This window comes from Providencia sp. PROV201 (genome assembly GCF_028479545.1).
Taxonomy (GTDB): domain Bacteria; phylum Pseudomonadota; class Gammaproteobacteria; order Enterobacterales; family Enterobacteriaceae; genus Providencia; species Providencia huaxiensis.
In genome coordinates this window covers 1-57671 of the sequence record NZ_JAMPNW010000019.1, presented here as the reverse complement: position 1 = coordinate 57671, position 57671 = coordinate 1, and the positions used below count along the sequence as shown (strand labels likewise).

Genomic DNA, 57671 nt, shown 5'->3' with positions numbered 1-57671 from the left:
GCCTAATCAATTGAAGGCAAAACTGATTTGTGACAGTTATCGTATTCCTCTGTTTAGTAATATTGATGCACTTGCACAGCAATGTGACGCTGTTTTTGTTCATAGTGCGACGAAAAGCCATTTTGAGGTAATCAAGCGGCTATTAGATGCAAACGTTCATGTCTATGTTGATAAGCCATTGACTGAGTTAACGGAACAGTCTGAGCAATTAATTGAATTAGCAGCGCGGCGCCAGAAAATGTTAATGGTTGGATTTAACCGCCGCTTCTCACCGTTTTATATGTCAATTAAACAAGATATTAAAAAAATCAGGTCTATTCGTATGGATAAACACCGTATGGACAACGTAGGGCCGAGTGACGCTAGATTTACTTTATTAGATGATTATTTGCATGTCGTTGATACTGTATTATGGATAGCGCCAAATCATGCAGAGTTAATCAGTGGTAGCATTCATAAAACAAATGCTGACGAGTTGTTTTATGCAGAGCACCATATGCAAGCGGGTCACTGTTGGATAACAACATCGATGCATCGCAAAGCAGGAAGTCAACAAGAGCAACTTATTGTGATTGCAGAGGACAGTATTCATCAAATAACCAATATGAACCACTGGTGGAGTGAAAATGTGGTTGGTATTAGTGAGAAAAAACCCGCTAATTGGGATTCAATTTTAGTTCAACGCGGTTTTGATGGTGCAATTCGTCACTTTGTTGATTCTATTTCAAATCAAACTCAACCGTTGATCAGTGGTGAAGAGGGCTTGAAAGCCCAACGCATGGTTGAACAAATGATATCTACAGCGAATAAAGTCAGCGATTAATTATGTGATAGGGTAACCGTAATTATCGACTCTATTAAACGTTAAAATTTTGGTATCTCATGATGATATAGGAACACCGGATGATACATTTACAAGAAAGCTCTGACGTATTATTTGTTGCAGGGTTTGGCCCGATAGTGACTGACTATAATAAAAGCCATTCTTTTTATCTTGAGTTGTTAAAGCTACCTTTAAAGCCAATAGAAGAAGGGAGCCAATATTTGACTTGCGAACAAGAAGGGCTTGAAGGAGTTAAACATTTTGCACTTTGGCCTATAGAACAAGCAGCCCAGTCGTGTTTTAGGCAAAGTGAATGGCCTGAAAATATACCGATACCACAAAGTTGGATGGAATTTGAGGTTGTTGACATCGAAAGAATCACGGACAGTTGCCTTAAGGACGGTTATATCTTATTAGTTAATAACCGAATGGAGCCTTGGGGACAAACAGTAACAAGGTTATTAAGCCCAGAAGGTATGTTAGTTGGTTTAACGGTGACGCCATGGCTAAGAGAATAACCTGCTTTTATTTGTAGCTAGAGATCTCATTTATCTTTGTGGATAAGAGACATTTATTAGTAATTGTTTATAATTTTGTTGTAGAACTTCATTTTAACTATTTTTAGGAGGGGTTATGTATAAAACGATTCTGGTCCCTATCGATTTAACAGAAGATGAATTAACCAGTAAAGCCGTTCGTCATGCAGTTAATCTAGCAAAACAATCGGGTGCTAAAATTCATCTTATTCATGTTTTACCCATTTCCTCAGCAATTATTAATGCGTACGCTTTAGGTTACATGGAAATAAAAGACCGTGCGACAGTGAAAGCAGAAGAAGACATGAAAATGTTAATGGATTCAATTGATTTACCTCACGATGACGTTAGTTATACGATAACGTTTGGTTCTCCACGAGATGAAGTGATTAATACAGCAAAAGACATTAGTGCAGATATTATTGTCATCGGCTCTCGTCGCCCAAATATTACAACTCATCTTTTAGGGTCAACTGCCGCAGGTATCGTGCGTTACGCGGAGACATCAGTGTTGGTTGTACGTTAATAATTAGAGGAGAGCCTGCTCATAGGGTAGGTTCTTTTTTATTTCATTATTGGTATTTCCAATTTTATTAGCTTTATCACTCAAGTTGATTGATCTTACTTATAACAAGGTGAGTTTGAGTCAGTATGGAAAAGTTTTCGCAAGAATTACTGCGTGTTGAACACTTTGTTCTGAGAGTTTTGCGTTTTTATTTACTCGGACTTTTGATTTTTTTTCTTGGGTTATTACCCGGTATCATCGGTTTTTATGTTATTGAAGGCCACTCAGCTGTTGAGTCAATGCTTAATGCGTTGTCTATGTTGAGTGGACAAGCTATTGAGCCGGCTCCTATTACACGAGGAGGTCGTTTCTTTATCGCTATTTATGGTTTATTTTTACAAAGCGTTTTTATTATCAGTATTGGATTAATTGTAACTCCTTTCATTCATCGCATTTTGCATAAATGGCATTTAGAAGAATAATTTTTTGTTGTAATAGTAAGGGGCTTCACAGCTTTTTTAGTGTAGTAAGACTATACTTTGAAAGATTAAAAGTAAAATATTCACCCGCTACGCCTAATAATTAAGTTGTAAAAATACACAACAATACAACTTGAATAAAAATCTAAACATAATTAATAAGGGGCATCATATGTATCAAACAATTTTGGTTCCCGTGGATATATCTGAAGATGTATTAACAGATAACGCATTAAAACATGCTATTTATTTAGCAAAAATCTCAAATGCGAAAATTCACTTATTTCACTCAGTTCCAGATGTTTCAAGATTTTCAATGAGCTACAGTTATCATTATGATTTATTGTCTTCATTTGCTAAAAAAGCTCTTGAGCGTTCAGAAGAACAGCTAAAAGAAATCATTGAAAAAATTGATTATCCGTCAGATAAAATCTCTTATAAGGTTGAGTTTGGCTCACCACGAGATAAAGTTTTATCAGAAGCTGAGGCAATTGATGCTGACCTTATTGTCATCGGCTCACGCAATCCAAGTATTTCAACGCATTTATTAGGTTCAAATGCTTCAGGGATTGTGTCCTATGCGAAGATCTCGGTACTCGTCGTTCGATAAAATAAAAATAGCCTGCTAGCAGGCTATTTTTTGTCTATTAAGAGCGAATAAACCTAGGGGGTTTTAACCGCTTCTTTGGCTTGCTCAATTGCTTTAAGTGCTTGGCTGCAAGCTTGCTCTTGTGCATCATCAGGGTAGCTAGCAAGGGCTTTTTTCGCTTCTTCTAATTGAGACTTCATTAATGCAATCTGTTCACCTGCATTGGCTTCATCTTTATATTGTTCTTCGGCTTGCTTAACAAGGTCGTTCATTTCTTTGAAATAAGTATCACAGGTTGCACCTGCATTTGCATTAAATGCAGTGAAAGCCATTAATAGACTAAATGCAATCGGAAGAGTTTTTTTCATCGTATTTTCGCTTTCAAAATTCATAATATCGTCAGAATAACACCCCATATTCAAAAACGCACTATTCGAACACGTGAATGTTTTTAACTGATAAGTTTTTTCTACATATTGAGAATATTCCTGTTGGTCACTAACGACAATAGCATAATTTGCAAAATACAAATGATAATCATTCTTGACTGAGTGCAATGTAAAAGTGTACATTTAAGTACACTTTAAATAATGATAAAGAAAGAGATGATTATGATGAATAAAAATATGATAAAAACAGAAAATTGGCCGATCTGTGAGATGAATATATTTCCCTCTACTATGGATGAAACACGTTTGTGGTTAGAAGAGATGGATATGTTATTGGCGAGAAGAAATGAATTTGTCTTGATATACCCGCCAGTGGTTAAAAAAGAAAAACCATCATCAGAAGATATGCAAAGTATGAAATATGTGCGTCGTTGGTTAAAAGACACTAAAGAAGCGATGGAACAGCATTGTCGCGCCCTAGTTATTACGTTACAACCCGATGGCCGAGATAAAGAGGAGATGGAACGCATGGCACCTATGCTGTCTGCGTTATATGGCCCTCAGGTTTTAATCGCAGCGGATGGAACAACAGCAAAAGAGCAGGCCCAATCAGTTTTAGCCTAGTTGATTGTGTGTTTACTGATTTTACGGATATAGCTGGCGATGATATCAACAGACATAGCAATTTGCTGTTGAATAAATTCATCGCTGGGCTTGAAATCAGCAATACAGAAAGTGGTGATAAAGACATCCGCTTTTAGCATTTCTAGGTAACGCGAAGAAATACTTAATAATGTTTTTTCATCCACTTTAACATCAGGAAGTAAAGCTAATTTTTGTGTTAATAAGCGATAGCTTTTTACTGGGCCTTGCTCAAAAAACGCGTGCGTTATTTCAGGGAAACGGTTGTATTCACCTAATATTAACCGATATAACCCAATGGATTCAGGCTTAAGTACATTTAATAAAAATCGAGAGCCATAAAAAGAAAGTATAGACTCAATCGTATCTAATGGGGGCATTTTTTCATCAGGTTCTTGAAAAATATCATCAATCATAGATGCAATAACAGCGGCAAATAACCCTTCTTTATCCCCAAAGTTTTTATATAAAGTTGTTCGAGAGCCCCCAGCTCTTTCAATAATCATATCCAATGTTGCGCCTTCAAACCCATATTGCAGAAAAATTTCAGTTGCCGCAGCGATCAAAGCCTGTTGACGACGTCGGCCTTTTGGGGTTTTAGCTGTAAGAGGGTTATTCATGAATGGTTAATCCTGCTATTTGTCTTCAAATAAGAAAGTAACATAACAAATTTTACTGAAATAGTTTAAATCACGTGACCTCAATCATAGATTTACCTGAAAGAGATCATCATTTAAGCTGATATTTGTCTTTATGATATTTATAAAGATTAACATGTTTAGGATGATATCTGAATGGTTGTCATAATGTTGGGGGCAAGATGACAGAGCATGCATTAAATGAACAAAAAATAGACCAAAATGATCCCGTTAATCAGCAACGTGAAGTAACTCGGCTCTGTATTGAGTGTGGTTTATTGTTATTGCAACATGGTGCTGAAAGTATGCTCGTCGAACAATTGACGACTCGTCTGGGAATTGCGCTTGGGGCAAGTCAAGTTGATAGTGCTATCTCATCTAATTCATTGGTTTTAACCACTATAATTGATGGCCGTTGCTTAACGTCAACGCGACGTATTATTGACCGTGGTATAAATATGCATGTTGTTACTGAAGTTCAGCATGCAGTAATTTTAGTTGAACACCATTTATTAGACCGAAAACAATTACAAAAGAAATTATCATCAATTAAACCGTTACGTTATCCTCGATGGTTAATGGTTTTGATGGTGGCTTTATCTTGCGCTTGTTTCAGCAAGTTGAATGGAGGAGGGTGGGAGAGTGCGTTAATTACATTTTTAGCCAGTGGTTGTGCAATGTATGTTCGGCAAGTATTAACCTCCCATCAAATGAACCCGCTAATTAATTTTTGTATTACTGCGTTTGTCGCGACAACCGTTTCCGGCTTATTACTGAAAATACCGTATTTGGCGGTCACAGAAACGATTTCGATGGCTGCCAGTGTATTGCTTTTAGTTCCAGGCTTTCCATTAATTAATGCAGTCGCGGATATGTTTAAAGGGCATGTTAATACAGGATTAGCGCGCTGGACAATGGCGAGCCTTCTTACTTTGGCTACCTGCATTGGCGTTGTATTAGCAATGACAGTCTGGGGTTTAAAAGAATGGGCATAGAATTTCTATTCTCTTTATGTGAGAAAATGCTATTAGCCGCTATACCGGCCGCGGGGTTTGCGATGGTATTTAATGTGCCTGTAAGGGCATTGAAATATTGCGCCTTATTAGGTGCTATTGGCTATGGTTTTAGAATGATACTGATGACACTCGGCTTGCAAATTGAGTGGGCAAGTTTTCTTGCGGCAATTTTAATTGGTATTATTGGTATTCAGTGGTCGCGTTGGTGGTTAGCCCATCCTAAAGTGTTTACTGTTGCCGCCGTGATCCCAATGTTCCCAGGTATTAGTGCCTATATTGCAATGATTTCAGTAGTAAAAATATCGCAATCTGGTTATGACCCTGAATTAGTTGAGATCTTAGTGACTAATTTCTTAAAGGCCTCCTTCATTGTTGGAGCTTTGTCTATTGGTATTTCTTTACCTGGTTTATGGTTATATCGCAAAAGACCAAGTGTGTAATTTTTAAGGGATGGCTTACGGGTATTCCTGCTATATCCGTTAGTCATACCTTGCTCTTTTACTAATAAGAGTTAGAAATTCTATTAAAGCTGCATAAATTCTGATGTGGTGGTGAACTATAAAATTGAGTCATCGCTGATATCATTAATGCTACTATTTGATTAGAATATGTGATATTTCTTCTTATGCATTAATGTGTTAGAGGAAAAACTAACGCATTCATTTAAATTCTTCGCATATATTCTTATTAGTGGTGTTATTTTGAAACAATTTAGCTTGTCCAAATATTATCAATTCGTTTTTTCGGTTCTATTATTTATTTTTTCTGCTTTTTCGTTTTCTGCACCAAATTCATTTACTGAAGCCAAAATGCTGAGTAAAACTCAGGTTTATGCAGATCAAAACCACCAAGGTGAGGGAACAATATACTGCGGCTGCCAGTGGGAATGGGTAGGAAAAAGCGGGGGGAAAGTCGATTTAGCCTCTTGCGGCTATCAAGTGCGTAAACAACAGAACCGAGCTGAACGTATTGAATGGGAGCATATTGTTCCTGCATGGGTGTTTGGTCATCAAAGACAATGCTGGCAAAAAGGGGGGCGAAAAAACTGTGTGTCTAGTGACCCTATTTTTGGCCGAATGGAAGCAGATATGCATAATTTAGCGCCTTCTATTGGTGAGGTGAATGGTGATAGAAGCAACTTTAGTTTTGGGCAATTACCTACTAATACGCCGTACCCATACGGAATGTGCCGCAGCCGAGTTGATTTTAAACAAAAAGTCTTTGAACCAAGGAATGAGGCTAAAGGGCAAGTAGCCCGAGTATATTTCTATATGCATGACCGTTATAACTTGTCTATGTCACGTCAACAGCAACAGTTATTGATGGCGTGGGATAATAAATATCCTCCAACGTCTTGGGAAATCAAGCGAGATAATCGAATCGCTAAAATTATGGGGCATCATAACCCATTTGTGACAGGGGAGAAAAAATGGAGTTTAAACCATAAAAATGGCGCAGAGGGAGTTAATGTTTCTCCAGTTTCACCTTTGATTCAGACTAAGATAATAGAAAATAAATCTATTGTACCAGATACGGTTGAAATTAAAGGGAATCGTAATTCAAAAAAATATCATTTTTCACATTGCGCTAGCTTCAATACCATTGCCGATAAAAATGCAGTTATTTTCACTAATGAACAAGCAGCTAAAGCCGCAGGTTTTGAGTTAGCGGGAAATTGTAAAAGACGCTAATTATCTTGTAAGCCACAGTAGTTAATTCACTGATTACTGTGGTTTTATTTCTTGTTTTTATGCGTGATAACGAAAATCTTTAATAAACTTCTAAAATTTTGTTGGAAAAATGTTGCATTATTAAAAAAAATGACGCTATATTTAAAGCAAATGAAAACTGCAATAAAAACATGGACTCATTGAGGTACAAAAAATATTGTAGTTTGTCATATTACTGTCATATAGATTCATTAGTTTAAAAGTATCGCTGCTACAGGAGAAACTAATGGGAAATACGTGTTTATTCACACGAATTCGAAGCCGGTTATCACTCCATCATGAAATTTCCATGGTGAGATTGGTAACCGGTTTTTTTATTAGCCGACTTATGGCACCAAGTTACAGCCACAATCGATATTTGACCATTAACTTTGAGCTTGAAGGGAGCTCCTCTCTGTTTGGAATAGTCCGTCATTTGAATTGACATCACTGATACCGGGAAGGGTTAATACTATGAGTAGACAGAAAGCTGCAACAAAGGTACGTCGTGAAATGAAACGTTCATCACGTAAAGAGCGTTCAGGTCGTTTTGATATCAATAACGTCGCATCATTTGCTGAATATACAGGCATTGAAGCTATCGGTATGGCAAAAGAACGTCGTGATGAATCCCCTATATTACCCAGAAATGAAGCTCAAAAACTCTATATTAATTCCATTAAACATAAGCAACTCATTTTTGCGAATGGTGAAGCGGGTTGTGGTAAAACCTATATCAGTACTGCACTGGCGGCTGATGCGTTAATTCATAAAGATATCAATAAGATTATTGTAACAAGGCCCGTTCTTCAAGCGGAGGAAGATCTCGGTTTTTTACCGGGTGATATGTCAGAAAAATTTGCGCCGTACTTTCGCCCTGTTTATGACGTATTGGTGAAAAGACTGGGGGCATCCTTTTTGCAGTATTGTTTGCGTCCTGAAATTGCCAAAGTGGAAATAGCGCCATTTGCTTATATGCGAGGCCGAACATTTGAAAATGCTGTCGTGATATTAGATGAAGCTCAGAATGTTACCGTCACTCAAATGAAAATGTTTTTAACTCGGCTTGGTGAAAATGTGACGGTGATTGTCAATGGTGATGTGACCCAGTGTGACTTGCCTGAAGGTGTGTCCTCAGGGTTAGCTGATGCATTACAACGTTTTAGTAGTGATGAAATGGTATCAATGGTGAACTTTACTATTGAGGATTGTGTGAGGTCACAATTGTGCCATAAAGCATTGCTGGCCTATAACGATTGATCAAGATATTCATTAATCCTATGCCCTACGATTTGCTTGCAGGGCATAGGTTAAATTATAGGGACAACTGACTAGTGGTAGAGCATTTCATGTACGATTTGCTCATCGGTAAGAGTATATGGGTAATAGGTTGGCCAATTTTCTAGCTGGCTTAATAATTTTTCCTGGGATTCATTTCCCATATACAGGTGGAAATGCCCTGAAGTCTGAGGCTCAATAATATGGTCACTAAATTGGATAAATTTAGGTGCTTTTGAGTTTGCATCTTTGCATTCAAACAAGTAACGAACACCTTTTTTCCCTGAAGTATAGTGCAGAATTTTGTAACCCGCGTAGTCATATTTACAGCTGCTTACGTTCCCGTTTTGGGTAAATTCAATAACATCATTTTCAATGCCAATACTGTTAACATCAGTGGCATAGCCTTTTTTATAATATTCACGATACTCTTCAACCGTTTTGTCTTTATTTTTCTTGGCCTTACTTTCTAGAACCTCATCAAGTTTTCCATTTAATAGCAATGGATTTACAGATTCCCAGATGCCTTGCCAATCACTAAGAGATCTATCTTTGACATCAGTATCCTCAAAAATCCCTTTTGAAGCTTGTAGCGCTTTCTCTGATTGTGGATGGGAATGACTATGTGAGCCATGAGCAACAGCGGTATAACTAGTGAGCGCTAATGCAATATAAAGACTAGTTTTTAAAATTGCCATTTTGTACACAGTGGTTTTCCTATTTTTGTAGTGAATATAAAGATTATAAAAAACCATTATGTTATAACATAACATTTGATGGTATGAAAAGTATTTTAGGGAGTTTATTGTTGGGGAAAATAATGGCTAATAATTTGATGAAGGTAGGCAAGATCAGGAAATAAGTTCGCTTATTAGCATTTATAGACCAACAAGCGAACTAAATATTTGAATTGAAGTTAATCGTCAGGGTTATCCATTACAGCATGGCGCTCATGATGGTAACCTTCCTCATCATAGCCATATCGCCAATAAGGGATTGCATAGATATCATCACGGCCAAAACCTTTTTCACGACGAATATAACGACGCAGATCACGAATAATTTGGTCTTCACCCGCAATCCAGAAAGCGCAGTCGCTGCTTGGGATCTCCCAAGACTTAAACGTGCTAATCAATTCAGCGGTTTTGGTGATATCACCACAAACCCAAATCACTTCAACTTGTTCTGGTTTTTTCAGTTCTCTCACGTCTTTTGGGTTATCTAACCGTAGTACAACTTTGCCTTGGGCATTCGCTGGCATTTTCTCTAATAATGCGGCGATAGCGGGTAGGGAACTGGAGTCACCAGCCATAAAGTAGTGTTGCCTTGCAGGTAATAATGGGTCTGGACCACCTGGATTGGTAATTCCCATCCAATTTCCGGGCTTTGCATCCCGAGCAAATAGATATGCAGGGCCAGTTGCGCCATCGTGCATAGCAAATTCAATATCTATCTCGCTAACTTCTGGACGGATGGCTCTGACGGAATAAGTACGAACAAATGGGCGAGGTTTGTCTTCTGGCCAGCTACGGCCTTCTTTACTTAGGATAGGGAGTGCGGGCTGGCTGATTAAATCAGGGGCTAAAAATATTTTCAGATGCCCACCTTCACAATCTGTTGGGTATGTATTGAGTCTTTCACCTGTGAAAGTAATACTACGAATAGATGGGCTGATATCGGTAATGGATTTAACTTGAATAAGCTGTGGTGGAGCCGGGCGATAGATGTTTTTTTCAACAGGTTGTTCAGTGGCCACGGACGATCTCCTTTATTAATGATAATTTTATTATATGGTAATTATTATCATTATCATGAATAAATTTGTAAGTTGCAACCGCTAGTGAGTGATTGGGGGCGGATATTTATGAAGAGAGATTTTCAGCAGAAGATAGGGCAACTCATAGTGATGAGCCATTGATTTTAATAAAAATGCCGTATGACTTTTAGTCTACGGCATATAGAAAAGTTAATTACTTCACTTTCATTCCAGCGGCGGTCATCATCAATTTAAATACTGACGAAAATGCAAACAATGCGAGTACACTTCCGAACCAGATGATAGCCATCCAACCGAGTTTTTTCCACCAAGGAGAGGCACTCACGCTATCAGTGGTAGCCTTGCTCTGGGGTAATTTTTCCTCTGAAGACATAGTAACTCCAATAGGTATAAACCAAAATAACAGGAATGATGAATAACGCACCGACTAACATAAAGCCTAAACTTTCGGATGGGCCTGCGGCATCACGGAAACTGACTGCGGGTGGAATGAGTGTCGGCCAAATACTGATGCCTAAACCAGTAAACCCAAGGAAAATTAACATTAAAGCCGCTAAGAATGGCACGCTATCGAACCGTTGGCGCTTAGCACTTTTTAGGATCAACCAAGTACAGCCTAATACCAGTAATGGAACCGGTAAGAAAAAGAACAGATTTGGCAGGGTGAACCAACGCTCAAAGACTGCGTCATTTAACATTGGGGTCCAGAAGCTGATCACTGCTATGACCGCTAACATCAGTAATGTTAATGGCCGTAGGACACGATACAGGGTGCTACGTAAGTGGCCCTCCGTTTTCATGATCAACCAACCACAAGCTAATAGCGCATAAGCAACGACGAGGCCAAATCCGCAAAACAGTGGGAAAGGTGAGAACCAATCGAAATAACCACCCATGTAAACACGGTTTTCCACATGGAAGCCTTGGATAAAGGCACCAACTACCACACCTTGAACAAAGGTGGCAAAAATTGAACCCCAAATAAAGGCGTGATCCCAATGGCGGCGGTGTGATTCATCCGCTCTAAAGCGAAACTCAAAGGCGACACCACGGAAAATCAAGGCCAATAACATGAAAGTTAATGGAATTGACAACGCATCAAGGACAATCGCATAAGCGAGAGGAAAAGCACCAAATAGTGCTGCCCCACCTAAAACCAACCAAGTTTCATTGCCATCCCACACAGGGGCAACGCTATTCATCATCAGATCACGGTCTTGGCTGTCTTTTAGCGCAGGGTAAAGGATCCCGATGCCTAAATCGAACCCATCCATAACAATATACATCAACATACTAAATACGATGATGACAAACCAAATGAGAGGTAAATCAATGCCCATGAGCTGCGTCCTCCGCGATGCCTTTACGAATTAATTTCATCATGTACATGTAGCCGATACCGAACACCCCACCGTAAACCACAAAGAAGGCGATTAAACTGATACTCATGTGCATTTCACCATGTGCACTGACTGCATCAGAGGTTCGTTGTAGCCCATAAACAACCCATGGCTGTCGGCCTATTTCTGTTGTAAACCAACCCGCTAAAATGGCAATCAAACCAGAAGGAGCCATGACGAACATAAAGCGTAGGAAGGTTTTGGATTCATACAGGTTTTTACGATAACGCAGCCATAAACCCCAGACTCCAGCCGCTATCATTAATAAGCCGAGCCCGACCATTACGCGGAATGACCAAAACACCATAAACACGTTAGGCCTATCTTCTGGCGCGTATTCTTTTAGCGCAGGTACTTGTTTGTCGATACTGTGGGTTAAAATCAGGCTTGCTAAATAAGGGATTTCGATAGCAAATTCTGTTTTTTCTTTTTCTTGGTTTGGTATACCAAATAAGATAAGCGGAGTGGCTTCTCCAGGTTTATTTTCCCAGTGACCTTCCATTGCAGCCACTTTAACAGGTTGATGTTTAAGTGTGTTTAGCCCATGAGCATCCCCGATTAAAGCTTGAACTGGGGCTAAAATCAAAATCAACCACAGGGACATGGAAAACATTTTTTTCATGGCGCTGGACTTGTTGCCTTTGAGCAAGTGCCAAGCCGCAGATGCACCAATAAAAAATGCTGCCGCAAGGAATGCTGCGGTGGTCATATGCAATAAACGATAAGGGAAAGAGGGGTTGAAGATAACCGCAAACCAATCAACGGGAACAATGCGCCCATCAATAATTTCAAAGCCTTGCGGTGTTTGCATGAAACTGTTGGAGGCTAGGATCCAGAACGTGGAAATAATCGTTCCCAACGCGACCATGCAAGTGGCGAAAAAATGTAATTTTTCACCTACACGGTTCATTCCAAATAGCATAACGCCAAGGAAACCGGCCTCTAAGAAGAATGCGGTAAGCACCTCATAAGTGAGAAGCGGCCCTGTAATACCCCCTGCAAAATCTGAGAAAAAGCTCCAGTTAGTGCCGAATTGGTATGCCATGACCAAGCCAGAAACAACGCCCATTCCGAAGTTAACGGCAAAAACTTTTGACCAAAAATGGAACAGTTTTATATAGTCTTCATCACGAGTTTTAAGCCATAAACCTTGTAGCACCGCAAGGTAACTTGCCAGCCCAATAGTAATGGCGGGAAAAATAATATGAAACGAGACCGTAAAAGCGAATTGTATACGGGCAAGTTCCAGCGCAGTTAGTCCAAACATATTGACCCCTGAGTGGATATGTTAATGGCACGCAATATTTAACGTTCTGATGAGAGCAATTGAGGCGCTAATCCTTAGCAAAAGGAATTGCTCACAACGGAGTGCAAAATAACCGCAATCCAACGAAAAATTTTTTGTGCTTATAGTTAAAAAAAAGTCAGGTGAATGTGTGGATAAGTAGAACATGAGACGATAAACTATAATAGTAACAATTATTGGGATATTAACTATAACAGTTGAGGCGGCTATGACGAGATACGAACAATTAGCAGCGCAAATTCGTCAGCAAATTGAAGACAATATCTGGCAAGTGGGCGACAGATTACCTTCATTGAGGGAAAGTGTTAAACAGTCAGGCTTAAGTTTAATGACTGTAGTACAAGCATACCAGTTGCTTGAAAGCCAAGGGTGGGTCGTTGCTCGCCCGCAATCAGGGTATTACGTGGCAAACCGTAATAACGCATTTGCTGCCGCAAAAGGAGGAAAAGGGCTACATTTGAATGAAAATGTAGAGATTAACGCCTCTATTTTTGGTGTCCTACAGGCTTGTAAGGACCCGAATATTATCCCATTTGGCTCCGCATTTCCAGAGCCTGCCTTATTGGATGACCCAAAACTCGCGAAGTCTCTTGCGTCTGTCGCTAGGCGTTTATCTAAATTTAATACACCAGCTAATTTGCCACCTGGTAATGAACAACTGCGCCGTAACATTGCTCAGCGCTATGCAACTCAAGGGATCCATGTCGCTCCCGATGAAATCGTGATCACAGCAGGGGCAATGGAATCTTTGGTTCTGAGTTTACAATCGGTGACTCAGCCCGGGGATTGGGTGGTTATCGAATCTCCTGCATTCTATGGTTCACTTCAGGCAATTGAGCGGTTAAAACTTAAGGCGATAGCCATTAAAACAGACCCGCTATTTGGTATTGATCTTGACGCATTAGAGGATATTGCGAGCAAATATCCAATTAAAGCCTGTTGGCTAATGACGCATTATCAAAATCCATTAGGCGGAACGATGCCGCAAACAAACAAAAGACGTCTGGTAGATATCCTTAATAAGCATCAAATTACTTTAATTGAGGACGATGTCTATGGGGAACTTTATTTTGGCAGCAAACAGCCGATACCTGCCAAGGCACTAGACACCAAAGGTAATTTCTTTCATTGTTCTTCATTTTCAAAATGTTTAGCCCCGGGGTATCGCGTGGGTTGGGTGGCCGCCGGCCAACACGCGACAAAAATTCAACATTTACAAATGATGAGCACCGTTTCTGCCAGCGTTCCCACGCAATTAGCTATTGCAGAGTACTTATCATTAGGGGGATATGACAGTCACTTGCGTAAACTGCGTTTAACAATGGAGCAACGTCAGCACCAAATGTTGAGTGCAATAGCAAAATACATGCCTCCATCAGTAAAAGTGAATACACCAAAAGGTGGGTATTTTTTATGGTTAGAATTTGAGCCACCATTTAATGCTATTCGTTTATATCAGCTCGCATTAAAAGAGGGGATCAGCATCGCACCTGGCAGTATGTTTTCCACAAGCGACCAGTTTAATCATGCATTTCGCCTTAATGCATCGTTTACATGGAATGAGAGGGTGGAAGAAGCAATGAAAACATTAGGCCGCTTATGTCACTTTTTAATCAACGAGAGGCGTGATTAGTCACATTATCGTTGCTAATTCATTGCTTAGAAAGATTAACTTTGCGAATCTAAGTATAAATCTAAATGTATTAGCAGCAACAGATGGGAGGTAATGTGAAAATAAAATGTTTTGATATAAAGGAGTTACCTATCCTGAATTGGCATGATGGTGCGGGGACTAGCCAAGAAGTATTTTGCTGGCCTGTTGCATCAGACTATTCATTACGCGCAAGTATTGCAACCATCGAGCAAGATAGCTATTTAAAGCGCTATGCAGAAGGCGAAAGGCTGGTGGTATTGTTGAATGACCAGTCTCTTCTTTTAACTGATACTAAAGCATTTGAGTGCCGACTTGAACGCGCTGGTGACCATGCTCAATTTTCAGCTCAGCAATTTTGCGCAATAAAAGTCTTACAGCCATCAGTTCAGTTAATGAATTTTATTTTTCGAGGTGATCGGTGGGGGGCTAAAAGTTATTTCATCACTGAAGATTATAAATTACCCGCCAACCAAGCGGGATTAGTCTACGTACTAAAGGGTGAATGGGACATTTCAGGGGCAAATTGCCATCTTCTGGCCCAAGGACAAGGCGCGTGGTGGTTACCTGATATCGGTGAAGGAGAGATTAAACCACTTAGCACCGATAGCAAGTTGATCTGGATTGAATTATTACCTCGCTAACTGGTCGCTAAACCAATAGCCGCTAGTGTTAGCATGCCACCAGCAACACCTTCGGTTATACGGCGTTTTTTATCATTATAAGCGCGCTTATTATGCATGGATGCAAATAGTGCACCTATCACACCGTAGATCACGACACATGAAAGTATAAAAGTGGCTGAGAGTATCAAGGACTGAACGGCGACACTTTCTGTCAGCTTAATGAAGTTTGGTAAAATAGCGAAATATACCAGTAGCCCTTTAGGGTTAAGGAAGCTAGTCAGAAAGGCTTTACCTACTACCGCTTTTGTCGACACAGTTTGAATTTTTAGCTCCCCAGCTCTCATCGCAGATAACACCATCCGAGCAGCAAGATAAGTGACATAAGCGACGCCAACCCATTTAATGGTGTAGAAAATCATGGGGGATGCTGCAACAATTGCGGCTAAACCAAGCGCAGCTAGGATCGCATGTGCCCCATAGCCCAGTATAATACCTAAATTAGCTTTCAAGGCCGCTGAGGTTCCTCCCGATAATCCTTGTGCGGAAATAAACAGAATATCTGGGCCTGGTGTGCATACCAAGGGAATGACGGTTGCGCTAAATAAGAGTAAGGTCTGTAACTCCATTTTAATTCCTCATTGTTGTTCGTCGTTATTTCACGCAACTGGCCAGTAGCGATAAAATTATAGCGATAATCCAATGATATTGGATTTTTTTATTGCTTTAAAACAAACAAAAATTGGTATTTAATATCATTAATTAATATAAAATTGAGGTTGAATGCCAATGAAGCAAACTGAACTAAAACTGGATGCTATTGATAGACGGATCTTACAAGTTTTACAAAGAGATGGAAAAATTCAGAATATTGAATTAGCGAAAGAAGTCGGCCTTTCTCCGTCTCCTTGCTTACGTCGCGTGAAATTGCTTGAAGAAGCTGGGATTATCAAGCGTTATGTGGCGGTGCTGGATGGGAGTAAAATTGGAGCGGGTCTTTCTTTATTTGCACGTATTTGGTTTAAAACACAAGATGCTAAGACCATCAACCAATTCGTTGAAGACATTAAACAGATGCCTGAAGTTGTAGAATGCCATCTAATGGCAGGGGAATGTGATGTATTGATCCGTATTGTGACACAAGACTTAGCTTCTTATCGTCGTTTTCATGCAGACCATTTAACACAAATTAGCAGCATTCAGAGTATTAAGACGGAGGTGCCAATGGAAACGGTGAAAGTCACTTATGCTTTGCCGCTTTAGAATAGTGACTCGGTTTTATTTATTAGAAATAATTATTTTTATAAGACAAAATTAATTAAATAATACAAAAAATGAATAAATAATTAATTTTTGAATTTCAATTTTACAAATTGAAATATTATTACGTTATTTTTAATATTGATGGATTAGTTTGATTCTCTTTTTTAGATTATTATCTAACTGGTTATTTTATTTTTATATAACGATTTGTTTATTTGATGAGATAACTCTTATATGTTCACAACGCTGTTGAGTAATAGCTTACTCATGACGAAAGTGCTATCTAATTAGTTGATATGTAAATAATGAAAGGGAAGTTTTTTTGATCCTGCGCAACATCACTTCACGTTAATTACTTATACTGTTAATAATCCAAAATTAAAATAATGCGAATATTTCTTATTTAAAAAATATTTTCAATTTAATCGGTAACGATGTGAGTCTTTATAAGCATTTTTCTAATTGTCACAGGTATTGTAATACCCGTCTATTAATTGATTATTTGTGATCTGAGTCTAATTGAAAATTCACCGAATAATAGAAATTATTTTCTCATAAATTTAAGGAAAATTTATGATTTATCCTATTACTGATAGAACAATATCTACAGTAAATAATCAAAAATTTAAGCGTTATGCTATCCGCTATTTAGATATTGAACAGCAAACACAGCAGGCAATTATAGAATATGGCCTCAATTTTGAAGCGCCTTTTGAACAGCAACGTGAGATTGAACAACTCAAACTAGATATAAAAAGTAAAGGCGCAATTTTTGCGAACAATGGAAAAAGTATACATTGTAATTGGCTATCAAGTGCTTGCGTACAATGTCGTACAGGAGAAGGGAGCCACACAACATTTTTGTCCTTAAAATGCCATCGCGATTGTTACTTTTGTTTTAACCCAAATCAAGAAAACTATCAGGAATTTCAACAGGAAATGCGTGATGCTATTGGGGAAGTTGACGCAATAGCAGAACAAGGTTACCCACTTACCCATATCGCGCTAACCGGGGGGGAGCCTCTACTTTTTCGCCAAGAAAGTATCGCATTTTTCCAAGCAGTCCAACAGAAATTACCTCAGACTCATAGCCGGTTGTATACAGCCGGTGACCCATTAGACCGAAATACCGCATTGGCTCTAGCGAAAGCAGGCCTACAAGAAATCCGCTTTAGTATCAAAATTGATGATCCTACAGAACGGATCACCAAAGTTTTACACCGTATCGCCTTAGCACGTGAGATTTTTCCATCAGTAATGGTGGAGATGCCTGTCATCCCCGGAACAGAAAAGCAGATGTATCAGTTACTTACTCAGCTTGATGATATTGGAATTGACGGTATCAATTTATTAGAGTTTTGTTTCCCACTAACAAATAGTGAAGCCTATCAATCTCGAGGGTTCAGGCTTAAAAACCCACCTTATGAGGTGTATTACAACTATTGGTATGCAGGTGGGTTAGCTGTTGCACAGAGTGAATTAGCCTGCCTTCGAGTTCTCAAATTCGCACTAGAAAATCAATTGTCTCTTGGGGTGCATTACTGCTCTTTAGAAAATAAACATACCGGGCAGGTATACCAAAACAATGCTTTTTTTGAAAACAATGAACAAATAATAGGAAAGCATTATTTTTTTTCCTCTCAGGATTATTTTTTTAAAAGTGCCAAAGTCTTTGGTGACGATTGTGAAAAGGTGGCAGTTTTACTGACACACGCTGGTGTTTCTTATCATCAAGAATTACTGCATGGATTTTTGCAGTTTAATCCTGAGGCAATTGGCTTATTAACCCCACTAGGCAAAATACCTATCGCATTGACTTCCCACATTATTGAGCCCGATGAACAGGGAAATCCTGTAATTAAAGAAGTCCGAATTGAACTTACAACACCAACTGAATTTTTACTGACAGACCTGCAGGGAAATATTTATGACTAATGACGACCAAATTGTAGATTTTCTGTATGCACGTCAATTTGCTTATGACGTACTACGACGTTTGTTTATGGAAGAACCAACGCCTGAGCTATTAAATTATTTGAGAGACTCGGGGTTACTGTTATTTCCTTGTGATGAAGTATTACCCGCGATGAAAAACGCGATAAATGACATGCATAAAGACTTAAATACGAGGCAGTTACAAGCCAACAACGATGATTTCGAAAATTTGCATTGGGACTTTACTCGCTTGTTTATAGGCCCAGAAGCCCCGCCAGCATCGCCATGGGAATCAACTTATGTTTCTCGTGACAAACTGCTATTTCAAGAAAGTACGTTAGCAGTGAAGTCTTTTTATGAACAGTATGACGTTTATTTGCCAGAAGGTGATATGGAAGCCGCTGACCATATTGGCTATGAGTTAGATTTTATGTGGCATTTAAGTCTGCGCATTACTGAGCTTATTGACAGCGAAACAGACCCTATTGATTGGCCCAAAGTGAACGCGTTATTACTCGGGTCTGCAACATTCTTGAATACCCATTTACTGGCTTTTATAACGCCGTTTTGCCGTTCAATGCATAACCACGCAGAAACATTATTCTATCGTCAATTAAGTTCATTACTTGAGCTTTTTTTACGTAATGATATTAAAAAAAATCAATGAGTTAGTAAATTTATAATAATAAAACAAAATGAAGAGGTAAGAGCAATGTCAGAAAGACAGAAAATAGCCTTAAGTCGCCGTTCATTTATAGCATGGACATCAGCGGCGTCAGTGATGGCTACGTTACCGCTGAGTAAGCAATTACATGCGGCAACACCAGAGGAAGAAAAAGCGGTTGTGCAAGCTACTGACGCAGTCACTCAAGGAAAATGGAAGCCTGTGGCCTGCTGGCACAACTGTGGGGGCCGCTGTGTCAATAAAGCATTGGTGGTTGATGGCGTCGTTGTTAGGCAAAAAACCGATGATGTGGTTGCCGACTCCCCTGATTTCCCACAGCAACGAGGTTGTTTGCGCGGACGTTCACAACGTAAACAAGTCTTTGGCGCGGACCGGTTGAAATATCCAATGAAGCGTAAAGGTTGGGCTCCCGGTGGTGGGGATAAAAGCTTACGAGGACGAGACCAATGGGTGCGCATCAGTTGGGATGAAGCATTAGATATTGTGGCATCAGAATCGAAACGTATTAAAGAAAAATATGGTCATGAATCGATTTGGATCACTGGTGGTAACGGCGTTGAAATCCAAAGCGTTTATGCAAAGGCTGGTGGATTTGTTGGCGATTGGGGAACAACCTCATGGGGCGCATGGTTTGAAACGCCCGCTCATTTAGGATTACTTGAAGGGTTTTATACCTTTGGTACCAATGACCGTTTTGATATGCGTAACTCCCAGTTAATTGTGATGTGGGGAGCTAACCCTGCATGGAGTAGCCCAGGCAGCCCAACCTATAATTATTATCAGGCGAAAAAAGCGGGGGCACGCTTTATTAGTATTGACCCAAGTTATACGACTACAGCGGAATTAATGGATGCAGATTGGTACCCCATCAACCCAGGTACTGACCATGCTTTAGCTCTGGGTATTATGTCTGCGTTATTAGAAATGGACAGCCCTGACAACCCATTGATTGATTGGGATTTCCTGCGCCGTTGTACAGTTGGTTTTGATGAAAGTAATATGCCAGCAGGTGCAGATCCGAAAGGGAACTTCAAAGATTATCTATTAGGTACCCATACGGGAGAGCCAAAAACACCAGAGTGGGCCTCTAATATTTGCGGTTTGTCAGCTAGCGACATTCGTACATTAGCGCGTGAAATCGGGGGGACCAACCGAGTTGCATTACTTACAGGTTGGGCTCCTGCACGAATTCATAATGGTGAAGGATGGGTACAAGTATTCTCAACATTAGGCTTTATGACTGGCCATATGGGAAGGCCTGGCCGCATGACTGGCGTAAGCTGCCACTATGCTGCGGGGAATAATGGAACTCGTTTAGTCATGGCGGGGGCAAGTGGCTTGCCGTCAGTACCAAACCCAGTTAGCTTGAAAATTAACCACAATGAGCTTAACCGTGCATTACTAGAGAAAAAATTCCGCCAACGTGGTGTGGGGGATGTCGATACAAATATCCAAATGATCATTCATCCATTCAATGCCACGTTACAAACACGAGCCAATATTGCGCAGAGCGTTGAAGCTTATCGTAAAGATGTGGAACTGGTTGTGACTGCAGCTTATGTTCCACATACCTGTGCGAAATATTCGGATATCGTCTTACCCGTGACCACGGAGTGGGAACGTGAAGGAACCATATTAAATCCAAGTAATCGTGAAGTTATTATAGCTGCAGTGAATGTGACACCACCACTTTATGAAGCAAAAAGTGACCAGTGGATCGCCAAAGAGATAGGTAAACGCCTTGGTGTTAATGTCGATGAAGTTTTTCCTATTTCTGAAAAGCAACAATTCTTCAATAAACTCAATGGTGCAACGATTATTGGTGAAGATGGTAAGACAACTGAGCCATTAATCACAGTAACTCAAGCGGATATTGATGAATAGCAAGTAACAGGTAAGCCACAGCAAGGCCGAATTACCCTCAATGAATTCCTTACTGTTGGGAAATATCAAGTAAAACGCACTTCTGATGATAACTATAGTTATATTGCCTATGAAGATTTTATTCGCGATCCTCAAGCCAATCCACGACCAACACCGAGTGGCAAATTCGAAATTTATTGTGAAACATTAGTCGAAAAAGCCGATGAATGTGGCTGGACTAAATTACCGCCAATTCCTGAATATATCCCGTCTGCAAGCGGTTATGAAGCAAGTTTTAATGATTTCTCGAAGAAGGAAAAAGGGGATTATCCATTCCAAATCTATAATCCGCACTACTTACGCCGCTCTCACAGCACGCTTGATAATGTGCCTTGGTTACGTGAACAGTGGCCAAGCCCAATTTATATCAATGCGTCTGATGCGAAACGTTTAGGTATTAAACACGGTGAAACTGTATTGATAACAAGCCCTCAAGGGAAGATTGTACGTCCTGCGTTAGTGACACAAACGATGAAGCCTGGTGTTGTGGCGCTACCACACGGTAGTTGGACAAATGTTGATGAAAAAACAGGGATAGATATGGCGGGAGCCGACAATACGCTAACCATTCAAGTCCCTACAGGGCTTGGTACATCAGGGTGGAACACGATGCTATGTAATATCGAAAAATGGCATGGTGACCAGTTAGTTCCAGATGCTGTAATTCCACAGCGTATTATATTTTAGGGGGCAATAAGAAATGGATAAACAAGTCGGATTTTATATTAATGTTGCCACTTGCATTGGTTGTAAAACCTGTGTTGTTGCATGTAAAGACAAAAATGACCTTGAGGTCGGGCGCAACTTTCGCCGTGTGTATGATATTGAGGTAGGAGAGTATCCACGTCCTCGGACTTGGCACTTGTCTATTGCCTGTAACCATTGTGATGACCCGCAATGTGTAAGCCATTGCCCTACCACCGCAATGCACAAACGAGAAGAAGATGGTGTTGTATTAGTTGACCATGATAAATGTGTTGGTTGCCGTTATTGCACATGGGCTTGTCCATACGAGGCACCTCAGTTCGATGCCAGTATTGGTATGATGACCAAGTGCGACACTTGCCTTGATCTCCGTGAAAAAGGGGGGAATCCAATGTGTGTTGATTCTTGCCCTATGCGTGCGATTGAATTTGGCCTAATTAGCGAATTACGTAAAAAATATGGCTCAAATGCAGATATCGCAGGGTTACCTAGTTCAAGTATTACCAAACCGAACCTTGTTGTCGGTACAAAAGGATAAGGAGAATTATCATGCATGAATTTCCGTTGGTGATTTTCACCTTATTTATGCAAGCTTCTGTGGGGTGCTTGCTCGTTACATTAGTATGCTATTTTCGTGTGCTTGAAGGCGGAAACAACCTACAAAGTGTCCAGTTTATCAAATTGCCTATTTTAGCCAGTTTTGTTCTGGGTTGTGTTGGGTTGTTGGGTTCATTATTTCACATGGGTAACCCGCTACACATGTTTTATACCATGCTGCATGTGTCTACTTCATGGATGAGCCGTGAAGTGTGGGCAACTGCAATTTATATGGCGCTATTATTTTTCAGTGTCGCGCTGCTATTGCTGAAACAAAAAGCGAATGCGCTGCTACTATTGCTTAGCGCGTTAGCCGGTATCATCTATATGTACGCAATGTCAGCCTTATACGCTAACACCTTGTTTAACCTATGGAATGGCTTATTTACCTACGCCAGTTTTTTTGGTGCGGTATTACTAGTTGGTGGTGTGGTAGCTGCATTACTACTGGTAGGTTCTTTGCGCCGCGATGGTAAAGAAGAGCAATTAAAACGAGTGGTTAAAATTACGCTAGGTATTGGTGTTATTGGGGTCTTACTGATGCTGCTGGGCGCATTATCTCTTCTTGGAAACATGGGAGAGCCTATCTATATGGGAATGACACCGCGTGAACTCCCAGATGGTTTAGTGAATTTAAGTATTGTTAGGGTCATACTTGTTGCATTGGGTATTGTATTTGTGGGCCGTTTACTGTGCTCAAAAAAGGGGCACGCTGTGAATGCAACATTCGTCATGTCACTGGCAACACTCTGTATTTTTGTTGGTGAAGGCGTTGGCCGAGTGGTGTTTTTCTCTCTAGGCGGTTAATTCCTTTAGAGACAAAATGATATTTGCCTCTAATTATATAATGTTTACCAATAATGTGAACCGAGGGATCTCCCTCGGTTTTTTAGTTCTCTACACTCTCAATAAATCAATAACCCTTTATATAATAAGGGATTAAATCAGTGTAATTTCAAAATAAATAGTAAATTAAGTTGATTGTTTGTAATGATTATAATTATCATTATCTCTCTTAATCTCTTTTATTGCTTATTTCTTATGAATTTAAAAACTAGCAAGCTACTCATTCCATTAGCAATTTCAGCGGCATTAGCGCCTTATCATGTATTTGCTGTTGATAATTCAAAAAATGATCAGATTACAGTTACAGGCAACTGGCTTGAAAATACTGAAGATGGTGAGGTGGTATTTAATCACCCAGGTGCGCGAACAGTAAAAAACCAACAACAAATCAAAGAATCAGGCAGTGAAACCATTGCGGATGCATTGAAAGGGATACCCGGTGTACAGGTACGAGAAAGTAACGGGACTGGTGGGAGTGATGTTTCCTTGAATGTTGGGGTTCGTGGGTTAACCTCACGTCTTTCACCTCGCTCAACGATTTTACTCGATGGTATGCCACTAGCGGCAGCGCCTTATGGCCAACCTCAGCTGTCGATGTCGCCATTATCACTAGGTAGTATTGAATCTATTGATGTGATCCGCGGAGGAGCTTCCGTACGTTATGGGCCACAAAATGTGGGGGGCGTAATTAACTTTGTGACAAAGCCTATCCCGAAAGACTTTTCTGGTGGTGTCTCGTTACAAACCCAAGGGGCTAAAACCGGAGGGCTAAAAACGCTAGTCGATGCGTCCGTGGGGGGCTCAAAAGCCGATGATTCAGCGGGAGCGATACTGCTGTATTCAGGGTTACATGGGCAAGGCTACCGTAAAAGCAATGATAATACAGATATTGATGACCTGATTTTAAAAACACGTTATGCCATAACCGATAATGACGAGTTACTGGCGAATTTTCATTATTATCATGCAATGTCAGGTATGCCTGGGGGGCTAACTCAAGCGCAATATAATGCTGACCCATTCCAATCAACGCGGCCTTATGACCGTTTTGAAGGGGATCGCCAAGATATGTCATTGAAATATAAACATGAAGAAGATGATAAACAATTTGAGTTAATGACATGGTTTAGTAAAAGTTATCGGGGTAGTTACATAGAAAGTGACCATAAAGATAAAGCGAATGAAAGACGGCTAGTTTCTTACCCTCGTCACTATACCGCGTATGCAATTGAACCGAGTTATTCACAATTATTCCGTTTTAATGATATTTCGCATGAAGTAACAGTGGGATACCGCTATTTAAATGAAACCGCAGACGAAAAAGCTTACCGCTCAAATTGGTACCAAGCTGGCACTCAAAGTTCGCGGCCGAGTACTAATGATTATTACCAACACACATCGGGTGGAACAGAAGCCCATGCTATTTACCTTGATGACACCATTGATGTTGGTAACTGGACTGTGATCCCAGGGCTCCGCTATGAGAACATTAATATTCATTTAAATGACAGTTTTAAAAACCAAAACAGAAGTAAGCGATATAGCGAACCGCTTCCTGCGCTGGCGGTGATCTACCATATTGATGATGAATGGAAACTATTTGCCAATGCCAGTACGTCATTTGGCAGTTTGCAGTATTTTCAGTTGAACACTAAAGGGGTAGGGAATTCACCCGCAAATGGGTTAAGTGCAGAAAAAGCACATAACTATGAAGTGGGGACTAAATACGATAATACTGCGCTATCTCTTGAAGCGACATTATTCTATATCGATTTCGATGACCAATTACTTTACGTTGAGAATACAACGGGTTGGACAAATTTGGGCGCCACAACTCATCAAGGAGTGGAATTGGCGGCAAGATATAACTTGTCTGAGCTGAGCGATAAATTGGATGGTGTTAGCGTGTACAGTACTTATACCTACACTAAAGCGGTAAGTAAAAAAGGTGATTTTGCTCATAAGGATTTACCGTTTTATTCACGGCAAGTCTTTACCGCAGGTAGCCGTTATGAAACGGGTAATTGGGTATGGAACTTGAATACTTATGCGCAATCTACCCAAGAATCGCCTGGAACATCAAGCCATTATGTAACAAAACCAAGTGCTGATGGCCGATACGGAACAATCCCCGGATATATGGTGTGGGACGCACGAGGCGAGTACCATTTTGGTAAAAGTTTGTCTGATTTAACGCTATCTGCTGGTATTAAAAATCTTTTTGATCAAACCTATTTTACACGTTCTACGGATAATAATTATGGTATCTATGTGGGGCAGCCAAGAACTTACTATGTTCAAGCATCTGTAAAATTTTAATAAAAACAAGGTATAAGAATGATGATGAGAAAACTTATCAATACATTTGTACTGATTCTTAGTGCTGTTAGCCTACTATTTTCAACTAATAGCCTAGCGGCATCTATTACTGTGACGGATATTGCGGGTAGGGATGTGACGGTTAATGCCCCTGTATCTCAAGTGATGCTGGCGGACAGCCGAGTTTTAGTTGCGTTGAATATATTACATCCGCAAGACCCATTAAAAGGGATTATTGCTTGGGATGATGCGTTAATTAAAAAAGCGCCTGATTTGAGTGTTGCGTACAGCAAAAAATTTCCACAACTCAGTCAAATACCTGTTTTTCCCAACCCTTATACGACAGATTTTAGTGTTGAAAAAGCCTTAGTTGCCCAGCCTGATTTGTTAATTTTTGATATTGGTTTAAAAAGTAAGCTTGCTGAAAGTGGCACCTTATCGTTATTGGAAAAAAGTGGTTTACCCGTTGTTTTTATCGACTTTAGGCAATACCCATTGAAAAATACTATGCCGAGTATGACATTACTTGGCCAAGTATTTGGTGAGGAACAACAAGCACAAGCATTTAATCAGTTTTATCAACAAAAGTTAGACTTAATCCGTTCAAGAGTGGCTAAACTTAGCAAAGAGCAGCGCCCAAGCGTATTTATTGAACGAGCAGCTGGTATCCAAGGGGAAGATTATTGCTGCAAAACGTTCGGCAATGGTAATTTTGGCGAATTTGTTGAAACTGCAGGCGGAAATAACCTTGGTTCCCAATGGTTCAGTATTGGAATGGGTGGGGAAATCAGTGAAGAACAATTGATTCACAGCAACCCTGATTATTACTTGATGACTGCAGCTGATTGGGATAGCACCCGTAAAGGTAGTGCTTCTGTGCCGTTAGGTTATACAGGGGATAAACAAAAGTCCTTGGCCCGATTGAATAAGCTAATGGAACGCCCTAAATTTCGTTCATTATCTGCTTATAAAAATAAGCAGGTATTGGCGTTATACCAGCAATATTATGATACGCCATTTAACATTATTGCGGTGGAAGCGATTGCAAAATTTATCCACCCAGAGTTGTTTGCAGACCTTGACCCACAGGCTGATAGCGATTATTTACACCAGACTTTTACTGCCCTAGAGGGGGATGGTGTATTTTGGGTTCAAGCGGAATAAATTTCTTCTTATATAGCCCGCTTTAGTGGTGTTGGCAGTTAAAGCGGGCAACGGGCATATAGTTTGTGGGTTAATTATATTTTTTTTAGGTTTCGTTGAGCACAGGCAAAATGATTTTTGACGGGTATTCGCTAGAAATATGTAGGCTATTACAAGCTATTTTCCACGTTCTATCACCCGCGATAGTTTTACCTGTATTTGTATTGAAGTCATATTTAGGGAAATTGCTACTAGAAATATCTAATCGGATACGATGTCCTTTTGCGAAACGGTTTGCACAGGCAAAGGGCTTAATTTTTACTTCGACAATTTCATTTGGGGTTAATAATTCCTTCTGTTCATAACCATGCCGAAAACGACAACGAATGATGCCATCAGTAATATTCATGGCATAGCCTTGAGGGTAATCGGCACTGGGAGGGTAAACATCAATAAGTTTTGCGGTGAAATCTGTATCTAATGCATCACTGCTTATCCAAAGCGACACTTCAATTTCACCTACTAAACAGACATCTGCTTGTAATTCTTCGGTTTCGAATACTAATACATCACTGCGGGCAGAAAGGGGTAAGTTATTTTGCTTACTACCAAAAAACTTTGGTAATTCACGTTGATTAAAAGCCCCACCCCAAAATATAGGTTGACCTGAAGTTAAAGCACCACCAATGGTAGGCACTGGGTGCTTAGGGTCATAACAATAGGATATTGTGGCTGTTTTAGCGTAGGGCTGATGATGTAATTTGTTATTTGGCCACAGATAATACATGGTTTTTTCAGTATTTGGCAAAGGCCATTGATGGTGGCTAAGCCATTCTCCCCCATGTTCTATACGCCCTTGTTGGTTGCGTTTACCACTTCCACCACCCATCATGAATATTGTTACTTCTTCATGATGTTTTTTGGCATTTTCACCTTTTAAGTGAGTTTCAAACCAGTTTAAACGGCAAGATAACCAACTTTCACTAACATTGTGATCAAATGCTGCGATATCTCCGAACTCTGCGTCACCACTGTGCGTGATGTTACGGTCGCCATGTAGCCAAGGCCCCATAATTAACTTTTGCGGTGATTGTTTTTTGGTAACAAATGCATAGTAGTTATCTAATGTTGAACTGACATAGGCATCGTACCAGCTAGACATAAATAACACTGGGATATCAGGTATTTGGTCATAATAGCCTTCGGCATAAATACCTATTTTTTTCCAATAATCGGAAAAACACTCTTCTTCCCATTGTTCAAATAAATATGATTCATATTCAGGAACATGTTTGAGCAATGTTTGCCCTTGATACCATGGCATTGTCGTAAACCATTCATGGATATTTTCTTGTTCGAGTGCGGCTAAAATGTCGGGAGACTGCTGAGCTAGCGGGCTTAGTTTAGCTTGTTTAAATGCCCAAGTGGCTTGTTTAAGTTCAAAAGCGCCCCCTTGACGTATCCCACATTGGTAGGCGTTGGCAAAACCGCCAGAATCCAGCACCATCGTCTGTAAACCTGGTGGATTTAAACACGCCATTGCTAATTGTGTATGAGCGGCATAAGAGAGACCCATTGAGCCTATTTTGCCATTACACCAGGGTTGTTCCATAATCCATTGTAATGTATCAAAACCATCTTCAGCTTCATTAATATATTTTGTGAACTTTCCTTCGGACTCATAGCGCCCGCGGCAATCCTGATACACAACAATAAAACCATGTTTACTGAAGTATTTTGCCATTTCTTGGCGTGTTATTTGCTGGCCAGATACCGTTTTTTCCGAACGAGAAGGTGCGGTTTTATCATAGGGTGTTCGCTCTATAATCACGGGAAAAGATGCAGTTGATTGAGTTAGTGGAAAGTAAACATCTGTTGATAGCATTATTCCATCACGCATTTCTATTCGGTAATTCTTCATATCCATCTTACTAATACCCTATGGTAACGGCGACGCTCAGTAAACCAATGCTGACTGCCATAAAAATGATAAAAAGCGGTAAAATGTATTTTGCCCAGGTGGTCCAACTGACACCGGCTGTAGCTAAAAAGATCAATAATCCACTCGATGTTGGTGTGATCATATTGGTTAGCCCATTACCCATTAAAAATGCAAAAACCGTTGTTTGGGGGGAAACACCAGAAATTTCACCAACGGGGCCTAGGATTGGCATTGTGACAGCGGCTTGCCCAGAAGTAGAGGGAATGGCAATGTCTAATAATAGTTGGGAGATAAACATGCTATATGATGAAACATAAGGTCCGTGATCACCGACAAGCCCAACTAATTGATGAATTATGGTATCGAGAATTTTACCTTGAGAAAGAATAATTTCGACAGCAGTCGCCAACCCAATTAACACCCCTGCGATGAGGACTTTTTTCATTCCACTGACAAATGCGTTAGCGGCGGCACTTGCGGTCAAACCACTACAAAAAGTTAAAATGACACTTAAGAATAAATAGTAGGCAGATAAATCATTATTTTTCCAATGCCAACGATTAGAGGCATAGACTAAAAATGCAACACCGATGGCTAAGATAATTAACATAAGTTTATGGCGATAGGTTAATGGTGTGGTTTGATTATGTTCTTCAGCCACATAGTTTGTGAGTGTCGTTTTACGAATGCTATAGAAAACGAATAAAATACCGAGTGTAATAAAAATAAGGTACGCCGCAATTCGCATACTTAAACCACTAAAAACGGGTAAACCAACAAGCGGTTGTGCGATAGAAAGTGCATACGGGTTGGTGATAGAGGCGAGGTATCCGACCTTAACCGCAATGGCTACAATGGCAAGCCCAATAAGTTCATTCAATCCAACGCGTTTCACTAAGGCAATAACCATGGGAATAACCAAAAGATACTCTTTGGCTAACCCCATAAAGGTACTTCCCATGGAAAATACAATCATTAAGAAAGGAATTAACAGGTAGATATTGCCTCGGGTAACATGGAGCAACCGCTCTAGCCCTGACTCTATTGCCCCTGTTTTATTGAGAATACCAAACATTCCTCCGATAAATAACACCATGTATATAAGTGGTGATTGTTTAACAATTCCTTCAGGGATCGCTTTAAACAGTTGAGGCAAACTGACAGGAGCGGCAGTACCTTCCTCCGATTTCTCAGTGCCTAATAATTGCGCTAACTTGATGTCTTTAGTGATAGTTTGGTAAGAGCCCGGAATGACTTTCTTACCATCGCGCTCATATTGGCCTGAATTAATAAAATAAGTCATTAAAAAAGCAATGATAACAATAGTTAACATTACTAAAACCGGGTTCATTTGCCAGCTAGGTGGTGAAGATGGGGCTTGTATTGTGCTGTTTGTTGGTTGCATGGCGTTGTCTCTTTTATTGTAATTAATTATGAGTCGTAACCGAGCTGCCTCGATATACGTAAAGCAGACAGAAGCAGTTGTTCAGTCATTTCTTGTTCTTTTTCATCAGAAAAACGGCTTAGAGGTAAGCTAATGCTCAGTGAAGCAATACATTCCCCATGTTGTGAAAAGATAGGCGCGGCAATCGCACCAATACCTGCGGTTAGTTCACCTCGGGTAATTGCAAAACCTTGTGAGCGTATGGTTACAATAGATTTTTCAATAGAGGGGTTCTTTTCAATAAAATGTGCTTGAACATCTTTAGGTGAGTGAGCCAATAGCACTCTGCCTGAAGCCCCAGAACCTAACGGCCGGCGATTTCCAGCTTCACTGCGCACTTGAAGTGATTGCCCTGATGGCTTATGAAGAACTTGTAAAATCTCATCGTTGTCACGTATACGCATTTGAATGTTTTCATCAAAACGTTGACGTAGTTGCTCTGCTTCAACTTCTGCAACTTGGATATAGTTAATTTGCTGGCGAGCGCAATTCCCCAAGCTTAATAATTGATGGCCTAAATGATAAGTAACCGGATTTTCGTTTTTTTGTACGAAATGGCGATTTTCTAGTGTGCATAATAAGCGGTATACCTTGGATTTATTCATGCCAGATAAGCGTGCAAGTTCACTTAACCCAAGATTGTTTTTTTCACCTAATAGCATCAATAACTGTAAAGCATCATCAACGGCAGTGACAATATTCTCTTTCATATCAACCTCGACTGGTTTATACAGTAAACCATTGGTTTATTTAATAAAATTAGCATGAAGAATAATAAAAAATGATTCAAGAGAGTTGTTAATAAATTGTGATGTGAGTTAGGGTTTTAAAAAGGTATTTTTCAGTTATAAAAATAAAAGTAAAATATTATTAATATAAAACAATTGGTTATGGAAGTTTTAAAATAAGAGCATTTTGATGACAACGTGAATAGAAATGATTGTAAATGGGTGACTAATTGTCATTCATAGCGGTTATTTGGTTTACCTGATGAAATTGATAAGTACGCCAGCAATAATGAAAAGAACCTCCAGCGAAAAAATGCGTCATTTTTATTAAATTTTTAAGGGCAAAATTCGGAAATGGCAGTGGTTATCAAAAAAGCAACGAAGGTATTTCTTTAATAATGAGCCTTATGGCAGAATGAAATTCACTTTTCTTAACGGATAACAGAGATGAAACTAGCGCTGGTCGGTTCCGGGAAAATAATTATGTCGGCTCTCGATGCCTTAATACAGGTGCAGGGGATAGAGCTAGTCGCACTGTGTGTTCGGGCGGAAAGTATTGAAAAGGGACAGGCTATTTGCCAACAATTTGGTATAGCAAAGTTGTATACTGACTACCAAAAATTGTTACAAGACCCTGATGTTGAGGTGATATACATAGGTTTGCCAAACCATTTGCATTATCAGTATACCTTCGATGCATTAATGGCTGACAAACATGTGGTATGCGAAAAACCGTTTACACCAAATTGGCAACAGTTGCAGGTGTTAATTTCCATTTCACAGACTAGAGGGCTTTTTTTGTTTGAAGCCATTACGTCTATTCATACCCCTGAATTTCACTTTATCAGACAACATATTGGTAAAATCGGTGAAATCAAAGTGATTCACGGTAATTATTCCCAATATTCAAGTCGATATAATGATTACTTGCAAGGCCGAGTTCATGCTGCATTTGACCCACTGCAAGCCGGCGGTGCACTCTATGACATTAATCTTTATAACATTTATTTATTATCTGCCTTGATGGGAGCACCCGATAATAGCCGCTATATTTGTAATAAAGGGTTTAATGGAATTGATACATCAGGGGTATTAACGGCCTATTTTGGGCGTTCAGTTGCATCGTGTGTGGGGGCGAAAGATTCGGCAAGCCCCGGTTACTTTATTATTCAAGGTACCAAAGGGTATATATGTATCAAGGGAGCCCCAAGCCTTTGTCAGTCAGTTGAGGTTTGTATTGGCGGGGAAATATCCAGCGTATCTCGGGATGCAGCTATCAACCATATGGTCTATGAGTTTGCATTTTTTCGTGAGCAAATTGCCACTAAAAACTATGCTAAATGTAATGAATTACTTGAATTAGCATTAATTGTCTCAAAAATATTGCATCAATCACGAGACGATGTGGGGCTGGCATTTGGATCATAAAGACATTGGCAGCGCGATGGCTGCCATAATCTGTCAATTTAAAATGAATATAAAGATGCGACTGATTTTCCCAGTTTTTCAGCAAGCTCTGATGCCGCATATCTATCCATGACCACTTCAATATAGGCCGCATGCTTTGATAGTTCGGCCTGTTTAATTGCATTGTCTAATTCATCGCAATGGGTAACACGCTGACAATACCAATCTTTGCAGCCTAATGCTGCAGGGAGTTGGGCATAATTCCATTGGGGTAAGTCGTTATAATAGGCTTCAGGGTTTTTACACAAAAGTCGCTCAATTAAATAGCCATCATTATTCAGGACAAAAATAATGGGTTTTAAGCCAAAGCGGGCAAACTGGCTAATCTCTTGGGCAGTGAGTTGGTGAGAACCTTCTCCAGTCACTAAAATAACTCGCTTATGTGGCTCTGCAATTGCGGCACCAAAGGCCGCGGGGGTGGCCCAGCCGATAGAACCCCACAATGTTTGGTTATGAAATTGTGCATTTTCAGGTAATAAAGCAAAACCTAACCCCATGGAGGCAGTCCCAGTCTCTGCAACAATAATATCGTCCTGACGGAACATTTTTTCTAGGCGAGGGTACAAATATGAGGCGGTAATTTGGCCATTTTCACCTTGCTGAGGGGATCCTAATCCTTGAGCTTTGAGCCCAACATGGTTAAGTGAGGGCGCAAATTCTTTTAATTTATCTAACACATCTTTCATCAATACATTCGGGTAGATAGCGGAACCCACTTTCACATGGTCAGAAAGAATGTTAATACAGCTTTCAGGGTTAATATTTGCGGTGAAGCTGCCGGAGTTGAAGTCTGTTAATACCGCGCCAATACCCATGACACAGTCACAGCTTTCGACGTACTCCCTAACCTCTGGATTCATCAGTTTGCCGTTATAAATCCCCATATATTGAGAGTTAGATTCGCTTACTACCCCTTTATCCATAAACATAGTGGCGTAAGGTAGGCCCGTTTTTTCAATAATCGCTTGAACATCAGCGGCTAAGCCGAAGCGTGCGGTTAAAATCCCAGGAATAATACAGGCTTTTGTACTCGATGTGAGCTTTTCGACAATAGCTGTAACGGCAGCTGATAATGACTCGCTATGACTTTTAATTATAGTGATAGTTTCAGGTGTTTTGTCTGTTTTAATTGGCATGATAGCGTAGTCAGAAGGGAAACCTAAATAAACCGGTCGAGATCCTTGTAAAGCGGTCGTAATTAAACGTTCTGTTTCGGCAATACAGTTTTCAGGCGTTAAAATAGCGTGAGCACAGCTTAAATGTTGGCTCATTTGATAAAACACATCAAAGTCACCATTTCCTAGGGTGTGGTGAACTAAACGGTGGTTTTTTTGAACTCCACTTGCTGGCATGCCAACAAGATGAAAAAGGGGAAGATGCTCGGCATAAGCGCCGGCAATACCATTTAAAGCACTGAGTTCGCCGACACCAAAAGTCGTTGATAATGCTGCTGCACCTTTCACGCGGGCATAGCCATCCGCAGCATATGAGGCATTGAGTTCATTGCAGTTGCCAATCCAGCGCATATTTTCACTTTCACATACGGCATCTTCAATCGGGAATGCGTAGTCACCAGCAACACCAAAAATATCGTGAATACCGATTTGGTAAAGTCTATCTAATACGTATTCGATAACAGTCTTGTTTATCATGCTGATCTCCAATAATTGCATAGCCAATAATTCTAAGTTGAATTATTTTTATCGTTTATTATGCTTTAAAGGAAATCACTTAAACTCATTCTATCTATAACTAAAAATTATAGGGGGCGAAATGGACATTCGTTCATTACGTTATTTTGTTGAAGTTGTGCAGCTCAATGGTTTTAGCCGTGCGGCAGAAAGTTTATTTGTAACGCAACCAGCGATTAGCCGCAGTATTAAAAAACTAGAAGATGAGCTTGGCTATACGTTACTGACTAGGGAAGTCGATGGCGTTAAGTTAACAGAGGAGGGGGATATTTTATTGGCTCATGCGAAGCAAATCCTTTCTCAATTTGGGAATATGAAAAAAGCGTTACTGGAAAGGTCTGGTCCTATATCTGGGGTGCTACCCGTGGGGTTACCACCCGTGATAGCATCGACCTATTTTGCTGATATTATTATGGCTTTTAGCCAACGTTATCCACAGGTGGAACTGAAAATTCTTGAATTGGGTACGCGAAAAATGCGTGAGGCAATGTTAAATGGCGACGTTGAAACTGCCGCTGTGATGTTACCTTTTGCAGATGAGCGCTTTGAAGTACACCCTTTTTCAACGGACCGATTAATGCTCTTGGTTAGTAACCAACATCCACTATCAATACGTGAATTTGTTAAATTTAGTGAAATAGTCGATGAGCCTTTTATTTTCTTTTCTGATGATTTTCTAATTAATGAACTTGTTGTCAGTGCTTGTGGTATTTATGGTAAAAAACCCACTATTTCTGGGCGCAGTAGCCATTTAGATTTGGTGACCGCTATGGTAAGAGCTGGGGTAGGGATAACGCTACTTCCAGATAGTATGTGGAAAAACACCAGCTCAGTGGGGTTGTCCGTTATTCCCGTTATTGAGCCAATACTGGCTTACGACATTGCTTTAGCGACAGTAAAAAATCACCACCAAAGCCGTCGTGCACAAGCATGGCATGATTTGGCTTTGGATATGTTAAGAATAAGGGAAGTATGAGTGAGGCTTGCATAAAATTTGATACCAATCAGGTATTTTCTTATGAAGCCTTCACTTTTTGTCAGTCATTACGGATAAAATAGAATAAGCCCAAACACAGCAAAGGTGGCAAGGTGCATCCAGCCTTGGATGGGGGATGTTCTCTGGCCATTAAATGAAAGCATAGTCAGTAACATGGTGATTGCGAATAAAACAATTTCTGCGCTAGAAACCCCCATGATGACTTGTTTACCAGTAATAATGCCGATAATTAATACTGCTGGCACAGTCAAACCCACCGTTGAGACAAATGCACCTTGGCAAAGGTTTATCGCTCGTTGCATTTCATTATTCATTGCCGCTTTTACAGCTGTGATCGATTCAGGCATAAATACGATAATCGCGATCAGGACACCACCGACTGCTGCTGGTGCTCCTAAAGCCTCAATTCCGTAATCAGTTACGATAGCTAAGTAATGCGCAAGTAACACAATAGGGAGTATCAGCCCAATTAATACACAAGAGCGAATGATAATGGCTTTTTTGTTTGACTCAGAGTGGTTATCTTTATTTTCGACATTATTGTCTGCTAAAACATGGTTAGTTGAAACGAATTGTTCTGGGACATTCATCATCCCTTTAGGAGGCTGAATAAAAAACCGGCGATGGCCTCGCATTTGCATCCACAAAAAAGCCCCATAGATGAGTATAGTAATACCCGAAATACCAATGGCTTGCGTATAGGAGTACTCCCCTTGGCTAGAGGTGTAATTTGGTAGTATTAACGCTAAACCTGTCAGTAATACGATCATTGAAAGATAACTGTTCGCACCTTGCGTATTATATTCTTGTTCACCATTTCTAGCTGAACCTGCGAGTAAGCAGATACCTACGACGAGGTTCATGATAATCATCATCACTGCGAATATTGAATCACGCCCAATGGTTGGAAAATCACCAGGTCCTAGTAGGACTGAAGCAATAAGAATTACTTCAATTAAGACAATCGATAAAGTCAGGATCAGTGTTCCGTATGGTTCACCCAATTGCTCAGCAAGATGGTCAGCTTCTTTAACGACACCGAAGGAAGCGGTTAGTATTGTAATGAACAACAGTAGAAAAACCCAAGTTGCACTAAATGCTGAAAGGCTGTCATTAAGTAATGTTTCGCCACTTAAGATAAAGAAAATGACGACTAACCAAGAGCCAATTAACCGAGCCCAAGTCGTTAATGGGATGAGCGGACTATTGAAACGGAAGTGCCCCATAATATTTTTCCTTAAGAAGAAAGGGCCGTCCCTGTTGCTGATACGTACTTGAGGTCGTCCTCAAGCCGATAGAATGTAAATTAACGGTTACTATAGCACTCATCGATTATCTTGCAACCCTTGCTTGCTCAATGATAAATATTCATTTATTAATGAAATGTGGATAGGGTTTAAGTGTTGATTTGGATTTAAACTTTTCTTTAATAAACAAAGATTATTAAAGTTCAAAAATAATTACATAAGAAATTATTTTTGATTTAAATCACATATACAAAATATTATTCATACATTAATGAATTAAAGGCGCTATTGTTAAATAAATGAAAATGAATTATTTGTTTTATTTGGCGGGGTGATAAATGAGCGCAGTAAAATATGACTATATTATTGTCGGTGCAGGTTCTGCTGGTTGTGTTCTGGCTGCTCGGTTGATCCAAGAGACGCAATCTAGAGTATTACTTATCGAAGCGGGTGGTAGCGATAACCATTTGTTTATTCGTATGCCAGCAGGTGTAGCGAAAATTATCGCCCAAAAAAGCTGGCCTTATGAAACTGAGCCAGAGCCTCACGCTAATAACCGTAAAATGCAAATTGCTCAAGGCAAAGTGCTGGGGGGAAGCAGCTCTGTCAACGGAATGATCTATATTCGAGGCCAAAAACAAGATTATGATAATTGGGCTCTAAATTACGGATGTGAAGGTTGGGGATACTCGGATGTATTGCCATGGTTTAAAAAAGCAGAGAATAATGAAAGCTTAACAGGGGAATACCATGGGACAGAAGGCCCACTTCCGGTTAGTGAAAACAGATATCGGCACCCATTATCAATGGCATTTATTCGTGCAGCACAAGAGCATGGCCTTCCTTATGTCAATGACCTTAACGGAGAAAGCCAGCAAGGAACAAGCTTTTACCAAACCACAACGCATAATGGAGAAAGAGCCAGTACGTCGAAAACCTATTTAAAATCAGTGGAAAAGAGTGACAAATTGACATTAAAGCTTGGCACTCAAGTGAACCGTATAATCATTCGTGATGGCCGCGCGATTGGTGTTGCCTATCAAGGGACAAATGGCCATGAAGTTGAGGCATTCGCCAGTTGCGAAGTATTGGTCTGTTCTGGTGCGATGGGCTCTGCAAAATTATTGATGCTATCAGGGATCGGGCCTGAAGAGCACTTGTCTTCGTTGGGGATCCATACTCATGTGAATCTACCTGTTGGCAAAAATTTTCATGACCACCTGCATATGTCAATTAACGTCACGACTAAGCAGCCAATAAGTTTATTCGGTGCGGACCAAGGCTTAAATGCGATTAAACATGGGGTAGAGTGGATGGCATTTCGCAGCGGATTACTCGCATCTAATGTTCTAGAAGGTGCTGCATTTAAAGATAGCTGCAATCAAGGTCGCCCTGATGTACAAATTCACTTTTTACCTATTTTAGATAGTTGGGATGATGTTCCTGGTGAGCCACTGCCCGCTACCCACGGTTTTTCTTTAAAGGTCGGGTATTTACAACCTAAGTCTCGTGGTGAAATTTTATTACGCAGCACAGACCCACAAGCACCGCTAAAAATTCACGCTAATTACCTTGCATCACCAGAAGACATGGAAGGCTGCAAGCGTGCAGTTAAATTTGGTCTGGAAGTATTGGATTCCGCTTCATTACAAGCAGTAAGCAAAGAGGTTTTAATGCCGTCCGCTTCTGTACGTCATGATGAAGCTCAACTTGAAGAGTTTGTCCGAAATTTTTGTAAAACGGTTTACCATCCTGTGGGAACTTGCCGTATGGGAACGGATACCACAACGTCAGTGACTGACTTACGGCTACGAGTGCATGGTATTGATAATTTACGTGTAGTGGACTGTTCTGTGATGCCTGAAATTCCAAGTGGAAACACCAATGCACCAACGATCATGATTGCAGAACGCGCAGCAGCAATGATTATAGAAGATAGGAACGAAAATTAGCCTTGTGATGGGTCAACATAGGAAAAACAGCATAAAACCAAGGCAACCGCCTGAACTTTATGCTGTTTAAATACACTTATGGTACTTAGAGCGAACTAATGTTAGGTTATGTGTTATACAGTAAACCATTATTTTTATTTTATTGATTTATAACATCTTTATATTTAATGATTTATTTTGTATTCAAGGGTATGTTCATTTAATTAAATCTATCAAATAAAGCAGCATTTTTTTGTTAAAATTAAATAAACTATTACTGATATTCAACTTTTAATATTCCAGTAGCCTTAAATAAGCCTAGTTCAATTTCTTTTCCTTCATGAAATACGGGTGTCGCAGTTAATACTGGCTGTGTTTGATAAGTGAAATTACGGTATTCATTAGGTAATAAAAGTGTATTATCTGCTTGAATTTTTAGACCTAAATTAGGGTTGGATGTTTCAACTAAATCAGTATTAAAGCCAGCACTAGAGCTTTCAAGCTTTAATTTAAGATTTGGATTACTGGATGATTTATTTCCGCAATCCAAATGATAGTCAATATTTTTTGTATAGCGTTCACTGGTAAACTTATTTAGATTTATTTCACCAAATGAGACCTCAATAGGTTGTCCAGGGCCATTTTCACCATATACATCACAAGTGCTTTCAATAACATCTACCTTAATTGTTAATGTATAGGTTTCTGCAATACAAAATCCACTAAAAAAAATAATTAGTGTGTTCGTGAGTATTGCAAATAGTAAAAGTAATCTTTCTTTTATTATTTGAATTAAGAATATCATAATTATTTATACTCCAATCAATAAATTAAATAATTTATTTTTATTAATTAATTACAACAGATAGAATAGCATTTCCAACCCTCGAACCTGGCTCAGGATTTCCCAATGCAGATAGAGTTGAGCTAATGGAGAATGGTAAGTTAGTATTTTTTTTAATCTCAGTTTGAACTAAATTATTTGACATACATTTTCCTGAGACACATACATCTAATTGGCTTTCTACACCATGTAATAAATCAATTTTATTTTCAGGTAAAAATTGGAATGTGGCGCTCATATCGCCAGTGCATGATATACTTCCGTCAATTTTTGCAATATTTCCATTTATATTATTTGAATTGACATTACCATGAGATATAGTTAATGGCATAGATACATTGCAAGAAGGCAATACAGGGATTTCAGGGACATTAACTGAACAGGTTGTTCCTACAGTTTTGTCATTCACAATTATTTGTAAACAGGTATCGGCATAACCTGTTGCAGATGCAGAATAATCGAAGAAATTGATATATCTAACATTAAACTGCCCAAATTTCACGCCAAAATCAGGTAGCACCTCACTACAGTGCTTAGGTGTGTTTCGTGTGACTGAATAGTATTTAACTACACCTAGATTATATATACTACTAAACCCAGATAGTAGAGTAATATCTGGTGTTGCCATAGATTGTATAGAGCCTGTCGATGAGCGACCAGTTGCAATAACTGTAATATTACACTCAGTATTTGTGCTGTTTTTGATCTCATCTGGAATATACAAAAAATAAGGACCTAACGTTTTTGGTATAACATTGTATGCATCACTAATTAGTGGATGCTTTATACTTGTTGTATATATACTGTTAGGATTTAATGGGCTTGCATTAGCTTTACTATTAATTATGAATAGTAAAGTTAGCATCAATATTTTTATAAGATAAATGTTTTTATTTTTTAGCATTACGCTATTACCTATCAATTTTTATAAATTATTATTGCGATGCAATGACGTTAATCATATAACATTTCAAAAGCAATTAATGCAGAAAAAGCACCAGGTATGAGTGGGCCGGACGTTCTGATAGCTGAGACATAATAAGTTAAGTTATTTTGGCCTGATGCAATTAACGTGGGGTTACTTTCTTTACCTATTGGTAATATTTTCCCTTCTGAATTTGCTACTTGCAACCCAAAGCCGTATGCTCCATTGACTCGAATAATATTCGAATATTCAGGTTCATTTACTGCTAAAAATTTAACTTTGACCGCAGGCTGTGTGCTACTCCATACCGTTTTTCCAGTTTGGAAATTTTGAAGCTCACTTTGAACTTGCAGGCAATTTAACAACTCAATTTGGAATGGAATAGGCTGTATCACTTGCTCAGAAGAATTTAAATCACTGAATGATATATTTCCTAGTGAGATTGATTGGTTAGTAGATTTCATGGCTAATTCGCATGGATTTTCAGTTAAAGAACCTGAAACATGAATGACTCCATGCTGTCCATCAACCTCCCAACCATCTGTAGGCCTAAACAGATTATTATTGCCAGCAGTTGCTGGCAATACTGTGGCTAAGCAAAGTGAAATGACCACATGTTTTGAACGTAGCCAGTGGTATATTCTTAAGCTCATAAATATGTCCTCATTTAGCTTTATATTCCTTTGCTATTTATTTAATGATCTTTTTTAGTAACAGAGCAGATTGTATTTTTACAATCAAAGGCTAATTTTGGCCGACCACCATAGTCATTAATATAAGTAATTACGGGGGTGTTACCTAGTTGCTCATTTGTCATTCCAATATTGATTTCACTAAAGGGTGCAATCATAATTGGAGTAAATTCTTTTGCATCTGTATTTTCATGAGCCCCTGCATTAATTATTGTGATATAATAAGGTGTTGGGTTTTTAACAAAAACAACACTTCCTTTTCTCTCAAGCTGCATTTTTTCTTGCCATGGTGCACTGTTTTGCTGAGGTGCAATTGCTTCCGGACGATAAAATAATTTTATTTTTGTTTGTAATGCAATCTGTAAAGTATTTGGTTTATCACTCTTCGGTGGGATCTCTCGCATATTAAAATAGAATAATGATTCTCTATCCTGAGGTAAATTTTTTATATCAGGTAAAGCTTCAATTTTCATTTGGCTAGATTTCCCTGGTTCTAATCGTTGAACCGGTGGTAATACAATCAATGGTGATGTTATTTTTTTACTTTCTTCATTTTCAATCCAACCTTGAGCAAGATAAGGAAGTTGTTTATTATTATTGTTAATATTTAAAGAGATTGACTTGTTCTCTCCATCAAAGATAACTCTTGTTCTATCTAATGAAACTGCAGCCTCTGAAAAACCACTTAGGGCTAATGACCCTAAAAAAACATTTGTTAATATTTTTTTGATATTCACTTGGTTATTACCTTTATACATTAATTTCATCTATTTAAATTAAATAATTATTTGTTTGTTTTTTTACTACCTAGTTACAAGGAAGTAATAAATTGTCTTGAATTTCTCGATTCATTAATTCAGAAGGAAAAGTTATTTCACATGACATATTTTTACCCCATGTTATATTCATTGTTTCTGAAGGATGAACACCACTAATATAAGTATTACCTAAATCGCCTACAATCCCGACATTTTGCTTTTTATGGTTTGTTACTTGGGCCCCTAATGGTGGATGAGAACCATCAGTAAGTACGATAACAGCCATAACTTTTTGACCTGAAATAACTGAAAATGAGCGATATCCAATGGCACCTTCAGTCAATGTTGCTTGAATAACGGATTGTTGGGCGTCAATGTCATCAGGCAGTTTATTTAAATCAATCTGTGCTTTATTTCGATAGTAACTACTGACATCTGAAATAACTGCTTTCCCAAATCGGTTTGATTCAACAGGAACGCCAATACCGCGAATTGTAATATTTGAAACATTATCAGTATCAACTAATATACGAGCTCCACCAAGATTATTTATTCTATGGGCAACAATACCTTTTCCTGTCAAAGTCAAACCACCAGAAGTGGAAAGACCAAAAGCACTATATTGGTTATTTACATGATTCGCATTTGCTGACCAGCGAGCGCTATCTCCTTGATGTGAAATAAAAGCACTTGCAGTTCCTCCTTTTCGATTTGCGCCCGCACTGACTTGATAATTTGTTCTATCATCCAATCTGTCATAATAAGAAACACGATTGGTCGTATCATAGCGGCTTGTATTCATCGAATAACCGACATTCGCCCCGTTACTTAGTGGGAAAGATAGTGATACATAAGCGCTATCATCTGTCACACCGTTATAAAAACTGCGATTTGCAGATAAACTAATACTCATGTTTTTTATTGGGCCAATATCCATATATTTGGACAGCATTAAACTGTAATAGTCATTATCTTTTTTGTCCCAATACGTCTGATGGTTATAATTTAAATATAATGATAATCCTATATCCTGGAAGTTTTTATTGACTGATATGGTGTATAGCTCTTTACTCCCATAATTACGTAGTCCTGTTTTTTGGGTATTTAAGAATTCACTCATACTCATATAACTTCGTTCTGAAAAACGATAACCAGCGAACTGTATTTGGCTATCGAATTCTTCAAATCGTTTAGAATAGTTTATTCGGTATGAGCTCCCACTTAATGTTCCTTCACCGGGTAAACGGGCAATAGACTGAGTAATATCAAATGAAAGAGCACCGAATGCGAGCAAATCTCGCCCAAATCCCATTGATAACGCATTATAATTTTGGCTATTTAAACTACCGCCAATTAAAGACCAACCATTGCTTATGCCCCAAGAAAATTCACCTGTAATGAAATTTTCCCCTTCACTTTGGCGATCAATATTCGTTGGCTGGCCTAGTGCAAATTTATATTGAACTTGTCCAGGTCTTGTTAGATATGGCAAGTTTGCAGTATCAACTTGAAATTCTTGAATAGAGCCATCTTGCTCTTTTATGGCAACATTTAGCGTTCCGGTTATGGCGTCACTTAAATTTTGGATACGAAAAGGGCCTGGCGCAACTTGAGTTTCATATAATATCCGTCCTTGCTGCATGACTGTCACTGTAGCATTACTTTGTGCTATTCCTGTTATTTCAGGGGCATATCCACGTAAGTTTGGTGGCATCATGCTTAATTCAGATTGTAAACTGGCACCGATAAATCTAAAACCATCAAAAATATTTGAGGACAAATAGTCTTCACCCAGTACGAGTTTAGCCTTTAATTCAGATAGAGCTCGGTAGGCATAAAAACGATCCCATGTGAAATCAGATTGATCATGTCCTTGGCTTCCTGTTGTATGGTTATAACGACTTTGCCAATCCGCTCGAAACCGCCAAGCACCTAAATTGATACCAGCGACGCCATTACTATTCACTGAAGATGAATTCGCTCCTCCGTTATAGGAATTGGTGGAATTAGCATTTACATTATAATCAATAAGCAAGGCTGATATTCCATTGTCCCAGCGAGAAGGGGGATCCCAGTTTTCTGATGTGTATTCTAGGTATGCTTGAGGAATACTGACATATAAAGATGACGTAGCTAAATCACCGCGCAGTAGTAATCCTGGCAAGCTATCCTCACTAAGGCATTGCCCTTCATGCCACCATGTTAATTTTTTTTGCGACTCTGAAGTAAGCCCTAGCAGCTTAACTATTTCAGGAGATAAACAAGGCTGGCTATCTTCGGGATCATGCTCACCAGAATAATAGGGGATGTTAATATCAGATATTTGTTCATTATTAATTTTTAAAGTGAAATTATAAACCCCGGGCATAATATAACCGGCGCGAGAGAATTGGTTTAAATCAATGTTATTTTTGTCTTCTAAATCTAAAACATCAGTATTGAATTCAATATAATTATTCGCATTGGTCGTTAAAGTCACACAACTGACTGTTAACCCAATAAGAATACTTAACAATTTTAATTTTGGTGTGTAAATAGGTAACGAAGACATAAAAACATTCCTAAAATATAGCAATAATTTATTTATTATTTAGTAATAATCCAGTTTAAAACGGATTGATGTCTGATACTGTCCAGCACGTAACGGTGTGTCATTTGAAACAACTTTTAACTGATAATTCAAAATATATTTCCCGGGTTTTATACTTTTCGGTAATGTTTTTTTTCCTGGGTAAATATATTCTCCATTCGATTCAGTTAATAATAATGCTATCCCTTGTGCAGAACCCGATACCGAAAAAAAATCCCCATTAACAGGCCCATCAAATGAAACTTCAAATGTTTTCCAAAGTTCGCCTGTATAAGATGTTAGTCTGCAACCAATTAATGTAATAAAAAAATCCTGTGCCTGTCCTTGCCCTTCTTGCTGTATTAATGATAGTGGCAATATACCCATATCAATGGATTGTTCATAAGAACCAGTATCAATACTACACGCTGTATCCATAATGCTACCTTGCATTATCAAATCCATTGAACTCTTTGCAAAAGCACATTTAAAAAAGGGTAATAGTAAGAAAAAACACAATGACAAAATAGTTTCTTTTTTCTTTGTTATCATATTATAACCATTAAAATATACACCACGAGATTTATTAATCTCGTGGTGAGATAGCATTTTATAAAAAAATCATTTAATTATATGCTAATGTAAAGTTAGTAACTGCTTGGAATTTTCCTGGTGTTACTGGAATAACTTTGCTTTGTGCATCAACTAGCTGAAGTCCAATTAATGATGCTTGGAATTTTAATGTATTATTTCCTTCAACATAATTTTGTTTTGCGCTAGAGTTAACTTTAATTTGAGTACCTGATGAGTTCATGATCTTCACTGCGGCACCAGTAGCATCACCTGTAATCTGTAAATAGCCTGTATTTTTCCCTGCTTCAGTTCCTTTGAAAGTGACAGCAACTTGATTATCACCTTTCAGGTTACAGCCTTCTAATTTAATCTGGAACGGCTGCGCTGATGATTCACCACCATTATCTAAAGTTACATTAGATACTTGGCCTAATGGAACCTCTTGATTTTCTTCACCGGGAGCAATAGAGCATGGTGCGTCAATAATAGAACCAGAAAATGTTACCGTACCACTCCCGGCATCAACAGCTAAAGCAGATGTACTCATTAAACCAGAAATCATAGTTGCTAAAATAATTTTTTTCATTTTTTCCTCAAACGATAAGTATAGTTATACATATAAATATTTATATGCATCTTTTAAATAAAATATATTTAAATAAATATATTTAAATGGATTAATAAAAATAAATTGTATCAGAGGCTGATATCTTATTTCTTAAAGAAATTACATCATCCGAAGGGGATTTTTGAACTTCTGCAATAATAAGCTTAATAACTCTTTCAAATGGACAGTCGAGTGCTACGCTTAAATTAAATAACATATCAATACTAATTTTATTTATTCCACGTTCATAACGTGACATTTGTTGCTGTGAAACATTCACTTTCTTGGCTAGGTCACAAGCTGTAATACCATTCTCTTTGCGTATTTTTCTTATAACTAATCCACAGTAAATAGAAAATAGATTATCTTGTGTTTCATATTTGGATATGACTCTATTAACTTTACTCATAATTAATAACAAGGTCTCAGTTTAATAATTCAATAATTTATTTTACTCTTATGTATTCCCCTTAAGTGCTTACAATTATAATGAGTAGATTTTTTTAAATCAAACCACTAAAAAGAATCAAGTCTAATTAACAGCTTATATTTACATTTTTTACAATTCAGTTGTTTTACTTATCTAACAATTAGTTATAAACATTCAAAGTTTTTAACAATTTTTTTAAAATCAAATTTAGAAGTTAGCTTGTTAGTTTATTAGGCTTGGTTTGACATGAAAAAAAGTATTTTTATCTGAAATTAACAAATTTTAATAAATTCTCTTAAATTGTAACAGAATAACTTGATTTCAATCAAAAACACACACATAAGGAGTGATTATGCAATTTGAAAAATGAAAGACTTTATAAAAAAATCAATAAAATCAAATGATTAATCAGTACTCTCATTTGGAGTAAAAATCTACAAAAAAATACAATTAAATCATTATAGTAGCTAGCAGAGATGATGTGTGATTTCTTTTCATTACATCAATAGCCTTACTTATCTAAATATTTATACCTCCATAGCCGAGACACTATAGGGTTCTATCTGCTTAAATTTTTTGTTACGGGCTCTTCTAGCTTACTTCATATCTAGTTAGAGAGTTACTGCAGAGTAGTAAACAAGTACGGATATGTGTCGTTTTTTACCATAATGTTTTATTTTAAGATATGACTTAGGGCGGTCACTAGTCTGATATTTTTTAACTTGGTTTTGTTAGCCTGTAAATTCAAATTGTTATGAAAGTAAGCTAGATTCTATTTATTTAGAAAGAGAAGGAGAACCAATAGTGAGTTTTTATGATATAACAGGAGAGAAAACAGCATAGTATTATATTTATAAATTAAATATTATGCTGTTTTTTGATTAATGATATTTTTTAGTTGGGTGTAAATCTAAAATATAGGCTACACATTAAACAAGAAGTTGAGTACATCGCCGTCTTTAACGATATAATCTTTACCTTCAGCGCGCATTTTGCCTGCTTCTTTTGCGCCTTGCTCACCACGGTATTGGATAAAATCATCAAATGCGATAGTTTGCGCGCGAATGAAGCCTTTTTCGAAGTCTGTGTGGATCTTACCTGCAGCTTGTGGAGCCGTAGCGCCAACAGGGATAGTCCATGCACGAACTTCTTTAACGCCTGCAGTAAAGTAAGTTTGTAAGTTTAATAGCTCATATCCAGCACGAATAACACGGTTCAGTCCCGGTTCCTCGATGCCTAAATCTGCCATAAACTCATCACGCTCTTCATCTTCAAGCTCTGCGATGTCAGACTCGATTGCTGCACAAACGGGCACGACGACAGAACCTTCAGCTGAAGCAATTTTATAAACCACATCTAAGAATGGGTTATTTTCAAAGCCATCTTCATTAACGTTAGCAATGTACATTGTTGGCTTTAATGTTAAGAAGCTCAAGTAGCGGATCGCTGCTTTATCTTCACTAGATAAATCTAATGTGCGTAACATACCCGCTTGCTCTAAGTGCGGCAGACATTTTTCTAATGCTTCTAATTCCGCTTTTGCGTCTTTGTCGCCGCCTTTTGCACGTTTTTGGACGCGATGGATAGCGCGTTCACAGGTATCAAGGTCTGCGAGTGCTAATTCCGTATTAATCACTTCAATATCTTCGGCAGGGTCAACTTGGCCTGCAACGTGAATGATATTGTCGTTTTCAAAACAACGAACGACATGGCCAATGGCTTCGGTTTCACGGATATTCGTTAAAAATTGGTTACCTAGGCCTTCACCTTTGGATGCACCTTTCACTAAGCCCGCAATATCCACGAACTCCATAGTCGTTGGTAAAATACGCTGTGGCTTCACAATCTCAGCTAATTGATCAAGACGTGGGTCTGGCATTGGCACAACACCCGTGTTTGGTTCAATCGTACAGAAAGGGAAGTTGGCTGCTTCGATGCCGGCTTTGGTCAATGCATTAAATAGGGTGGATTTACCCACGTTAGGCAGACCAACGATACCGCATTTAAAACCCATATGTTTCTCACCTTAATAGCAAGGGGCAGCCACGCGCTGCACCCAATGTTTAGAAATTGGCGCTGATTATACACAAAAAGTTGATTCGGATGAAATGAACTCTTATGTGGTTGCTTTAAAACCATGCAGACGGTTGATGGCTTTGTCCATACCATCTGCTAGAAGAATATCTGTACACCTAGCCGCTTCATCAATTGCATCATCAATTAATTTTTGTTCAGATAAAGGCGGTTTACCCAAAACAAAACCAACGACTTTATTTTTATCACCCGGATGGCCAATACCAATGCGTAAACGATAAAAATTTGGGTTATTGGCGAATTTACTTTGAATATCTTTCAGCCCATTATGGCCGCCATTACTGCCACCTAACTTCATTTTAGCCACACCAGGTGGTAAATCGAGCTCATCATGGGCGACTAAAATTTCATCGAGATTGATGCGATAAAAATTGGCTATAGCGGCAACAGATTTACCACTTAAGTTCATAAATGTGGTTGGAACTAGCAGGCGAATATCGTTACCGTTCATATTAATGCGAGCGGTATAACCAAAAAATTTAGCTTCTTCTTTCAATGGCTGGTTATGGCGCTCAGCCAGTAAATCAACATACCATGCACCTGCATTATGGCGCGTTTGTGCATATTCAGCACCCGGATTGGCAAGTCCAACAATTAACTTAATTTTGCTCACGGTGGTGATTTCACTATCAGTTATGAAAATAATGCCCTAGTTTACCTTGTGAGATGCAGGATGTACAAAATTGTGATAGATAAAGTCACTGGGATTATAATTGCCAGATAAACTATTCGGGTTTACTGATTTTTTGATAAAAAGCACTTTTTGTACAGATATTCTTGCTAACTTCCTTCCTTGTGATGTCTATCGCAAAAAATTTTACTTAATGCACTATAATCATTACATAAATATAAAGTATGACCGAATTTATTTACACATGCTTGCTTATCAGTTTACTGGTACTGGAGGTATATATGAAACGGAAAAGCGCTCATCTTCTTGGTAATGTCTTCATGGGAATCGGAATGGTGTTGATGATCGGGAGTATCGGTGTCAACTTATTCTCTCATATCGTTAACTTAGGCCTTTCAGAACTTATCACTAATGGTTCCTTATTCGGTATTTTTATCGGTGCGATGGTATGGTTAGTCGGTGCTAGGATCGGCGGCCGTGAAAAAGTTGCAGACCGTTACTGGCAGTTAAAACAACATTATCATTCACGTAGAGATAATCACCGTTATCCATAAATAGCCTAAAGCAATTAATTGCTGATAATGGTGAACGAGTCTGATAATTAGGCATTAAGAGGAGTAAAATTCATGAGAATTTTGCTCTTCTGTCGTGAATATTGTGAGTTATTTTAAATGGTTATTTTTATGCCATGATATGCTGAAAATTATCAATTGGCTGGCTATAAAGTATAAAAATAGGTATTTACGGGGGTTACCCTCTACAATCATAAAGCCCCTGCAAATGACATTGCAGGGGCTTATACTTTTATTGCGACTTTTTCATCACGGTTGAACGCTAAAACCCAATACTAGAGAATTAGTGCTCAAACATTGCTGAAATTGACTCTTCGTTGCTGATACGACGGATAGCTTCAGCTAACATACCTGAAAGCGTTAAGGTACGAACATTGCTCAGCGCCTTAATTTCAGGAGAAAGAGGGATAGTGTCACAAACAATGACTTCATCAATGACTGAATTTTTGATGTTGTCTACAGCATTACCTGAGAAAATCGGGTGTGTTGCGTATGCAAATACACGTTTAGCACCACGTTCTTTCAGTGCTTCAGCTGCTTTACACAGAGTACCACCGGTATCAATCATATCGTCCACTAAGATGCAATCACGACCTGAAACATCGCCAATGATATGCATAACTTGAGAAACGTTCGCACGTGGGCGGCGTTTGTCAATAATGGCCATATCAGTGTCATTCAGGAGTTTTGCGATAGCTCTAGCACGTACCACGCCGCCGATGTCTGGAGATACAACGATTGGGTTTTCCAAGTTCTTCTGTAACATATCTTCCAGAAGAATAGGGCTACCAAATACATTATCCACAGGAACATCAAAGAAGCCCTGGATCTGCTCTGCGTGTAAATCGACTGTGAGCACACGGTCTACACCTACACTTGACAGAAAATCGGCAACAACTTTAGCGGTGATTGGTACACGGGCAGAACGTACGCGACGATCCTGTCTTGCATAACCGAAGTAAGGGATAACAGCGGTAATACGACCAGCAGATGCACGGCGTAGCGCATCGACCATAACAACCAGTTCCATCAGGTTATCATTGGTTGGTGCACAAGTTGACTGGATGATAAAAATATCACCACCGCGAACATTTTCATTAATTTGAACACTGACTTCGCCGTCGCTAAAACGACCAACAGCCGCGTCTCCAAGATTAGTGTAAAGGCGGTTAGCAACACGTTGTGCTAGTTCCGGTGTAGCGTTACCAGCAAAAAGCTTCATATCGGGCACGAGAAAAACCTCAGGCTTGCGTCCAGAGAGATATTGTTGACCAATAGCGACAAGGCTTATTGGTGCAATACACGGGTTATCCCAGCGCGGAACTTGTGCAGTGGGGAAACGTTAACGCCTTGAGCGACGAACCCTTGCACCCACGATGGGGCTTTATTTAACACCTGCAGGGCATCCGCTTGTGTTTCAAATTCAGAAAAAACACATGCGCCTGTTCCTGTAAGGCGAGACGGAGCATATTCTAACAGCCAAGAAACAAGCTGTTCAACCTCACGAAAACGTTTTCTTGCGATTGGTTCGCAGTCATTTGCGTACGGAGCCAGTAATAATGCGGCTAGGGAGCGTTTTGGAGAATTTCGATTTAATTGTGGATCTGTGAAGATCATCGGGGTTGATATTTCAATTCCGGGATGAGCGACCAGATACCATTTCTCTTTAGGGGAAGCTTTGGTTAAAATATCACCAACCCCTTCAGCGAAAGCGGCATGCCCACGAACAAACACAGGGACATCTGCACCTAATGATGCGCCTAATTCTGCAAGGACTTCATCAGAAACCTGTGTATTCCAATGTTCGTTAAGCGCAATTAAGGTGGTTGCTGCGTTTGATGAGCCCCCGCCAATACCACCGCCCATGGGTAATATTTTATGGATACGGATATCAGCACCTAATGGGCCACTGTGATGTAAGGTCTCGCGGCAATAGGACTGTAATAATTTAGCAGCCCGTAAAATTAGGTTTTTCTCGGGGGGAACCCCTTGCATTTCAGTCAATAAATTCAGTTGGTCGTTATCACGTGTTGTCATGGTGATTTCATCGCCATAATCAACAAATTGAAATAGAGTTTGTAACTCATGGTAGCCATCAGGGCGTTGACCTGTGATGTACAAAAAAAGATTTAATTTTGCCGGAGAAGGCCATGTTAACGTCATTTCTTCAGTGTCCAACTATCCATTTTTAATTTAATAAGCCTGTCCCCTTGGCGTAACTCGAGGTAGTTCGGCAGCATAGGTGCCGTTTTGCTGTCATAGGAAATATAGTTGAGTTGCCATGTTTCACCATTACTTTCAAATGTGACACTTTTTAGCAGATGATTTTCATCTAAGGTGAAGTCAGTTGCACGCCCAGGTGAGCCAGTTAACCAAGCAGTTAGGTCATCAATTGGAATTTCCATACCAGTGAGCTGATAAATAAGTTCACTTGGTACGTCACTCATATGGGTTTGGCCATCTTTAGTGGTTAGTCGAGCTAAATCAGGTTCAACGGTCAGTTCAAGTTCGCGGGAGCCTAACGGATTAGTTAACAATAAACGGTATTTTTCTGGCGTATATTGTTGCCAGAAAAACTTAGCGTACGTTTTTGTCTCCCCTCCGTTATAGGCAAAGGAGCCACGGGTTTGGTAGTCACGTAACTGACTTAATTCTTGTTGATGTGCTTTCCACTTAGCATCGGATGCAGAGCCAGTTCCTTTAGTGGTTGTTTGTGACGTTGTCACGCAAGCGGTTAGCAAGACGCATGAAAGTGGCAATAGACGAAAAAAGTGCTTATTTATGTGCATAAAGGATAAAGCTTGAGTTAATTGCATATCAAATCTCAAAGTTGTATTGGGCGCTGATAGCAGTCTCTATTGAGTTACTTGCATTTAAAGAGGTTTAGTTTAGCGCGTTAAGGCTATCTGAGCCATCTATTACACTCGATCTATTGTACTCGATGATATACCTAGCCAATAAAAATCTGTAAGTGATTTACAGTTTGTATACAAATAACCTGTTTGTATACAAATGACATGGTGTATTGATGGGGGGAATGGTTTCCTAAAGATCCCTAAAGATGGTGTTAGGCCAATCTGATTTTGGCTAATGGGGGGCAACGTTATCAGGGGAAACCTCATTAGTCACCATTTGCTTTCTGTGCGAAATAATTGCATCCTCTATGCATCTTATTGCAGTTAATTTATCATTGTAAAAATGATATGGCTGATAATCAGTTTCATATAGCATAAATAAACGATAAAATTACGATCGGCTGTGATTGGTAAAATAACTATTACGTCTGTTTTTTCGGTTTATTTTTTGGCGTGGGTCATCTTTCTGAAGGATAGGCTTATGCAAACCGTAGAAAGAGAGACGCGGATCATCTACAATAGAACAATATAAATAACAGTATTGCTAAATTGGTGGGGAATACCCATCGAGCATTACTGAAAATAATTAGCACTGTAAGCAATGTGAGTAAGTCGTAAAGCACAATGACCTTATTAGCCTTAGGCATCAACCATAAAACAGCACCAGTAGCCCTGCGTGAGCGGGTGACATTTGGTCCTGAAAAAATTGACCATGCACTTGAAGAGCTCCTCAAACAGCCTCAAGTGAACGGTGGCGTTGTGCTGTCTACCTGTAATAGAACTGAGCTTTATTTGAGCCTTGAATCACAAGAGCGGGCTCAAGAACAACTAGTAAAATGGTTGTGTGATTTTCATGGTATAACCCAAAAAGATTTACAGCCAAGTTTATATTGGCACCAAGACGACCGGGCTGTTAGTCACCTAATGCGTGTGGCGAGTGGCTTGGATTCCTTAGTTTTGGGTGAACCACAAATATTAGGGCAAGTAAAAAAGGCATTTGCACTTTCACAAGGTAATCATTCGTTATCGAGCGAACTTGAGCGCCTTTTCCAAAAATCGTTTTCTGTTGCAAAGCGTGTGCGTACAGAAACCGATATTGGTGCAAATGCCGTTTCCGTAGCATTTGCGGCTTGTACGCTTGCTCGTCAAATATTTGAATCACTTAAGCATTTAAATATTTTGTTAGTTGGCGCAGGGGAAACTATTGAACTTGTGGCTCGTCATTTGCGTGAACACGGCGTACAAAAAATGATGATAGCGAACCGAACACGTGAACGGGCGGAGTTATTAGCCAATGAGGTTAATGCACAAGTCATTTCGTTATCGGATATTGATAACCGCTTAGCAGAAGCGGATATTGTCATTAGTTCAACGGCGAGTCCTTTACCCATTATAGGGAAAGGGATGGTCGAGCGTGCAATGAAAATACGTCGTAGTAAGCCGATGTTATTAATCGATATTGCCGTTCCCCGAGATATCGAACAAGATGTTGAAAAATTAAGAGATGTTTATCTCTATACTGTGGATGATTTAGAGTCTATCATCGCACAGAACCTTGCTCAGCGAAAAGCCGCAGCCGTTGAAGCTGAATACATTGTTGAGCAAGAAAGTAGCCACTTTATGGATTGGTTGCGCTCACAAGCGGCAGTGTCTACAATTCGCGATTACAGAGAACAAGCTGAGGCCATTCGGGCAAGCATGGCTGAAAAAGCGTTGACGGCTATCCGTCAAGGTACAGATCCTGAGCAAGTGATCATGCAATTATCGCAACAATTAACCAACCGCCTTATTCACGCTCCAACTAAATCTTTGCAGCAAGCTGCAGGAAATGGGGATGTCGAGCGTCTAAATCTACTTAGGGACAGCTTAGGGCTGGACCATCAATAACCACATTTTAATCATAGGTCTTATATAACGAATGAAGCCTTCTATTGTCGCAAAACTAGAAGCATTACAAGAACGCTACGAAGAAATTGAAGCGCACCTTGCTGATGCAGGTGTAATCGCCGATCAAGACCGTTTTCGTGCTTTATCAAAAGAATATGCTCAATTATCTGATGTCGCTAAATGCTTTAGCGCATGGCGCACAGTACAGGATGACATCGAAACAGCTGAAATGTTGTTAGACGATCCTGAAATGAAAGAAATGGCTCAAGAAGAGCTGAAAGAAGCTAAAGCGCGCAATGAAGAGCTTGAACAGCAATTACAATTGTTGCTGTTGCCGAAAGATCCTGATGATGAATATAACTGTTTCGTTGAAATCCGTGCGGGAGCAGGGGGAGACGAAGCGGCAATTTTTGCGGGTGACTTATTCCGTATGTACAGCCGTTATGCGGAAAATAACCGTTGGCGCGTTGAGCTCATGAGCACGAGTGACGGTGAACATGGTGGTTTTAAAGAAGTTATCGCGAAAATTTCCGGTGATAGCGTTTATGGTCGCTTAAAATTTGAGTCGGGCGGGCATCGTGTTCAACGTGTTCCTGAAACTGAATCTCAAGGTCGTATTCATACATCTGCTTGTACTGTGGCTATTTTGCCTGAGCTACCGGAAGCTGAATTACCTGAAATTAGCCCTGCGGACTTACGTATTGATACCTTCCGTTCATCAGGAGCGGGGGGGCAGCACGTTAATACCACCGATTCTGCAATTCGTATTACCCATATTCCGACAGGTATCGTTGTTGAGTGCCAAGATGAGCGTTCTCAGCATAAAAATAAAGCAAAAGCGATGTCTGTATTAGGTGCGCGTATTCGCCAAGCTGAAATGGATAAACGCCAAGCTGCAGAAGCGTCTGAACGCCGTAATTTATTAGGTTCTGGTGACCGTTCTGACCGCATTCGTACCTATAATTTCCCACAAGGCCGAGTGACGGACCACCGTATCAACTTGACGTTATACCGTTTAGATGAAGTGATGGAAGGAAAACTGGATTCACTTATCCAACCTATCATCAATGAATACCAGGCAGACCAACTTTCTGCGTTGTCTGAGCAGGAATAATGCAATATACCGAATGGGTCAAGCAGGCAGCGAATCGGCTGTCTGCAAGTGACAGTGCGAAGCGAGATGCTGAAATTTTACTGGAACATGTCACAGGCCGCAGTCGTACCTATCTTTTTGCATTTGGTGAAACGGAACTCAAAGCCGAAGAATTTCAACAAGCTGAATTACTTTTGCAACGCCGTGAGAAAGGTGAGCCTATCGCCTATATTGTCGGTGAACGTGAGTTCTGGTCCCTTCCTCTTTATGTCTCACCTGCAACATTAATACCTAGGCCAGATACTGAATGTATCGTTGAACAAGCCTTATCTAGGTTAACAGAGCAAAAAAATCAAATTTTAGATTTAGGCACTGGGACTGGGGCAATTGCATTAGCCTTGGCGTCTGAGATGCCGCAAAGTCAGCTTATTGGTGTGGATTTTAATCCTGACGCGGTCGCTTTAGCACAACGAAATCAACAGCGCTTGAATATTTCAAATGTCAAATTTATACAAAGTAATTGGTTTGCTTCACTATCAATTCAACAATTTGATATGATTATCAGTAATCCACCTTATATTGATGAAAATGATAAGCACCTCAGTGAAGGTGATGTGCGATTCGAGCCCTTAACCGCTCTAGTGGCTAAGGATGAAGGTTTAGCCGATCTAACTTACATCATTAAAGAATCTAGAAAATATCTGAAAAATCAAGGGTGGTTGCTTCTTGAGCATGGCTGGACACAAGGTCTTGCGGTGCGTGATTTATTTAAAGTACATGGGTACACCAAAATTGAGACCTGTCTTGATTATGGTGGAAGAGAGCGAATTTCACTCGGTCAATGGAATGGTTAAGTGGCATAGCACTGGGAATGTAATGAAAACCATAGCGAATATAGAATTTAATCAACTCCCTTTAAGTGAAGGGATCATGACTGTTTCACAATGTATCCGTCATGATTTCCCGCTGATGAAAGTGCAAGCTCAGTTAGACAGCTTAGTCTCATCAGCCAAGTCTTGTATCGATTTAACCGCTGATAACGAAACCAAAATTCAGCAGTTGACCTCACTTTTTTACCAAGAATGGTCGTTTGGCCCAGCTGAAGGCATTTATCTGTTATCAGATATGCTATGGCTAGACAAAGTACTGTCATCTAAGCAAGGTACGCCAGTGACACTCGGTGCTATCTTTTTGTACGTTGCCGAGCGCCTTGGCATTGCGATTTATCCCGCTATTTTTCCGACTCAATTATTATTTATCACTGAAAGAAATGATGGCAGCCAGTGGGTAATTAACCCTGTAAATGGTGAGTCTTTATCACTACACACATTAAATTTATGGCTCAAAGGAACCGTTGATCCTTTTTCTGAATTTTACCATGACCAATTGGATGTAGCAGAAAACAGCGTTGTCATCCGTAAAATTTTTGACACATTGAAAGCGTCATTAATGGAAGAGAAAAAGATGGAATTAGCGCTGCGAGTTTGTGAAACGCTTCTGACTCTTGACCCTGAAGACCCTTACGAAATTCGGGACCGAGGGTTAATTCTTGCACATTTAGACTGTAATCATGTGGCGTTAAGTGATCTCAATTACTTTATTGAGCACTGTCCAGAAGACCCTGTTTCTGAAATGATTAAAATACAAATTTATTCGTTGGATAATCATCCAATCGTATTACATTAATTAACATACAGGCTAATGTCCCTGTTTCAATATTAAAGGTAAGAAGATCTAATTGCGTTTCAGAGTCATTCATAACCGTGCAAGAAAAAAGATAATTCTTTTATAAACAATAAGGTACAAGTTCACGTCAAGTCACAAGCATTCACTTTACGTCATGTTTTGCTTGTACCTGAGCTTGTACCTAAAAACGATTATAAAATATACGGCTATTTAGGTTGCGGACTTCAATAGCTTGATAGGGTTATTCAGTGATTGGAAATTGCACAAAATGGCAAAGCTCAATGATAAGCAAATTAGAGCTTGGATAAATTCAAATGAACGATTTGAGGGTAAGTCCGATGGTAACGGTTTATACCTTCGATATTCCAAGAATGATAAAAATCCAAGTTGGCGATTTAGATATAGCTTCAATAAAAAAGCTAGGGTTGTCTCTATTGGTAGCTACCCTAACGTTACCCTAATGAAAGCTCGCGAGGTTGCAAGAGAGTTATCCGCAAAGGTAACGCTTGGCTATGACGTGGCAGGGGAGATAAAGCGGAAGAAAGCCGAGGCGTTGGAGTTAATACAGCAAGAAGAAAGCGCGATTAGAGTTAAGGCTTTAATTGATGAATTCTATGAAAGACAGATAAAACCAAAACGTAAGGGCCCAGAAAAAATAAAGTGGGCTATTGATACCAACATAATCCCAATTCTTGGTCATAAAAAAATAGAAGAAGTAAAACCGAAAGATATTGATAACCTTATTCAGTCAATTACTGATAGGGGCGCGCCTACCGTAGCCAATGATGCCTTGCGTAACTTGAAACGAATATTTGATTACGCTGTTCGTAGGCAGTTAATAGAAAGCAATCCAGCCTCAGCATTCAATATAAGCGATGCTGGCGGACGAGAAAATAAACGTGATAGATGGCTGTCTCGTGACGAATTATTAGTATTCTTTCACGCCCTGAACAAATCTGACCTCCCAGCACAAAATAAAATTACCTTTAAACTTATTCTAGCAACGGGATTGCGTAAGATGGAACTATGCGCGGCTAAGTGGAATGAAATAGACCTAGATAATGCGGTATGGCATTTTCCAGCCGAAAGAAGCAAAACAGGTGATGCTGTAGATATCCCATTAAGTGACCCTGTCACTAATTGGCTTGCTCAACTTAAAGAAATGGCTTGCGGAAGTGAGTATGTTTTACCTGCTAGGGGTAGAGGTTCTAATCGATTGCCACATATTAGT

The 57671-nt window shown here is 39.4% G+C and carries 56 protein-coding genes (1 of these 56 running past the window's edge); 30 read left to right on the top strand and 26 right to left on the bottom strand.

The window, feature by feature from the left end; translation table 11 throughout:
* From PR809_RS15115 to PR809_RS15095, 5 genes are all read left to right on the top strand, one after another.
* Positions 1 to 823, top strand: the 3' portion of a protein-coding gene (locus PR809_RS15115) for a Gfo/Idh/MocA family protein (protein WP_166265425.1). The gene continues 107 nt to the left of window position 1, outside the view; 823 of the gene's 930 nt are visible here — the last part of the coding sequence; the start codon falls outside the window, past its left edge; it ends in the stop codon at positions 821 to 823.
* A gap of 80 nt (positions 824 to 903) precedes the next feature.
* A complete protein-coding gene (locus PR809_RS15110) occupies positions 904 to 1341 on the top strand; it encodes a glyoxalase (RefSeq protein ID WP_206276812.1) in 438 nt (145 codons plus the stop codon).
* A 115-nt stretch (positions 1342 to 1456) separates the two neighbouring features.
* Positions 1457 to 1885, top strand: coding sequence for a universal stress protein (locus tag PR809_RS15105; RefSeq protein WP_102139664.1), 429 nt, complete (start codon positions 1457 to 1459; stop codon positions 1883 to 1885).
* 125 nt (positions 1886 to 2010) lie between these two features.
* Positions 2011 to 2346, top strand: coding sequence for a hypothetical protein (locus PR809_RS15100; RefSeq protein WP_102139663.1), 336 nt, complete (start codon positions 2011 to 2013; stop codon positions 2344 to 2346).
* A 169-nt stretch (positions 2347 to 2515) separates the two neighbouring features.
* Positions 2516 to 2953, top strand: a complete 438-nt coding sequence (locus tag PR809_RS15095; RefSeq protein ID WP_102139662.1) for a universal stress protein — start codon at positions 2516 to 2518, stop codon at positions 2951 to 2953.
* 53 nt (positions 2954 to 3006) lie between these two features.
* Here PR809_RS15095 and PR809_RS15090 read toward each other — a convergent pair whose 3' ends face one another.
* Positions 3007 to 3300, bottom strand: a complete 294-nt coding sequence (locus PR809_RS15090) for a DUF5339 family protein (protein WP_036958707.1) — start codon at positions 3298 to 3300, stop codon at positions 3007 to 3009.
* A 243-nt stretch (positions 3301 to 3543) separates the two neighbouring features.
* Here PR809_RS15090 and PR809_RS15085 point away from each other — a divergent pair, with 243 nt between their 5' ends.
* Positions 3544 to 3945, top strand: coding sequence for a hypothetical protein (locus PR809_RS15085; protein WP_231068363.1), 402 nt, complete (start codon positions 3544 to 3546; stop codon positions 3943 to 3945).
* Here the strand turns inward: PR809_RS15085 and PR809_RS15080 are convergent.
* The gene (locus PR809_RS15080; RefSeq protein ID WP_102139660.1) at positions 3942 to 4583 is read right to left on the bottom strand and encodes a TetR/AcrR family transcriptional regulator; all 642 of its coding nucleotides are present in this window, start codon (positions 4581 to 4583) and stop codon (positions 3942 to 3944) included. The genes PR809_RS15085 and PR809_RS15080 overlap by 4 nt on opposite strands.
* Positions 4584 to 4783: 200 nt before the next feature.
* Between PR809_RS15080 and PR809_RS15075 the strand changes: the two genes are divergently transcribed.
* From PR809_RS15075 to phoH, 4 genes are all read left to right on the top strand, one after another.
* The gene (locus PR809_RS15075; RefSeq protein WP_102139659.1) at positions 4784 to 5596 is read left to right on the top strand and encodes a threonine/serine ThrE exporter family protein; all 813 of its coding nucleotides are present in this window, start codon (positions 4784 to 4786) and stop codon (positions 5594 to 5596) included.
* Positions 5587 to 6057, top strand: coding sequence for a threonine/serine exporter (locus PR809_RS15070; protein WP_206276811.1), 471 nt, complete (start codon positions 5587 to 5589; stop codon positions 6055 to 6057). Before PR809_RS15075 ends, PR809_RS15070 begins: the two co-directional genes overlap by 10 nt.
* 318 nt (positions 6058 to 6375) lie before the next feature.
* Positions 6376 to 7308, top strand: a complete 933-nt coding sequence (locus PR809_RS15065; protein ID WP_229597604.1) for an endonuclease — start codon at positions 6376 to 6378, stop codon at positions 7306 to 7308.
* A gap of 492 nt (positions 7309 to 7800) precedes the next feature.
* Entirely contained in the window at positions 7801 to 8586 is a 786-nt protein-coding gene (gene phoH, locus PR809_RS15060) for a phosphate starvation-inducible protein PhoH (RefSeq protein ID WP_195698615.1), read from the top strand.
* A gap of 71 nt (positions 8587 to 8657) precedes the next feature.
* Here the strand turns inward: phoH and zinT are convergent, their stop codons facing one another.
* The 5 genes from zinT to PR809_RS15035 all read right to left on the bottom strand — a co-directional run bounded on the left by zinT (position 8658) and on the right by PR809_RS15035 (position 13048).
* Positions 8658 to 9302: a metal-binding protein ZinT gene (zinT, locus tag PR809_RS15055; RefSeq protein ID WP_166265422.1), complete on the bottom strand. Its 645-nt coding sequence runs from the start codon at positions 9300 to 9302 to the stop codon at positions 8658 to 8660.
* Positions 9303 to 9520: 218 nt separating this feature from the next.
* The gene (locus tag PR809_RS15050) at positions 9521 to 10360 is read right to left on the bottom strand and encodes a siderophore-interacting protein (RefSeq protein WP_166265188.1); all 840 of its coding nucleotides are present in this window, start codon (positions 10358 to 10360) and stop codon (positions 9521 to 9523) included.
* A 214-nt stretch (positions 10361 to 10574) separates the two neighbouring features.
* Entirely contained in the window at positions 10575 to 10706 is a 132-nt protein-coding gene (locus PR809_RS15045) for a DUF2474 domain-containing protein (protein ID WP_306821397.1), read from the bottom strand.
* Between the two features lie 4 nt (positions 10707 to 10710).
* On the bottom strand, positions 10711 to 11721 hold the full coding sequence (gene cydB, locus PR809_RS15040) for a cytochrome d ubiquinol oxidase subunit II (RefSeq protein WP_206276810.1): 1011 nt from the start codon (positions 11719 to 11721) through the stop codon (positions 10711 to 10713).
* The gene (locus PR809_RS15035; RefSeq protein WP_102139652.1) at positions 11711 to 13048 is read right to left on the bottom strand and encodes a cytochrome ubiquinol oxidase subunit I; all 1338 of its coding nucleotides are present in this window, start codon (positions 13046 to 13048) and stop codon (positions 11711 to 11713) included. The genes cydB and PR809_RS15035 overlap by 11 nt, the downstream gene beginning before the upstream one ends.
* Before the next feature lie 247 nt (positions 13049 to 13295).
* On the opposite strand from PR809_RS15035, the gene PR809_RS15030 reads away from it, so the two are divergent.
* Positions 13296 to 14720: an aminotransferase-like domain-containing protein gene (locus tag PR809_RS15030; RefSeq protein ID WP_102139651.1), complete on the top strand. Its 1425-nt coding sequence runs from the start codon at positions 13296 to 13298 to the stop codon at positions 14718 to 14720.
* Positions 14721 to 14815: 95 nt separating this feature from the next.
* Positions 14816 to 15382, top strand: coding sequence for a HutD/Ves family protein (locus tag PR809_RS15025; RefSeq protein ID WP_272524566.1), 567 nt, complete (start codon positions 14816 to 14818; stop codon positions 15380 to 15382).
* On the opposite strand, the gene PR809_RS15020 is transcribed toward PR809_RS15025, so the two are convergent.
* A complete protein-coding gene (locus tag PR809_RS15020) occupies positions 15379 to 15990 on the bottom strand; it encodes a LysE family translocator (RefSeq protein ID WP_102139649.1) in 612 nt (203 codons plus the stop codon). The genes PR809_RS15025 and PR809_RS15020 overlap by 4 nt on opposite strands.
* Before the next feature lie 154 nt (positions 15991 to 16144).
* Here PR809_RS15020 and PR809_RS15015 point away from each other — a divergent pair, with 154 nt between their 5' ends.
* From PR809_RS15015 to PR809_RS14975, 9 genes are all read left to right on the top strand, one after another.
* On the top strand, positions 16145 to 16624 hold the full coding sequence (locus PR809_RS15015; protein WP_272524565.1) for an Lrp/AsnC family transcriptional regulator: 480 nt from the start codon (positions 16145 to 16147) through the stop codon (positions 16622 to 16624).
* A gap of 573 nt (positions 16625 to 17197) precedes the next feature.
* Complete coding sequence (locus PR809_RS15010; RefSeq protein WP_166265176.1) at positions 17198 to 18559, top strand: radical SAM protein; 1362 nt, start codon at positions 17198 to 17200, stop codon at positions 18557 to 18559.
* Positions 18552 to 19226: a TorD/DmsD family molecular chaperone gene (locus tag PR809_RS15005; RefSeq protein ID WP_241098770.1), complete on the top strand. Its 675-nt coding sequence runs from the start codon at positions 18552 to 18554 to the stop codon at positions 19224 to 19226. The genes PR809_RS15010 and PR809_RS15005 overlap by 8 nt, the downstream gene beginning before the upstream one ends.
* Before the next feature lie 45 nt (positions 19227 to 19271).
* Entirely contained in the window at positions 19272 to 21128 is a 1857-nt protein-coding gene (locus PR809_RS15000) for a molybdopterin-dependent oxidoreductase (protein ID WP_241098771.1), read from the top strand.
* Between the two features lie 30 nt (positions 21129 to 21158).
* The gene (locus PR809_RS20080; RefSeq protein WP_336298719.1) at positions 21159 to 21854 is read left to right on the top strand and encodes a molybdopterin dinucleotide binding domain-containing protein; all 696 of its coding nucleotides are present in this window, start codon (positions 21159 to 21161) and stop codon (positions 21852 to 21854) included.
* 13 nt (positions 21855 to 21867) lie between these two features.
* The gene (locus tag PR809_RS14990) at positions 21868 to 22410 is read left to right on the top strand and encodes a DMSO/selenate family reductase complex B subunit (RefSeq protein WP_004264054.1); all 543 of its coding nucleotides are present in this window, start codon (positions 21868 to 21870) and stop codon (positions 22408 to 22410) included.
* Positions 22411 to 22421: 11 nt separating this feature from the next.
* Positions 22422 to 23276, top strand: coding sequence for a dimethyl sulfoxide reductase anchor subunit family protein (locus tag PR809_RS14985; RefSeq protein ID WP_206276832.1), 855 nt, complete (start codon positions 22422 to 22424; stop codon positions 23274 to 23276).
* 234 nt (positions 23277 to 23510) lie between these two features.
* Positions 23511 to 25634, top strand: a complete 2124-nt coding sequence (locus PR809_RS14980) for a TonB-dependent receptor family protein (protein ID WP_102139644.1) — start codon at positions 23511 to 23513, stop codon at positions 25632 to 25634.
* A gap of 21 nt (positions 25635 to 25655) precedes the next feature.
* Positions 25656 to 26798, top strand: coding sequence for an ABC transporter substrate-binding protein (locus tag PR809_RS14975; protein ID WP_206276838.1), 1143 nt, complete (start codon positions 25656 to 25658; stop codon positions 26796 to 26798).
* Between the two features lie 85 nt (positions 26799 to 26883).
* Here the strand turns inward: PR809_RS14975 and PR809_RS14970 are convergent, their stop codons facing one another.
* From PR809_RS14970 to PR809_RS14960, 3 genes are read right to left on the bottom strand one after another with little or no spacing between them, the layout of a single operon-like run.
* On the bottom strand, positions 26884 to 28704 hold the full coding sequence (locus PR809_RS14970) for a CocE/NonD family hydrolase (protein ID WP_206276833.1): 1821 nt from the start codon (positions 28702 to 28704) through the stop codon (positions 26884 to 26886).
* Between the two features lie 4 nt (positions 28705 to 28708).
* Positions 28709 to 30124 carry a YfcC family protein gene (locus PR809_RS14965; RefSeq protein ID WP_239979161.1) on the bottom strand — a complete coding sequence of 472 codons (1416 nt, stop codon included), beginning with the start codon at positions 30122 to 30124 and terminating at the stop codon, positions 28709 to 28711.
* Positions 30125 to 30150: 26 nt separating this feature from the next.
* Positions 30151 to 30873 (bottom strand): IclR family transcriptional regulator, encoded by a 723-nt coding sequence (locus PR809_RS14960; RefSeq protein ID WP_206276834.1) that lies wholly within the window; start codon positions 30871 to 30873, stop codon positions 30151 to 30153.
* A 465-nt stretch (positions 30874 to 31338) separates the two neighbouring features.
* On the opposite strand from PR809_RS14960, the gene PR809_RS14955 reads away from it, so the two are divergent.
* The gene (locus tag PR809_RS14955; protein ID WP_206276835.1) at positions 31339 to 32319 is read left to right on the top strand and encodes a Gfo/Idh/MocA family protein; all 981 of its coding nucleotides are present in this window, start codon (positions 31339 to 31341) and stop codon (positions 32317 to 32319) included.
* A gap of 38 nt (positions 32320 to 32357) precedes the next feature.
* On the opposite strand, the gene PR809_RS14950 is transcribed toward PR809_RS14955, so the two are convergent.
* Positions 32358 to 34007 (bottom strand): alpha-keto acid decarboxylase family protein, encoded by a 1650-nt coding sequence (locus PR809_RS14950; protein ID WP_206276840.1) that lies wholly within the window; start codon positions 34005 to 34007, stop codon positions 32358 to 32360.
* Positions 34008 to 34131: 124 nt separating this feature from the next.
* Here PR809_RS14950 and PR809_RS14945 point away from each other — a divergent pair, with 124 nt between their 5' ends.
* Positions 34132 to 35025, top strand: a complete 894-nt coding sequence (locus tag PR809_RS14945; RefSeq protein WP_206276836.1) for a LysR family transcriptional regulator — start codon at positions 34132 to 34134, stop codon at positions 35023 to 35025.
* Between the two features lie 68 nt (positions 35026 to 35093).
* On the opposite strand, the gene PR809_RS14940 is transcribed toward PR809_RS14945, so the two are convergent.
* Positions 35094 to 36272, bottom strand: a complete 1179-nt coding sequence (locus tag PR809_RS14940; protein WP_206276837.1) for a calcium:proton antiporter — start codon at positions 36270 to 36272, stop codon at positions 35094 to 35096.
* 359 nt (positions 36273 to 36631) lie between these two features.
* Here PR809_RS14940 and PR809_RS14935 point away from each other — a divergent pair, with 359 nt between their 5' ends.
* Complete coding sequence (locus PR809_RS14935; RefSeq protein ID WP_206277100.1) at positions 36632 to 38245, top strand: GMC family oxidoreductase; 1614 nt, start codon at positions 36632 to 36634, stop codon at positions 38243 to 38245.
* 253 nt (positions 38246 to 38498) lie between these two features.
* Here PR809_RS14935 and PR809_RS14930 read toward each other — a convergent pair whose 3' ends face one another.
* From PR809_RS14930 to pth, 10 genes are all read right to left on the bottom strand, one after another.
* A complete protein-coding gene (locus PR809_RS14930) occupies positions 38499 to 39029 on the bottom strand; it encodes a fimbrial protein (RefSeq protein ID WP_102139637.1) in 531 nt (176 codons plus the stop codon).
* 43 nt (positions 39030 to 39072) lie between these two features.
* Positions 39073 to 39972 (bottom strand): hypothetical protein, encoded by a 900-nt coding sequence (locus PR809_RS14925; RefSeq protein ID WP_102139636.1) that lies wholly within the window; start codon positions 39970 to 39972, stop codon positions 39073 to 39075.
* A gap of 50 nt (positions 39973 to 40022) precedes the next feature.
* Positions 40023 to 40646, bottom strand: a complete 624-nt coding sequence (locus PR809_RS14920) for a fimbrial protein (RefSeq protein ID WP_166265149.1) — start codon at positions 40644 to 40646, stop codon at positions 40023 to 40025.
* A 41-nt stretch (positions 40647 to 40687) separates the two neighbouring features.
* Entirely contained in the window at positions 40688 to 41443 is a 756-nt protein-coding gene (locus PR809_RS14915) for a fimbria/pilus periplasmic chaperone (RefSeq protein WP_229597577.1), read from the bottom strand.
* A 49-nt stretch (positions 41444 to 41492) separates the two neighbouring features.
* Positions 41493 to 43994, bottom strand: coding sequence for an outer membrane usher protein (locus PR809_RS14910; RefSeq protein WP_206277110.1), 2502 nt, complete (start codon positions 43992 to 43994; stop codon positions 41493 to 41495).
* A 39-nt stretch (positions 43995 to 44033) separates the two neighbouring features.
* Positions 44034 to 44564 carry a fimbrial protein gene (locus tag PR809_RS14905; protein ID WP_239979127.1) on the bottom strand — a complete coding sequence of 177 codons (531 nt, stop codon included), beginning with the start codon at positions 44562 to 44564 and terminating at the stop codon, positions 44034 to 44036.
* 73 nt (positions 44565 to 44637) lie between these two features.
* Entirely contained in the window at positions 44638 to 45171 is a 534-nt protein-coding gene (locus PR809_RS14900; protein ID WP_206277109.1) for a fimbrial protein, read from the bottom strand.
* A 91-nt stretch (positions 45172 to 45262) separates the two neighbouring features.
* Positions 45263 to 45601: a helix-turn-helix domain-containing protein gene (locus PR809_RS14895; RefSeq protein ID WP_166265137.1), complete on the bottom strand. Its 339-nt coding sequence runs from the start codon at positions 45599 to 45601 to the stop codon at positions 45263 to 45265.
* 943 nt (positions 45602 to 46544) lie between these two features.
* Complete coding sequence (gene ychF, locus PR809_RS14890; protein WP_206276789.1) at positions 46545 to 47636, bottom strand: redox-regulated ATPase YchF; 1092 nt, start codon at positions 47634 to 47636, stop codon at positions 46545 to 46547.
* A 102-nt stretch (positions 47637 to 47738) separates the two neighbouring features.
* Positions 47739 to 48329 carry an aminoacyl-tRNA hydrolase gene (gene pth / locus PR809_RS14885; RefSeq protein WP_102140447.1) on the bottom strand — a complete coding sequence of 197 codons (591 nt, stop codon included), beginning with the start codon at positions 48327 to 48329 and terminating at the stop codon, positions 47739 to 47741.
* 299 nt (positions 48330 to 48628) lie between these two features.
* Here pth and ychH point away from each other — a divergent pair, with 299 nt between their 5' ends.
* The gene (gene ychH / locus PR809_RS14880; RefSeq protein ID WP_102140448.1) at positions 48629 to 48901 is read left to right on the top strand and encodes a stress-induced protein YchH; all 273 of its coding nucleotides are present in this window, start codon (positions 48629 to 48631) and stop codon (positions 48899 to 48901) included.
* A gap of 301 nt (positions 48902 to 49202) precedes the next feature.
* Here the strand turns inward: ychH and prs are convergent, their stop codons facing one another.
* From prs to lolB, 3 genes are read right to left on the bottom strand one after another with little or no spacing between them, the layout of a single operon-like run.
* On the bottom strand, positions 49203 to 50150 hold the full coding sequence (gene prs / locus PR809_RS14875; RefSeq protein WP_004910604.1) for a ribose-phosphate diphosphokinase: 948 nt from the start codon (positions 50148 to 50150) through the stop codon (positions 49203 to 49205).
* A 56-nt stretch (positions 50151 to 50206) separates the two neighbouring features.
* Complete coding sequence (gene ispE / locus PR809_RS14870) at positions 50207 to 51082, bottom strand: 4-(cytidine 5'-diphospho)-2-C-methyl-D-erythritol kinase (RefSeq protein ID WP_206276788.1); 876 nt, start codon at positions 51080 to 51082, stop codon at positions 50207 to 50209.
* Positions 51079 to 51735, bottom strand: coding sequence for a lipoprotein insertase outer membrane protein LolB (lolB, locus tag PR809_RS14865; protein WP_395349597.1), 657 nt, complete (start codon positions 51733 to 51735; stop codon positions 51079 to 51081). Before lolB ends, ispE begins: the two co-directional genes overlap by 4 nt.
* A 663-nt stretch (positions 51736 to 52398) precedes the next feature.
* Here lolB and hemA point away from each other — a divergent pair.
* From hemA to PR809_RS14840, 5 genes are all read left to right on the top strand, one after another.
* A complete protein-coding gene (gene hemA / locus PR809_RS14860; RefSeq protein WP_102140450.1) occupies positions 52399 to 53661 on the top strand; it encodes a glutamyl-tRNA reductase in 1263 nt (420 codons plus the stop codon).
* Between the two features lie 31 nt (positions 53662 to 53692).
* On the top strand, positions 53693 to 54775 hold the full coding sequence (gene prfA / locus PR809_RS14855; protein ID WP_004264135.1) for a peptide chain release factor 1: 1083 nt from the start codon (positions 53693 to 53695) through the stop codon (positions 54773 to 54775).
* Positions 54775 to 55608 (top strand): peptide chain release factor N(5)-glutamine methyltransferase, encoded by an 834-nt coding sequence (gene prmC / locus PR809_RS14850; protein WP_206276787.1) that lies wholly within the window; start codon positions 54775 to 54777, stop codon positions 55606 to 55608. Before prfA ends, prmC begins: the two co-directional genes overlap by 1 nt.
* A 22-nt stretch (positions 55609 to 55630) precedes the next feature.
* Positions 55631 to 56440: an invasion regulator SirB1 gene (gene sirB1, locus PR809_RS14845; protein ID WP_102140468.1), complete on the top strand. Its 810-nt coding sequence runs from the start codon at positions 55631 to 55633 to the stop codon at positions 56438 to 56440.
* Positions 56441 to 56708: 268 nt separating this feature from the next.
* The coding region (locus PR809_RS14840) for a tyrosine-type recombinase/integrase (protein WP_272524564.1) at positions 56709 to 57671 on the top strand (963 nt) is incomplete at its 3' end.

Bases quoted from the DNA above. Each gene is read 5' to 3' on its own strand.
- hemA (WP_102140450.1), top strand. From the start codon at position 52,399: ATGACCTTATTAGCCTTAGGCATCAACCATAAAACAGCACCAGTAGCC.
- PR809_RS15110 (WP_206276812.1), top strand. From the start codon at position 904: ATGATACATTTACAAGAAAGCTCTGACGTATTATTTGTTGCAGGGTTT.
- PR809_RS15080 (WP_102139660.1), bottom strand. From the start codon at position 4,583: ATGAATAACCCTCTTACAGCTAAAACCCCAAAAGGCCGACGTCGTCAA.
- PR809_RS14900 (WP_206277109.1), bottom strand. From the start codon at position 45,171: ATGAAAAAAATTATTTTAGCAACTATGATTTCTGGTTTAATGAGTACA.
- PR809_RS14935 (WP_206277100.1), top strand. From the start codon at position 36,632: ATGAGCGCAGTAAAATATGACTATATTATTGTCGGTGCAGGTTCTGCT.
- ychF (WP_206276789.1), bottom strand. From the start codon at position 47,636: ATGGGTTTTAAATGCGGTATCGTTGGTCTGCCTAACGTGGGTAAATCC.
- PR809_RS14985 (WP_206276832.1), top strand. From the start codon at position 22,422: ATGCATGAATTTCCGTTGGTGATTTTCACCTTATTTATGCAAGCTTCT.
- PR809_RS14895 (WP_166265137.1), bottom strand. From the start codon at position 45,601: ATGAGTAAAGTTAATAGAGTCATATCCAAATATGAAACACAAGATAAT.
- PR809_RS14980 (WP_102139644.1), top strand. From the start codon at position 23,511: ATGAATTTAAAAACTAGCAAGCTACTCATTCCATTAGCAATTTCAGCG.
- PR809_RS14920 (WP_166265149.1), bottom strand. From the start codon at position 40,646: ATGAGCTTAAGAATATACCACTGGCTACGTTCAAAACATGTGGTCATT.
- PR809_RS15015 (WP_272524565.1), top strand. From the start codon at position 16,145: ATGCCAATGAAGCAAACTGAACTAAAACTGGATGCTATTGATAGACGG.
- PR809_RS15090 (WP_036958707.1), bottom strand. From the start codon at position 3,300: ATGAAAAAAACTCTTCCGATTGCATTTAGTCTATTAATGGCTTTCACT.
- PR809_RS15095 (WP_102139662.1), top strand. From the start codon at position 2,516: ATGTATCAAACAATTTTGGTTCCCGTGGATATATCTGAAGATGTATTA.
- sirB1 (WP_102140468.1), top strand. From the start codon at position 55,631: ATGAAAACCATAGCGAATATAGAATTTAATCAACTCCCTTTAAGTGAA.
- PR809_RS15100 (WP_102139663.1), top strand. From the start codon at position 2,011: ATGGAAAAGTTTTCGCAAGAATTACTGCGTGTTGAACACTTTGTTCTG.
- PR809_RS15035 (WP_102139652.1), bottom strand. From the start codon at position 13,048: ATGTTTGGACTAACTGCGCTGGAACTTGCCCGTATACAATTCGCTTTT.
- PR809_RS14910 (WP_206277110.1), bottom strand. From the start codon at position 43,994: ATGTCTTCGTTACCTATTTACACACCAAAATTAAAATTGTTAAGTATT.
- cydB (WP_206276810.1), bottom strand. From the start codon at position 11,721: ATGGGCATTGATTTACCTCTCATTTGGTTTGTCATCATCGTATTTAGT.
- PR809_RS14955 (WP_206276835.1), top strand. From the start codon at position 31,339: ATGAAACTAGCGCTGGTCGGTTCCGGGAAAATAATTATGTCGGCTCTC.
- PR809_RS15020 (WP_102139649.1), bottom strand. From the start codon at position 15,990: ATGGAGTTACAGACCTTACTCTTATTTAGCGCAACCGTCATTCCCTTG.
- PR809_RS14915 (WP_229597577.1), bottom strand. From the start codon at position 41,443: ATGTATAAAGGTAATAACCAAGTGAATATCAAAAAAATATTAACAAAT.
- PR809_RS15005 (WP_241098770.1), top strand. From the start codon at position 18,552: ATGACTAATGACGACCAAATTGTAGATTTTCTGTATGCACGTCAATTT.
- PR809_RS14940 (WP_206276837.1), bottom strand. From the start codon at position 36,272: ATGGGGCACTTCCGTTTCAATAGTCCGCTCATCCCATTAACGACTTGG.
- PR809_RS14945 (WP_206276836.1), top strand. From the start codon at position 34,132: ATGGACATTCGTTCATTACGTTATTTTGTTGAAGTTGTGCAGCTCAAT.
- prfA (WP_004264135.1), top strand. From the start codon at position 53,693: ATGAAGCCTTCTATTGTCGCAAAACTAGAAGCATTACAAGAACGCTAC.
- prmC (WP_206276787.1), top strand. From the start codon at position 54,775: ATGCAATATACCGAATGGGTCAAGCAGGCAGCGAATCGGCTGTCTGCA.
- PR809_RS15030 (WP_102139651.1), top strand. From the start codon at position 13,296: ATGACGAGATACGAACAATTAGCAGCGCAAATTCGTCAGCAAATTGAA.
- PR809_RS14975 (WP_206276838.1), top strand. From the start codon at position 25,656: ATGATGAGAAAACTTATCAATACATTTGTACTGATTCTTAGTGCTGTT.
- PR809_RS15105 (WP_102139664.1), top strand. From the start codon at position 1,457: ATGTATAAAACGATTCTGGTCCCTATCGATTTAACAGAAGATGAATTA.
- PR809_RS15085 (WP_231068363.1), top strand. From the start codon at position 3,544: ATGATGAATAAAAATATGATAAAAACAGAAAATTGGCCGATCTGTGAG.
- PR809_RS14990 (WP_004264054.1), top strand. From the start codon at position 21,868: ATGGATAAACAAGTCGGATTTTATATTAATGTTGCCACTTGCATTGGT.
- PR809_RS15010 (WP_166265176.1), top strand. From the start codon at position 17,198: ATGATTTATCCTATTACTGATAGAACAATATCTACAGTAAATAATCAA.
- PR809_RS14970 (WP_206276833.1), bottom strand. From the start codon at position 28,704: ATGGATATGAAGAATTACCGAATAGAAATGCGTGATGGAATAATGCTA.
- PR809_RS14925 (WP_102139636.1), bottom strand. From the start codon at position 39,972: ATGCTAAAAAATAAAAACATTTATCTTATAAAAATATTGATGCTAACT.
- PR809_RS14905 (WP_239979127.1), bottom strand. From the start codon at position 44,564: ATGATAACAAAGAAAAAAGAAACTATTTTGTCATTGTGTTTTTTCTTA.
- PR809_RS14930 (WP_102139637.1), bottom strand. From the start codon at position 39,029: ATGATATTCTTAATTCAAATAATAAAAGAAAGATTACTTTTACTATTT.
- PR809_RS15070 (WP_206276811.1), top strand. From the start codon at position 5,587: ATGGGCATAGAATTTCTATTCTCTTTATGTGAGAAAATGCTATTAGCC.
- PR809_RS14960 (WP_206276834.1), bottom strand. From the start codon at position 30,873: ATGAAAGAGAATATTGTCACTGCCGTTGATGATGCTTTACAGTTATTG.
- PR809_RS15075 (WP_102139659.1), top strand. From the start codon at position 4,784: ATGACAGAGCATGCATTAAATGAACAAAAAATAGACCAAAATGATCCC.
- ychH (WP_102140448.1), top strand. From the start codon at position 48,629: ATGAAACGGAAAAGCGCTCATCTTCTTGGTAATGTCTTCATGGGAATC.
- lolB (WP_395349597.1), bottom strand. From the start codon at position 51,735: ATGCAATTAACTCAAGCTTTATCCTTTATGCACATAAATAAGCACTTT.
- PR809_RS15000 (WP_241098771.1), top strand. From the start codon at position 19,272: ATGTCAGAAAGACAGAAAATAGCCTTAAGTCGCCGTTCATTTATAGCA.
- phoH (WP_195698615.1), top strand. From the start codon at position 7,801: ATGAGTAGACAGAAAGCTGCAACAAAGGTACGTCGTGAAATGAAACGT.
- ispE (WP_206276788.1), bottom strand. From the start codon at position 51,082: ATGACGTTAACATGGCCTTCTCCGGCAAAATTAAATCTTTTTTTGTAC.
- PR809_RS14965 (WP_239979161.1), bottom strand. From the start codon at position 30,124: ATGCAACCAACAAACAGCACAATACAAGCCCCATCTTCACCACCTAGC.
- zinT (WP_166265422.1), bottom strand. From the start codon at position 9,302: ATGGCAATTTTAAAAACTAGTCTTTATATTGCATTAGCGCTCACTAGT.